Origin of the sequence: Halorhodospira halophila, assembly GCF_016653405.1 — a bacterium.
Taxonomy (GTDB): Bacteria; Pseudomonadota; Gammaproteobacteria; order Nitrococcales; family Halorhodospiraceae; genus Halorhodospira; species Halorhodospira halophila_A.
Genome location: NZ_NHSN01000025.1, coordinates 1 through 57,671 on the forward strand (window position 1 = coordinate 1; position 57,671 = coordinate 57,671).

Genomic DNA, 57,671 nt, shown 5'->3' on the forward strand with positions numbered 1-57,671 from the left:
CCGTGCCCCCCACGGTGCGGTAGCTGCCCCAGTAGACCTGCCCCATGCGGGCATCCAGGGCCGCCAGCACCTGCCCCGCCCCGTGTCGGCGGCGGGCCCCTTCGGCCAGGGCGGCCAGGGTGGAGACCGGCAGCGCCGGCACCCCCCACGCCGTGCACAGCCCCTGGGCCGAAGAGGCCGCCAGGCGCACCCCGGCAAAGGCCCCGGGTCCCTGGCCAAAGGCCACCGCCGAGACCTGCTCGCCACGGATACCGGCCTCCGCCATCACGGCCTCGAGCATCGGCAGCAGCCGCGCCGTGTGCCGACGCGGGGCCTCTTCGCTGTGCTCGAAGATATCACCGTCCCGGTAGACAGCCACCGAGCACCCCTCGGTGGCTGTCTCCAGGGCAACGATGACGGTCTGTGTCATCCCATCCCTCCTGCGCTGCCCGCGCCCCAGCGGCGGGGGCGCCGACGGTTTCTGCGGGCCTTGCGACGGGGCAATATACCGCTGATCGACGCCCCCGACGACCCGGGCGCTGCCGCGACGGCGCCGGGACCACCTCGCTTGACCGCCCCCCGGGCGGCTGCTGTAATTAATGCGAATCTTGCGAACAAGAGCGCAGCTCGTTGTCCGAAGAACCATCCATCGTCTTTCGTCCGCCCGAGCGGGAAGACGGCGCCGCCATCCATCAGCTGGTCCAGCGTACCGGCATCCTGGACGTCAACTCCTGCTACCTCTACCTGCTCCTCTGCACGGAGTTCGCGGACACCTGCGTGGTGGCCGAAGAAGACGGCGCCCTGCTCGGTTTCGTCACCGGCCTGCGCCTGCCGCAGCGGCCCAATTCGGTCTTCCTCTGGCAGATCGGCATCGCCCTGGACGCCCAGGGTCGGGGACTGGGCAAGCGCCTAGTGCGCGCTTTCCTCGAGACCCCGGGCGCCCGTGATGCCCGCGTCCTCGAGACCACCATATCGCCCTCCAACGCGGCCTCCCGCGGCCTGTTCACGGCCATCGCCCGTGAGCACGGAGCCGAGATTCAGGTCAGCGAATACTTCCGCGAAGATCACTTCCCGCCGGGCCATGAGTCCGAAGAGCACTACCGGATCGCCCCCATTCGCTAAGTCTGCGGCGCCGGGCGCCGCAGACCGCCCAATCCATTGCAAGTCACAACCGAGGCAAAGACGCCATGACCCTTGATGTAATGCAGACCATCGAGCAGCACGAGTCGGTCGTGCGCTCCTACATCCGCACGTTCCCCAAACCGTTCGACAAGGCCAGCGGCGTGCGGGTCTACGACACCGACGGCCACAGCTATCTGGACTTCTTCGCCGGGGCGAGCGTGCTGAACTACGGGCACAACAACCCGGAGCTCAAAAAGCCGCTACTCGAGTACCTCCAGGACGACCGCATCGTCCATAGCCTGGACATGGCCTCGGTGGCCCGCGCCGAGTTCCTGGAGACCTTCCACCGGCTCATCCTTGAGCCGCGCGGCATGCACTACCGCGTGCAGTTCCCCGGGCCGACGGGCACCAACGCCGTCGAGGCAGCGCTGAAGATCGCCCGCAAGGTCACCGGCCGTCAGCGCATGGTCTCGTTCACCAACGCCTTCCACGGCATGACCGTCGGCTCCCTGGCGGTCACCGGCAACGCCTTCAAGCGCAAGGGCGCCGGGTTCCCGCTGACCTACAGCGAGAGCATGCCGTACTGCGGCTACTTCGGGCAGGACGTCGACACGCTGGAGTACATGGACAAGCTCCTGGCTGACAAGGGCAGCGGCGTGGACCACCCGGCGGCGATCATCACCGAGACGGTCCAGGGCGAGGGCGGCCTGGCCGCCTGCAGCATGCAGTGGCTCAAGGGCCTTGAAGAGCTCTGCCGCAAGCACGACCTGCTACTGATCGTCGACGACATCCAGACCGGCAACGGCCGCACCGGACCGTATTTCAGCTTCGAAGAGGCCGGCATCACGCCGGATATCGTCACCGTCTCCAAGTCGATCAGCGGCTACGGGCTGCCCATGTCGCTGACCCTGGTCAAGCCGGAGCACGACATCTGGGAGCCGGGCGAGCACAACGGCACCTTCCGCGGCCACAACCTGGCCTTCGTGACCGCTAAGCGCGCCCTGGAACTGTACTGGAGCGACGACACCCTGCAGCGCGAGACCGAGCGCAAGGCCCGTCGCATCTACGAGGCGCTGCAGGAGTTGATCGACAAGTACCCCCGCGCCGGCGGCGAACACCGCGGTCGAGGCATGATGCGCGGGATTCGCTTCACCAAGGACAAGGAGCTGGCCAGCACGATCTCGGAGATCGCCTTCGAGCACGGGCTGATCATCGAGACCTCCGGCCCCGAGGACGATGTGCTCAAGCTCCTGCCGCCGCTGATCATCGAGGACCGGGACCTCGAGGAGGGCCTGGCGATCATCGAGCGCGCCCTTGGCGAGGCGATGCAGCGCCGCGGGCTGGCCTGAACCGTACCCGGCCGGTGGCGGCCCGGGTCGCCGCCGGCCATCTCCCCCACCCTCATCAACGAACCGAGTGCACCGGGCCCTCCGTCGCCCGGCCCATCCAGTAAGCGAGGTCAACCATGATCGTGCGTCACATGCAGGACATCATCGGCTCCGACCGCGAGGTCGAGACCGATGAATTCATCAGCCGCCGGATCATCCTCAAGGAGGACGGGATGGGGTTCTCGTTCCACGAGACCATCATCAAGGCCGGCACTAACATGTTCATCTGGTACGCCAACCACCTTGAGTCGGTCTACTGCATCTCGGGCAAGGGCGAGATCGAGGTCGTCGGCGGTGAAACCTACACCATCGAGCCGGGCATGCTGTACGGCCTCGACGGCCACGAGAAGCACTACCTGCGCGCCGAGGAGGAGCTGCGCCTGATGTGCGTCTTCAACCCGCCCCTGACTGGCCGCGAGGTACACGACGAGAACGGCACCTACCCGCTCCTCGACTGACCCGCAGCCGCCCTCACCGGCGCCCCGACGCCGCCACCTCGGTGGCGGCGCTGCGGGTCCGGGCGCTCAGGCGCTGGCAACTGGCCAACTCCTCGTGCACGTCGGCCATCGCCCCCCCATCGGCCCCCGCCACCGCCTCGGCCAGCTGCCCGGCCAACCGCCGTGCGTGGCGCCGACCTCCGGGCCCGAGCAGTGCGCGCCCCAACCAGCCGAGCAGCAGGCTGGCCACACTGCCGCCGGCGAGCAGGGCAAAGGGCCAGCTGATCTCACCCGCCACCGCCGGCGCGGGCACGCTCGGCAAGGCCAGCCACTCGGCACCTCCCCGCGTGACCAGCCAGAGCCCGCCGAAAAGCGCGGCGGCCTCACTGGCGCCCCGTAAGGCCCCCACCCCCCGCCACCAGAGGCGCGGACGGGGCGACCAGGCCAGCTCGCCCAATCGCCCCCGCAGCTCGCCGGCGCGCGGCACCGCTGCAGTCACTGCCAGGCTGCGAAGCCGCTCTGCAGCCGGCTCCGGCAACCGCGCCGCGGCCGGCTCGATGGCCTGCAACAGGCCGTCACGCAGCAGCGGCTCGGCAACCTTCGGCCGCGGCAGCGCCGAGGTGGCGACGGCCGTGACCGCGGGACGCCCGCGCAGGCCCGAGAACAGCGCGCCGAGCAACCGCTTCAGCGGTGAGGCCACGGCCCGCATGCCGGCCTGACGATAGGCTCCGGCGGCACCGGCAAGCAGCTCGGCCTCGTTCACCGCCTGGCGCTGGGCCGTCACCAGCCTCTCGCCGTCGAGTTCGAGGCGCTCGGGATCGGGTAGACACGCCGCGCTCCGGCTGATCAGTTCGGTGACATCGGCACGGAGACGCTCCAGCGGCGCGCGGCGCTCACGCACCCGGGCAGCGATCCGCTCGGCCAGCCGGGAGACGCCCTCGCCCCCGACCGCGTCCGTGGCCAGCAGCTCCACCGCCTGCAGGCCCTGGCGGCCGAGCAGCTCTCGCAGGTGCTCCAGACAGGCATCCCGATCCGACGGGGTGAGACGATCGGCATGGTTCAGGGCGACCATCAGCACCTCGGCATGATGGGCCAGGCGGGCGAAGTACCCCTCATGGGCCAGCGCGTGGGCATACTTGAGCGGATCAACAACCCACAGCAGCAGGTCGCAGCGCTCGATCAGCCGCTCAGCCACCGCCCAGTGGTCCTGCACCACCGAATCCATATCGGGCAGGTCGAGGAGCACCGCACCATCCAGATCACTGCGTCCGCGACCATCCGGCACGCTACGCCGCTCGAAGACCTGTAGCCAGTCGAGCAGCGCTGCGACCCGGTCATCCTCGCCCACGGTCACTGCCACCGCGTGATCCGTCGTCGGCCGGCGTACCCCCGGGGCAGAGACCTCCTCGCCCACCAGGGCATTCACCAAAGAGGATTTCCCACTGCCGGTCCCGCCGGCCACGGCGATCACGACATGATCCCGTGAGCGGGCCAGACGCTCCCGGGCCCGTCCCTGCACATGCGCCATCTCGTCGACCAGCGTCGGCGGCAGGCGACCGGCACCGAGGCGATGCAGCGCCTCCAGGGTCTCCAGGCCGGTATCCACGTCGCTCGTCCCACGCGTGGCGACGCCGCTGCTGCTCGAGCCCAGCCGGCGCATCACAGCACCCCCGCCAGCGCATCCCGCCGGGCCCGCACCGCATCCACCGCCTCCGGCGACGGGGCTGCCACAGTCAGTAACCGGTGGTAGACCTGCGCCTCGGACTCGGCGAGTTCGGCGACCCGGTTGTGGAGATCCTCGCGGATATCGGTGATGAGCTGATGGACGTTGCGTTCGCCGAGGATCCGCGAGAGGACCGTGTGGGTCGTGGTCGAACCTGCGGCGGTCAGGGCCAGCTCGCCGGTGCTCAGGCCGCCACTGAGGGTGAAGAGGACCAGAACGGCGCTGGTGAAGGTGGCATTGATGCCGGTGGTTGCCCGGCGGGCCCAGCTGAGCTTGGCCCGACCGATGGTGGCCACGTGCTCGGCGACCTGCTGCTCCCAGGCCGCCACCAGCGCCTCGGCATCCGCACGCCGGGCGACTGAACCTGCGGCACGCGGACGCGGCTCCCGGGCGAAGATGGCACGACCCACCGGTTCCTGCTGCCAGGCACTCTCCACGCCGGCAGCGGTCTGCTCGAGAACCGTGTGCAGCATCTCGGCGATACCAGCGCGGGCCTCCTCCTTGGCCTCCTGCTCCACCTGACGCCCCCCTCGGCCCAGCGGCAACCAGGCCAACCAGCGCCGCGGCGAGAGCTGACCCACCGCCGCATGGAGCTGGCGCTGCAGCCAGCCACTGCCGACCAGCTCGGTCCAGCGGCGCAGCACCTCCCGGCGCAAGGGCTCCCCCTCGTGGAGCTGGGTGAGCACGCGCTGCGGGACGTCGGCGTAGTCCTCTTCGACGGTGGCGGCCAAACCGCGGGCCGCAGCGCGCTCCGAATCGACCGCCTCAAGCAGGGCGTCGACCTCTGCCGGCAGATAGCGCACGGCACCGAGCACCGTACGGCGCCGATGGGCGGCACGCTGCTCCGCCGGGGCGAGGGCGCGGATCCGCTCAAGCACCGGCCCGGCCACCGACTCGGGCAGGCGCTCGCCGGAGACCGGCGCCGTGGGCAGGTGCGCCGTCTCGACGGTGCGGTGGCCGGCGGCGTCGAGCTTCTCGGCCAGGTCGGGGAGGATCTCGTGCGCCTCGGCATCACTGGCCTGGGTCAGCACGACCAGGGTCGAGACGTCCAGCTGCGCCGCCTGGCGCAGATAGACCATGCCCGCCTCGTCGGCGTAGGTGCGGGCGGTGGCCAGCCAGACCCAGACATCGGCCACCTCCAGCAGGCGCTCGGTGGCGGCGCGATTGGCGGTCTCGACGCTGTCCACATCCGGCGCATCCACCACCACCAGGCCCTCCGGCACCGACTCCAGAGGGGCCGTGCGCAGAGCGGCGCGTTCGGCCTCCGCGGCCAGGACGCCGCGGCGCAGCACCGTATCCAGATCGCCGGGGCGTCCGATCACCGTGGGCACCGAGGTGGTCGGCCGGCGCGCGCTGGTGGCGGCCACCGCCGAGCCGGCCAGCGTGTTGGCCAGGGTGGATTTGCCGGCACCGGTACCGCCGGCGAAGACCACCAGCAGGGGCTCATCCTCGCGCTCGAGGCGGGCGATGAGCCCGTCCATACGGCGCAGAAGCCGTTCCCAGGGCGGCAGCCAGGGGGCATCCCGGAGGCGGGCCGCCTCGCCGTCGAGGCCGAGCAGGTCGTGGCGGAGTTCGGTGAGGGTCTGCTGGAGCTCTTCGCGGTCCATCGCGACAAGATACAGGGAAACCCGGTGGATGTTCACGTACCCGGCCCGACATCCACCCCCGGGGGGATTACACGACCCCGGGCAGGCCCGCCGCCTGAGCCGGGCATCTATTCGACCTTCTCGAGGTCCACGGCGACAGGATCATGATCGGAGGAGCGGTAGGCGTCGTCGCGGACGCGCTGCGGGTCACTGTCGAACTCCAGAAAGCGCGGTTCGTCGGCGTTGATCGGATGCCGGTGAACCGCTGCCACGCGCCCGGCCAGCGCCGGGTGGGCCTGCAGATGATCCAGGTAGCCCGATTCACCACGGAAGACGTAGGTGTAGCGCTCGGGCCATGGCAGGTGCTCAGCGAGCAGATCCACCTTGCCCGCCGCGGCCAGGGCACGCGCCGGATCCTCGCCGCCGTAGGCGTTTAGATCGCCGGCGATCAGCACCGGCAGGAGCTCGTCGCGCTCACTGCGCCAGCGCTCGAGGTACTCGACCAGCGCTCCGGCCTGCTCGGTCCGGCGCCGGTTCCAGCACCCCTGGCCTCGATCCACGTCCCCGGCATCCGGGCAACGGGTTTTCGACTTGAAGTGGATGCCCGTCACGGCGAAGGGATCCCCACCCCCACGGGGTCGAAATGCGGCCAGCGGCGGCGGGCGGTGATGAACGCCCCGGGCATCACGAACGGTCCCGGTCAGCGGCTCGACCCGATCTTCGCGATAGGCCAGGGAGACCTTGATGGCGTCGCTGCCGGTCTCCCCGCCGCTGGCCAAGCGCCAGGGGTGGCCGGTGGCCGCAGCCAGCCTTTCGATGAAGTCCTCGGGGGCGTCCCGGCGATTCTCCATCTCCACCAGCACCAGCATGTCGGCGTGCAAGGATTCTGCGGCGGCGAGCAGCTTGGCCCGCTGGCGCTGCAGTTCTGCCCGTCTGGCCGCACCGCGCTCCCCCAGGGTGAGGAAGTAGTTCTCAACGTTGAAGGCCGCCACCCGCACCGTGCCCGGCTCCGGCGACGGCAGCGACCCGGGTCGCGGGTTGGACTGCTCGAACCCGGGGGGCTCGGTCGGGTGCAGGCGCCAGGCGCCGAAGGCGTGGGTCAGCACTCCGGTCAGGTCCGTCACCCGGCTCCCCACCCGCCGCGTGCCGTCGGCATCCAGGTGGGGTATGGGATCGGGCCGGCTCCGGTAGCTGCCGTCATCCAGACGCAGGCGTCCCGCGATCAGGGCCGGATCGTCAGGGCCGTGCCCAGGCAGGAAGTTGGTGGGGCGGAAGGCGCGCCGCTCAGGGGTCAGCTTCAGGGTACCGTAGCGCGCAAGCTCGTGGTTGCCGCTGACCACCATTGGCGGCCGGATGCGCACCAGCACTCCCTCCAGGCGCTCCGGATCGGCCGCCGGCCACGCCACGGGATGGGGGGCCAGCTCGGCCTCTCCGCAGTCGCGGACCGCCTCCAGCCATTCGAGCTGAGGCCGCCCGCGGTGCTCGCCGGCACGACCGGTGAGCAGGACCCGCCGGCCGGGCTCGATGCGTTCACGCTGCTCGGATGCCAGCTCGGGGGCATAGACGAACAGCCCCGCCGGCTTGCCGTCCGGGGCAGGCTCGACACTTTGGATGAAGAAGCCGTCCAGCCCGTCCTCACCGAGGAAGGCGCCGGTCACCACACCGCACACCTGGATCGTCTCGTCCGGAGCCGGGCGATCGTCTATCTGCCCGGCCACTTTGTGGACAGCGGTGGTCTCCGCGGAGGCACACACTCCGTCGGCGGACGCCGCGCCGCCGGCGAGCAGTAGCACGGCTCCGAGCAGAACCGGCGCCCATCCCGCTGCCATGCGTATTCCAGTCACCGTGGACTCCTCCCTGAGTTCACTCCCTCGCCCGCGGCGCGCCGTGGGCCCGTTCCAGGCGCTCCAGCTCGGCACCGACCACATTGACCGGGGTGGTGTACCGAGCCAGCCAGTCGTAAAGGACCGGGATGACGAACAGCGTCAACAGGGTCGCAAACCCCATGCCGCCGATGATCACGGTACCGATGGCGGCACGGCTCTCGGCCCCGGCGCCCAGCGCCAGAACCAGGGGGACCGCACCGAAGACTGTGGAGATCGCCGTCATCAAGACGGGACGGAAGCGCAGCACCGCCCCGGCGTGGATGGCCTCGCGCACGCTGTAGCCCTGGTCCCGCAGCTGATTGGCGAACTCAACGATCAGGATCCCGTTCTTCGTCATCAGGCCGATTAGCAGGATCATACCGATCTGGCTGTAGATGTTCAGGCTGCTGCCGCCGAGCAGAAGCGCACCCAGGGCCCCAGTGATGGCCAGCGGCACCGCGGTCATGATGATCAGCGGATGGACGAAGCTCTCGAACTGCGCCGAGAGCACCAGAAAGACGATGAGCAGAGCCAGACCGAAGGTGAGGAAGACCGCCCCGCCGGCGCGCTTGAACTCGTCCGACAGGCCCAGGTAGCTGATCCGCGCTGTGGCGGGCAGCTCCTCGGCGGCCACCTGCTCGAGGTAAGCCAGGGCCGCGCCCAAGTCGTAACCCGGCGCCAGCGACGCGGTCAGCGTCACCGCCGGCAGGCGATCGACGCGGCTGAGAGCCGGCGGCGCGCCCTCCTCTTCTAAGGTGACTAAGGCCGAGAGGGGGATCAGCGCACCGTCGTTGAGGCTGCGCACGTGCAGCCGGGCCAGGTCGCCCGGGTTGCGCCGATCCACCGCCTCGGCCTGGAGCATGACGTCGTACTCGCGCCCGCGGTCGAGGTAAGCGGTCACCGTGCGCGAGGCAAGCAGGGTCTGCACGGTGCGCCCCAGCGCCTCGGCACTGACCCCGAGGTCAGCGGCCCGGCCACGGTCGATGCGCACGTTGAGCTGCGGACGCGTGGCGTCATAGCTGCTGTCGAGGTTGACCAGGCGGGGATTTTCGTCCCGGGCCCGATCCAGGATGCGCCCGGTCCAGCCGGCTACCTCATCGTAATCGGTGCCACCGACCACGAACTGTACCGGCTGCTGGAATCCGCTCTGGCCGAGACCCGGGGGATTCACGGCGAAGGCGCGCACGCCGGGGACGCCCATCAGCCGCGGCATGGTCTCGGCGACAATCTGCTGCTGACTCCGCGAACGATCGCCCCAGTCCTCCAGGCCAACAATGATGAACGCGCTATTGGCGCGCCCGCCAAAGCCCAGGATGCTCAGCACCCGACGAGCCTCACCAGTCTCCTCGCGCAGCGGCCGCAGGATCTCCTCCAGCTCGCGTACGCCGGCATCGGTGTGCGCCGCGGTGCTGCCCTCCGGCGCGCTCGCCGGGACAATGAACACGCCGCGGTCCTCGGTGGGGGTCAGCTCTTGGGGCAGCGCCTGATAGAGCGCATAGGCGCCGACGGCGGCGGCCACCCCGACGCCGAGCACGGCGATGGGCGCCTGCAGCGCACCGCCCAGCGCACGACGGTAGCCGCCGGTCAGGCCGGTGAAGAACCGCTCGGCAACCGCTTCGAGCCCCCCTGGCTGTGCCGCCCGGGGGCGCAGCCACTTGGAACAAAGCATGCCCGTCAGGGTCAGGGCAACGAAGCTGGAGAACACCACCGCCGCCGCCAGCACCAGCCCGAACTCGGTGAACAGACGTCCGACGTTCCCCTCCATGAACGCAATGGGCACGAAGACCGCCACCAACGAGATGGTGGTGGCAATGACCGCGAAACCCACCTGGCGCACGCCGCGGTAGGCGGCCAGCAGCGGCGGCTCGCCCTCGTCGATGCGCCGCTGGATGTTCTCCAGCACCACGATGGCGTCGTCGACCACCAGCCCGATGGCCAGGATCAGCGCCAGCAGCGTCAGGACGTTGAGCGAGAAGCCGAGCGGACCCATGACGATGAACGCGCCGATTACCGCCACCGGGATGGTCACCGAAGGGATCAGGGTGGCGCGCAGGCTGCGCAGGAAGACGAAGATAGTCAGCACCACCAACCCGACGGCGATCAGCAGGGTGCGCACCACCTCGCGGATCGACTGGCGCACGAACTGCGACTCGTCGTAGCCGACCACCAGACGCAGATCGGCGGGCAGCTGATCCTCGAGCCGGGCCATCTCGGCGAGCACGGCGTCGGCGACGGCGATGGTGTTGGCCCGGGACTGGCGAATGATCCCCAGCCCCACCGCGGTCTCGCCGTCCAGGCGCACGGCGGTGTCGTCATCCTCCACCCCGCGTTCGACCCGGGCTACCTCGCCCAGGCGGACCAGCTCGTCGCCGCGGCGCTCAATGACCAGGCGAGCGAAGTCGTCGCGATCGCGCAGCCGGGTGTCGGTGCGCACGGTCAGCTGCCGGGCCACCGACTCGATCTCGCCGGCGGGCAGCTCGATGTTCTCCCGGCGCAGGGCATTCTCCACGTCCTCGACGGTCAGGGCGCGGGCCGCCAGGGCCTCGCTGTCGAGCCAGATGCGCATGGCGTAGCGCCGCTCGCCGCCGATACGCACCCGCGCCACCCCGTCGAGTACCGAAAGCCGATCCACCAGATGACGGTCGGCGTAGTCGGTCATCTCCTCGGGGCTCATGCGGCTACTGCTCAGGGACAGCCACATCATCGGCCGGGCGTCGGCCTCGGTCTTGGCCACCACCGGGGGGTCGGCATCCGCGGGCAGGTCGTCGAGGATCCGTCCGATGGCGTCACGCACGTCGTTGGCGGCGGCGTCGATATCCCGCCCCACCTCGAACTCGATATCCGTCTCACCGCGCCCGTCGCGACTCTCCGAGGTCATCGAGCGGATCCCGTCGACACTGCTCACCGCCGATTCGATCAGCTCGGTGATCTCGGTGTCGATCACCGCCGGCGCGGCACCGGTGTAGCGCGTCTCGATGGAGACCACAGGGGGATCGATGTCGGGGTATTCGCGCACCGGCAGCTGGGCGAGGGAGGCGATGCCGAGGACGACGATCAGCACGCTGGCCACGGTGGCCAGCACGGGGCGGCGGATCGCGATGTCGGAGAGGATCAACGGGCGGCCTCGGCCAGGCCGTCACCGGTCGCTGCGGCGTCGGCCGACGGGTTGCGTACCCGCACCCGGGCGCCGTCGCTCAGACGCTGGTGGCCGAGGGCCACCACCCGGTCAGCGGCCTCCAAACCGGCGACGATCTCCACCCGGCCGTCGCGGCGCTGGCCGCTCTGCACCGCCACCCGGTGGGCCACGCCATCGTCGACGCGGTAGACGTAACGCGCCCGGCCCTCGAGGATCAGCGCCTCCTCGGGGATGACGACGGCCTCGCGCTGGTCGAGCTCCAGCTCGACCTGCAGGAACATGCCCGGTTTGAGACGCCCGTCCGGGTTATCGATCTCGGACTCCAGGCGCAGTGTACGGGTGATCGGGTCGACACGACTGTCGATCCGGCGCAGCTCCCCGGAGAAGGTGCGATCGGCGAACCCAGCGCTGGTGGCCGTCACCGGCAGCCCGGGCTCGAGCTGCCCGAGCAGCCGCTCCGGGACCGAGAAACCGACACGCAGGGTGGTAGTATCATCGAGGGTGGTGATGACGGTCTGCGGGTCCACGTAAGCACCGAGGCTGACCTCGCGCATCCCGGTTACCCCCTTAAACGGAGCCCTGATGCGGCGCTCACGCAGCTGGGCCTCGGCCACCCGGACCTGGGCGCCGGCCACGGCGACACCGGCCACCAGGGTATCCAGATCCTGCTCGGTGGCGTCTCCGGTCTCGCGCAGGGAGCGCGTTCGACGCAGCTGCGCCTGCAGGTCCTCCAAGTGGGCCTGGGCCTCCTCCAGCACCGCTTGCTCCCGCTCGGCATCCAGCTCCAGCAGGGTCTGTCCGGCCCCCACCGCAGCCCCCTCCTGGAAACCGATGGCCGTGACCCGTCCGGCCGCCTCGGTGACGACATCGACAGCCTCCCGGGCGCGGGTGGTTCCGGTCGCCCGGAAGGTATCGCGGATCGTCGCCCGCTCTGCACCGGCGGTCTCGACCACCGCCTCGCGCCCCGCCGGGGGGCCACCCGCGGGCGACGGCTCGCCACGCGTCAGCCAATAACCACCGGACGCCACCCCGGCAATCAGCAGGGCGGCGAAGAGGATCTGGTAAGCGGGACGCATGGTGACTCCTGGCAGGGACCGTCGATAGCCAGGGTATATTAGCGCTCTCTCATGTGCCGCGCCACACGCGCTCCACCCGCTCACTGGCCGAGAGCTTGGCCATCAGCCGGGAGAGCTGCTGGACGTCGCTGACCTGCACATCGATATCGATGCGGTAGGCGTCCGCCGGCTCGGCGTGGGTCTGCACGCCGTCCAGGCGCACCCCCTCGTGGCCGCACAGGCGGGTGATCTCGCTCAGTGGCCCGTCAAGCACCCCGGTACGGACGTGGATGCGCACCGGATAGCGCCCGGCCGGAGCCGTCCGCCAGTTGACGTCGAGCAGACGTTCCGGCTCCCGTTCCCGCAGCTGCTCCACATTGCGGCAGTCCTGACGGTGGATCGTCACCCCCGAGCCCCGGGTGATGAACCCGATGATCGGGTCCCCGGGTGCCGGGGCACAGCAGCGGGCCATACGGGTCAGCAGGTTGCCCACGCCCTCCACGGTGACGTCATCGTCACCGCCCGGTTTCTCGGGGCGGCGGGCCCGCTCGGGCGCCGCCGGGGGCTCCGGCTGCTGCGGCAGCAGCCGGTCGCGCAGCAGGGCCGCGATCTGCCCAGAGGTCACTTCGCCCCGGCCTAGGGCCGAGAGGAACAGCTCCGCCCGGGCGTAGCGGCTACGCCGGACCACCTCGTCGGTGCTCACCTCCTCCAGCCCGAGACGGCGCAACTCCTTGTCCAGCGCCTGGCGCCCTGCCGCCACGTTCTTGTCGTGATCGCGCTGCCGAAACCAGGTGCGTACCTTGGTGCGCGCTCGATTGGTGTAGAGATACCCCAGCTCCGGGTTGATCCAGTCGCGGCTTGGCCGCTCCTCGCGACTGGTGAGGATCTCAACCCGATCGCCGTTCTCCAGGGGGCGGGTCAGCGGCGCGATCCGGTTGTTGATCTTCGCCCCGCGACAACGGTGGCCCAGGCCAGTATGGATGTGGTAGGCAAAATCCAGCGCCGTCGCCCCCCGCGGCAGGTCGATCACGTCTCCCCCCGGGGTGAGGGCATAGACCCGATCAGCGAAGACCTCGGCACGGACACGATCAACGAAATCCCCCTCGTCGTCGTCCTCGCGCCCCCACTCGAGGATCTGGCGCAGCCACGCGATCTTCTGTTCAAACTCCGCGTCCTGCCTGCCGCCCTCCTTGTAGCGCCAGTGGGCGGCGATCCCCAGCTCCGCCTCGGCGTGCATCTCGTGGGTACGGATCTGCACCTCCACCGCCTTGCCCTCGGGGCCGGCCACCGCGGTGTGCAGCGAGCGGTAGTTGTTCTCTTTGGGGGTTGCGATGTAATCGTCGAACTCCCGCGGGATCGGCATCCACAGGCCGTGGACGATCCCCAGGGCGGCGTAGCAGGCGCGCTCATCGTCGACGAGGATACGCACGGCGCGCAGGTCGTAGAGGTCGTCGAAGCGCAGCCCCTTGCGCTGCATCTTCCGATAGATGCTGTAGATATGCTTGGGGCGACCGTAGACCTCGGCATCGAGGCCCGCCTCGTCCATGGCCGCCTGCAGCTGGCTGCAAACCTGCTCGATGTAGGCCTCGCGATCGCGCCGGCGCTCGGCCAGGCGCTTGGCGAGCTCCATGTAGGCCTCCGGCTCCAGATAACGGAACGCCAGATCCTCCAGCTCCCACTTGAGCTGCCAGATACCCAGCCGATTCGCCAGGGGCGCATAGATATCCCGCGTCTCGCGGGCCAGGCGGCTGCGCTCCTCCTCGCCGAGCCCGCGGCAACTGCGCAGGTCGTGCAGCCGCTCGGCCAGAGCGATGAAGACCACCCGGACATCCCGGGCCATGGCCAGCAGCATCTTGCGCAATCCCTCAACCCGCTCGCCCTGAATGGCCGACTCAAGCTCGGCGGAGTCACGGAACCGGCCGATGCCGTGCATGCGGCACACCCCTTGGGCGAGTTCGGCGATGTCGGGACCCAGATGCTTGCCCAGCCCGGCGATGGCGCCCTCCTGCAACTCGGGCAGATCGTGGATCAGCGCCGCCGCCAGGGTCGCGGCGTCCAGGCCCAGCTCGGCAAGGATGGTCGCGGTGTAGACAGCGTGGGCGAAATACGGCTCGCCGGAATCGCGCATCCGCTCCCCGTAACCGGCCCGCGCACGCGCCCAGGCGCCCTCGAGCAGCTCGCGGTCGGCGTCGCTGAGCGACACCGGCAGGCGGTGCAGCCAGGCGGCCGGCTCCAGGGTGGTGACGTCGTCGATGTCGGCTAGGGCGGATTGGACCATGGGCCTCGGGGGTTCAGGGTTCAGGGTTCAGGGTTCAGGGGGAGAGTTTCAGGCTGCAACGGGGCCGTGACAAGGGAGAACGCTCTCCCGTCGCGGCACGAGCGGTTGACGACTGAGCCGATCCACACTGTTGTACATAAAACCATCTGTGTATATAGTACTACCCATGGATACCCTTACAGACCGCCAACGCGAAATCCTCGAGCTCATCCGCCGCTCGGTGGCGGAGCGGGGATACCCCCCGACTCGAGCCGAGATCTGTCAGAGCCTCGGCTTCCGCTCACCGAACGCTGCCGAGTCCCACTTACGTGCGCTCGCCCGCAAGGGGGCCATCGAAATGCGGCGCGGCGCCTCGCGGGGCATCCGGCTGACCGATGCCGCTGCCCGAGGCAACCCCGAAGCACCCCGGACCACCGAGGAAACGGACGGCACCGGCCTCCCGGTTGTCGGGCGGGTGGCCGCCGGTAGTCCGCTGCTGGCCGAGGAGAGCATCGAGCGCTACTGCCAGGTCGATGCTGCACTGTTCTCCCCGCCGGCCGATTACCTGCTGCGTGTCCGCGGCGAAAGCATGCGCGATGCCGGCATCCTGGACGGCGATCTGCTCGCCGTTCGCCGTGACACCGAGGCCCGGGACGGGCAGATCGTGGTGATCCGCCTCCACGACGAAGTCACCGTCAAGTTCCTGGAACGCCGCGATGGCGTCCTGCGGCTGATCCCGGCCCACCCGGACTACCCCGTCATCGAGGTGGCGGCGGACGGTCAGGATGCCGTGCTCGAGGGCATCGGCGTCGGCGTGCTGCGTAGTCCGCTCCACCCGCGCGGTCCGGAAGACGACACGGCGTCCGACTGAGGAGGCGCAACCGTGAGCGAAGCTGCCCTGCAACCGCTGTTGAACGATCCGCGCATCTGGCGCCCTGGCCGCCGGGCCGAGACCGCCCGGCAACCCGCGCTCGGCACCGGTTATCCGGAACTGGACGCCGCCCTGCCCGACGGCGGCTGGCCTCTGGGCACCGTGACCGAGATCTTCCACGAGCAACCGGCCATCGGCGAACTCCAGCTGATCCTGCCCAGCCTGGCAGCGCTGAGCCGGCGCAGGCAGTGGCTGGCCCTGGTCGCCCCGCCCTACATCCCCTACGCCCCGGGGCTGGCCCACGCGGGGCTGGACCTCTCACGGGTGCTGCTCATCCACCCGCGCGCCCACGAAGAGCACCTCTGGGCCATGGAGCAGGCGTTGCGGAGCGGAACCTGCGGCGCTGTGGTCGGCTGGCCCCGGCAGGCAGACCGGACCGCCCTGCGCCGCCTGCAACTGGCCGCCGAAACCGGCGAAAGCTGGGCCGCCCTGTTCCGGCCGCACAAGGCACGGCACCAGGCCTCCACGGCGGCAATCCGTATCGCCCTACAACCGGAAGAGGACGCCACGCTCGGCGTCGACCTGCTCAAGTGCCGCGGCGCCCAGCCGCGCCGGCTACAGCTCCGGCCGGCACAGGCTGCCCCTCCGAACCCCACCGAAGCCCGAAACACCACCGAGGCGCGCTACCCCTCTCCACGCACCGAGGGCACCGCAGCAGCAGCCGAATCTGCCCTCCGGGAGGCGCCGGCCGGTGACCAGCCCCGTCAGGCTGCACCGTCTCCGCGGCGCCAGCCACGACGGCAGGACGCTCGCTCCCGCACCGCCGCGGGGCAGTTGCCCCTGCCCCTCTAGCACGACACGCTGCGCCCCAACCATGCCGGAGCCACACACCAGCCCGCTGTGGCTCGCTGTCCGCTTGCCTGCGCTGGCCGCCGAGCCCCCGGCCTCGGCAGGGCACACCCTCGAGCAAGTCGGCCTGTGGGGCCTGGAGCTCACGCATCAGGTGAGTCTCGCCCCCCCCGACACCGTCTTCCTTGAGGTCGGCGGCAGCCAGCGGCTGTTCGGGGGACCGGGGGAGATCCGACGCCACGCCCGGGAGGGTTTGCAGGGGCTGGGCCAGACTCCGGCATACTTGGCTGCTGCCCCCACGCCCCAGGGCGCCCGGCTGCTCGCGCGGGCCAGCCCGGGCACCTGGGTGACGGACCGCCGGACGCTCCGCCACACCCTGATGCCCCTGCCCTGCCAGCTCCTCGATCCGACCCCGGCCCAGCAGGAAGCCCTGGACGCCCTCGGACTGAGCCGTCTGGGCGACTGCCTGCGCATGCCCCGCAGTGGCCTGCGTCGCCGCATCGGCGATCCCCCCGTGCGCAGGCTGGAGCAGGCCCTCGGCGAACGGCCCGAACCGCGCCACTGCATCACGCCGCCGCAGCACTACCGCGGCCGCCTGGAACTGCCGGCCCCGACGACCGCCACCCGGGCCGCCGGCTTCGGCCTGCACCGGTTGCTGCGCGCCCTGGTGGGGATGCTGCGTGGCATCGACGCCGGGGTCCAACAGGCCACCGTCATCCTGGAACACCCCGACGCGCCGGAGACTCGACTGACGCTGGGGTTCCTGCGCCCGACCCGCGACCTCGAACACATGGCCCACATCGCCCGCCACCGACTGGAGCGCCAGAGGCTCCCCGATGTGGCGGTGGCTATCCGCCTCGAGGCGGATCAGCTGCTCCCGTACCACGGCACCAGCGGCCAGCTCTTCGAGGAGGTCGGCACCAGCACCGAGGCCGTCCGCACCCTGAGCGAACGGCTCATCGCCCGCCTGGGAACCGATTGCGTCCACCGCCTGGCCGTTTGCCCAGACCCGCGCCCGGAGCGGGCCTGGCGCCGCATCCCACTGGAACACCCCGATCAGCCGCCCGTCGCCACGCCACCGCGACCAGCCTGGCTGCTACGCCGTCCGCAGCGGCTGCGCAGTAGCGAGGACCACCCATACTGGGGCGGCCCCCTCCACTTGGAGGCCGGCCCGGAACGGATCGAGAGCGGTTGGTGGGACGGCGAGGACGTGGTGCGCGACTACTACGTAGCCCGCGCCCCGGGCGGTAGCCGTCTCTGGGTCTATCGCGACCACCGCCCTCCCTACGGCTGGCACCTGCACGGCTTCTTCGCCTGAGAACGCCTCACGGCGCCCCGCTGACAACCTCCACGCCCGCAGCCTGCAGCGTCCGCTGCACCGAGGCGTCGTTGCTGGCATCCACCGGACGGGTCAGGTCCCACAGGAAGTGCACCCGGAAGCCGGCCCGGGCACCATCCTCCGCGCTCCAGAGCGCGCAGTAGTCCCGCGCCAACCCGCAGACGTAGATTTGCTCGACACCGAGTTCGCGGAGATAGCCGGCCAGCCCCGTCGAGGGTCGCCGCCCATCGGGCGCGAAATTCTCGCGGAAAGCGCTGTAGGAGTCGACCAGCGGGTCGGTGGCCTTGCGCAGCACAAGATCCGCGTAGCGCCAAGGGATCCCGTCGTGCAGGGCCGCCCCGGGCGTGTCCTGTACACAGTGATCGGGCCACAGCACCTGCTCGACACCGTGGAGCTCAATCACCTCGAAGGGGGAACACCCCGGATGGCTGGAAGCGAAAGAGATATGCCCCGGCGGATGCCAGTCCTGAGTAGCTACCACGTAGCGCACGGGCGCCCGCTCGAGCAAGCGGGCAATGGGGGCTACGACTTCTTCACCGCCCTGGGTCGGCAACGCGCCGCCGGGCATGAAGTCCGGCTGGACGTCGACGACGAGCAAAGCCGCGTGCTCGGCGTCTCTAGGTTGGGCCTCGACCACTGCAACCTCCCGGGGATCGGTCGGTGTCCCCTTATCAGGGTAGCCGCCGCGGCGCCGGCAGCAAGCCAGCGCCGCAACGACTGCAGCGGTCGGTTCGTGGTTACTCTTCCTCGACCGCCTTCATGGACAGCCGGATCCGGCCCTGCCGGTCCACCTCGAGCACCTTGACCCGTACCGAGTCGCCCTCGGCCAACTCGTCGGCGACGTTCTCGACCCGGTTGTTGGAGATCTGAGAGATGTGCACCAGACCGTCCCGGCCGGGCAGGATGTTGACGAAGGCCCCGAAGTCCATGAGCTTCGCCACTTTGCCCTCGTAGACCTTGCCCACCTCGACATCGGCGGTCAGCAGCTCGATGCGCTTCTTCGCCTCCTCGGCCGCGGCCTTGTCGGCGGAAGCGATGGTCACTACGCCCTCGTCGCTGATATCGATGTTGGTGCCGGTCTCCTCGGTCAGGCCACGGATGGTGGCACCGCCCTTGCCGATGACGTCGCGGATCCGCTCCGGGTCGATCTTCATGGTCAGCAGACGCGGGGCGTACTCGGACATCTGCTCGCGCGGCTTGTCGATCACCCGGTTCATCTCGTCGAGGATATGCAGCCGACCCGAGCGCGCCTGCTCCAAGGCCCGCTCCATGATCTCGCGGGTGATCCCGTCGATCTTGATGTCCATCTGCAGCGCGGTGACACCGTCCTTGCTGCCGGCCACCTTGAAGTCCATGTCCCCGAGGTGGTCCTCGTCACCGAGGATATCGGTCAGGACGGCGAAGTCGTCGCCCTCCTTGATCAGCCCCATGGCGATCCCCGCCACCTGGGCCTTGAGCGGTACACCGGCGTCCATCAGCGACAGGCTGGTGCCACAGACGGTGGCCATCGATGACGAGCCGTTGGATTCCGTAACCTCGGAAACCACGCGGATGACGTAGGGGAACTCTTCGTCCGAGGGCATCACGGCTTCGACGCCGCGCTTGGCCAACTTGCCGTGGCCAATCTCCCGCCGCTTCGGCGAGCCGATGAAGCCGGTTTCACCAACACAGTAGGGCGGGAAGTTGTAATGCAGCATAAAGGGCTCGCGGCGCTCGCCCTCCAGGGCGTCGATGACCTGGGCGTCCCGGCCGGTCCCCAGGGTGCTGACGACGATCGCCTGGGTCTCACCGCGGGTGAAGATCGCCGACCCGTGCGTCCGCGGCAGCACGCCTGCCTGAACGTTGAGCGGGCGCACGGTCTGGTTGTCGCGGCCGTCGATGCGCGGATGGCCGGCCAGAATCCGGCCCCGGACGATCTTCTTCTCCAGCGTCTTGAACGCCTCGCCGACCTCGCCGGCGCTCCAGCCTTCGCGCTCTTCGTCCGCCAGCTCCTCGATGGCCCTATCCCGCAGGGCGCCGACCCGCTCGCTGCGCTCCTGCTTGTCGGCGATCTGGTAGGCCGCCTCGAGCTCCGGGCGCACCCGATCGGCCACGGCCGACTCCAGCGACTCGTTCTTCTCAGGCGGCTGCCAGTCCCACCGGGGCTTGCCGGCCTCGGCGGCCAGGTCGTTGATGGTGTCGATGGCCACCTGCATCTGCTCGTGGCCGTAGAGCACGGCATCGAGCATGGTGCTTTCGGGCAGCAGGTTGGCCTCGGACTCGACCATCAGCACGGCATCGCGGGTACCGGCGACCACCAGATCCAGGTCCGATTCGGCGGTCTGACTGAAGGTCGGGTTGAGGACGAACTCACCGTCCAGGTGCCCGACCCGGCAGGCCCCGATGGGCCCCTCGAACGGGATGCCGGATAGCGCCAGCGCCGCCGAGGTGCCGATCATCGCCGGGATGTCGGCATCAACCTCGTCGTTGAGCGAGAGCACCGTGGCGATGACCTGGACCTCCTGGCGGAACCCCTCGGGGAAAAGGGGCCGGATGGGCCGGTCGATCAGGCGGCAGGTCAGGGTCTCCTTCTCGGAGGGACGACCCTCGCGCTTGAAGAAGCCCCCCGGGATGCGCCCCGCCGCGTAGGTGCGCTCCTGGTAGTTGACCGTCAGCGGCAGGAAGTCGCGTGCCGCGGCGGGGTCCTTCTTGCCGACCACGGTGACCAGGACCACCGTGTCCGCCATGTCCACCAGGACGGCGCCATCGGCCTGTCGGGCCACGCCCCCGGTCTCCAGGGTCACCTGATGCTGACCGAACTGGAAGCTCCGCTTGACCGGGGTCAGGGATAGCTGGCTCTCGCTCATCGTTTTTTACCCCTTGCGCTTACTTGCGAATGCCGAGACGCTCGATGACGTCCTGGTAGCGGCTCCGATCCTTGCGCTTGAGGTAATCGAGCAGCTTGCGGCGCTGGCTGACCAGCTTGAGCAGGCCCTGCCGAGAGTGGTGGTCCTGCTTGTGCACCGAGAAGTGCTCGGTAAGGTGCTGGATACGCGCCGAGAGCAGCGCGATCTGCACCTCGGGCGACCCGGTGTCCGACGGAGAGCGCCGGAACTGCTCGACGATCTCCGATTTTTTCTCAGCATTCAGCGACATGTACGACTCCTGACCTATACGCTCGATTTCGGCCTGTCCATAAAGGCCGTTAGTGTAGCCCTCGCGGGGGCAAAGGAACAAGAATTCACCCGCGAGCGGCGGGAAACTGCGCAGCGGGCTTCTCCCGTCAGCGGCGTGCTACCAGGCGCTTGGGCCCGATGCGGCCATCATCCAGGGCCTGCCCCATGCCCAGGAAGTTGCCGGCGCGATCGTACAGCCGCAGCCAGCCCTCGCTGGGAGCCTTGGGGACGAAGACCGGCTGGCCCTGAACCACGAAGTAGGCGAGATCGTCGGCGAGCTCAACCCCGGTGTACTGCTGGAGGGCCGAGTCCATGGGAAGCAGCGTGGCGTCCAGCGCCTCCCGCCCCTGCTCGGCGCGTGCGGCGAGCATCTCCTCGGTCCACATCGCCGGGTCCTGGTACGGCCCGAGCCCCAGCCTGCGCAGCGCGCAGACGTGGCCGACGGTGCCCAGCGCCTCGGCGATATCCTCGGCCAGCGTGCGGATGTAGGTTCCCTTGGAGCAGTGCACCGACAGCTCCAGCTCATCCCCGCGGACGGCCAGAAGCTGCAGGTCGTAGATCTCCACCCGTCGGCGCTCGCGCTCGACCTCGACCCCCTGACGCGCCAGGTCGTAGAGCCGCTGCCCCTGGTGTTTGATGGCCGAATACATCGGCGGCAGCTGCTCGATGGACCCGCGAAAATCGGCCAGGACCGGCTCGACGCTCTCCGGGTCCAGCCCCGGGACCTCGGCACGGTCGCGTTCGGTGCCCTCGGCGTCCCCGGTATCGGTGGCCACGCCCAGCTTGCAGGTGACCACGTATCTCTTATCCGCGTCGAGCAGGAACCCGGAGACCTTGGTGGCATCGCCGAAGCAGATCGGCAGCAGCCCGGTGGCCAGCGGATCGAGACTGCCCGTGTGCCCGGCCTTGCGCGCCCCGAAGAGCCGCTTGACCTGTTGCAGGGCCTTATTGGAGGTCACGCCCGCCGGCTTGTCCAACAGCAGCACGCCGGTGACGTTGCGACCACCCCGCCTTTTCGCCATTCGCCTTCTACTCCTTGCTCGATTCGTCGTCCGCAGGCGGCGGTGCCACCTCATCGATGAGGGCACTCAGCCGCGCACCGCGATCGAAGGCGGTGTCGTGCAGGAAGCGCAGGCTCGGCGTTCGCTTGGCACGGATGCGCCGGGCCACCTGGCTGCGCAGGAACCCGTGGGCTCGGTTCAGGACATCGATCCCGGCCTGCGCCTCGGCCGCCTCGGCGCCGAGAACGGTGACGTACACGGTCGCATGGGCCAGGTCACGGCTAACCTGCACCTCCGAGATGGTCACTGACCCCACCCGGGGGTCATCGACGTCGTCGCGAATCACCTCGGCAAGCTCGCGTCGAAGCTGCTCGGCGATCCGCCGGCTGCGCGGATAGTCCTTCGCCATGTCTGCGCTACAGGCTCCGCTGCACCTCGATCCGCTCGTAGCACTCGATCTGGTCGCCAACGCGGACGTCGTTGTAGTTCTTCACGCCGATACCACACTCGGTGCCGGCACGCACTTCGTTGACGTCATCCTTGAACCGCCGCAGGGACTCCAGTTCACCCTCGAAGATCACCACGCTCTCGCGCAGGACCCGGATCGGGTTGCGGCGGCGGACCACGCCGTCGACCACCAGGCAGCCGGCCACCTGACCGAGCTTCGACGAGCGGAACACCTCGCGAACCTCCGCCGTGCCCAGGATGTGCTCCTCCAGGGCCGGCTCGAGCATGCCGGAGATGGCGTTCTTGACCTGCTCGATGGCGTCGTAGATGACGCTGTAGTAGTGCAGGTCGACGCCGTTCTCCTGAACCATGCGCTTGGCTGCAGCGTCGGCGCGGACATTGAAGCCGATAAGGATCGCCTCGGAGGCCAGCGCCAGATTGACGTCCGACTCCGTGATGGCACCTACACCGGAGGAGACCACGCGCACGCGAACCTCCTCGTGGGAGAGGTCTTCCAGCGACTGCCGCAGCGCCTCAGCGGAACCGTGGACGTCGGCCTTGACCAGCAGGTTGATGGTGGAGACCTCGTCCTCCTTCATCTGCGAGAAGAGGTTCTCCATCCGGGCCGCCTGTTGCTGCGCCAGGCGCTTCTCACGTTGACGCTCGGTGCGGCTCTCGGCCACCTCGCGGGCCTTGCGCTCGTCCTCGACCACCATGAAGTCATCGCCGGCATCCGGCAGCCCGGAAAGACCCAACACCTCCACCGGGGTCGACGGGCCGGCCTCGTTGACGCGCTGGCCGTGCTCATCCACCAGAGCCCGGACACGGCCGAACTCGGTGCCGGAGATGACCGTGTCGCCGCGATGCAGGTAGCCGTTCTGGACCAGCACCGTGGCCACCGGACCGCGGCCCTTGTCGAGGCTGGACTCAAGAACCACGCCGCGAGCCGGGCAATCCTTGACAGCCTTGAGCTCCTGCAACTCGGCCTGGAGGACGATGGCCTCGATCAACTCGTCCACACCCTCGCCCGTCATCGCCGAGACGTGGACGAACTGCACGTCGCCACCCCACTCCTCCGGGATGACCTCCATCTGGGCGAGTTCCTGCTTGACGCGGTTGGGATCCGCGTCCTCCTTGTCCATCTTGTTGACCGCCACGACGATCGGCACCTCGGCGGCGCGAGCGTGGTCGACGGCCTCCTTGGTCTGCGGCATGACACCGTCATCGGCGGCCACCACGAGCACGACGATGTCGGTCATCTGCGCGCCCCGGGCCCGCATGGCAGTGAACGCCTGGTGGCCGGGCGTATCGAGGAAGGTGGCGCTACCGTTCTCACCCTCGACGCGGTAGGCGCCGATATGCTGCGTGATTCCGCCGGCCTCGCCGGAAGCCACCTTGGAGCGGCGGATGTGGTCGAGCAGCGATGTCTTGCCGTGGTCGACGTGGCCCATCACGGTCACCACCGGCGCCCGACCGATCTGCTCGCCCTCGGGCTCCTCGCTCTGGCGCAGCAGTTCCTCCTCGACGTCGTCCTCGCGCTCGAGCTTGGGCTTGTGGCCCATCTCCTCGACGAGGATCGCCGCGGTCTCCTGGTCGATGGCCTGGTTGATCGTGGCCATCACGCCCTGCTTCATCATCTCCTTGATCAGCACGGCGGCCTTGACGCTCATCCGGTCAGCGAGCTCGGCCACCGTGATCGTCTCGGGAATCTCGACCTCACGGACGACCGGCGCGGTCGGGCGCTCGAACTCCTGCTGCAGCTGCCTGGCCGCCGTACCGCCACCGCGCTTCTTGCCTCCGCGTCGACTGCCGGCGCCACGGCCCCCAGCGGACTGCTCTTCCTTCTTCTTCTTCTTCGGCTTGGCCTCCTGCTTGCGCTGGGCGCGCTCCTCAGCCTCGCGCTCGCGTTTGGCCTCGAGTTCGGCGCGCTTGCGCTCCCGCTCCTCTTCCCGCTTCTTGGCCTCGTCCTGCTGACTCTTGGGCTTCTCCTTGAGGGCTTCGGCCTGGGCGCGAGCGGTCTGGTCGGCCGCCGTCTCCTCCGGCTCCGCCGCTGCCTGCTCTTCGGCGTCGGATGCCTCCGCGGCAGCGGTTTCCGCACTGCCCTCTTCCGCCGTCGCCTCCGGCGCGACCGCGTCACTGGAGGCCTCATCGGCCGGTGCGGCCTCGTCAGCGGCGGGCGCTGCCTGGTCGCTGGTGCGCTGGGCCTCGGCGGCGTCCTCCTCGCGCTGAGCCTCTTCCTGCTCGAGGGCGCGCTCAAGCTGTGCGGCGGCCTCTTCGGCCTCCTCCTGCTTGCGCTTCTCCTCGGCCTCGATATCGCTGCGCTTGACGTAGGTGCGCCGCTTGCGGACCTCGACATTGACCGTGCGCGTCTGCCGCGGACCACGACTGCCCGCATCGCGGCCCGCCGGCATCTTAAGCTGGCTGTGACTGCGCCGCTTGAGGGTGATCTTCTTGGGGGATCCGTCGGAGCCGCCGCCCTCCTCGTCCTGGGCAGCACTCCCCTGCCTCAGGTGAGCCAGCAGCGTCGCCTTGTCCTCCGCCGAGAGGGCTGCATCGTCGTCGCGCCGGCCGAGTCCCGCCGCCTCCAGTTGAGCCTGAAGCCGTTCCACCGGGATCCCTACCGTCTGCGCAAATTCTTTTACCGTCGTTTCCGCCATATAACACTCTCCGGACGCGGCCCAAGTCAGAGACCTCGTCGTGTCCCCTCTTTTCAGTCGGCGCGCTCGCCGCCCTCACTGGCCGCGAACCAAGGCTCGCGGGCCTTCATGATCAGCTGCCCGGCCCGATCCTCATCCATGCCTTCGACCTCCAGCAGGTCGTCCACGGACTGGTCGGCCAGATCCTCAACCGTGACGACGCCGCGCTCAGCCAGGGCCTTTGCCGTCTGCTCATCCATCCCTTCGAGGGCCAGCAGCTCCTCGCTAGGCTGGTTCTCGTTGGCCTCCTCGGCAATCGCCTGGGCCAGGAGCACGTCCCGGGCGCGACTGCGCAGGGCCTCGACGATATCCTCGTCAAATTCCTCGATCTCCAGCAGCTCGGCGGTGGGCACATAGGCCACCTCCTCGATGCTGGAGAACCCTTCCTGGACCAGCACCCCGGCAACGTCTTCATCGACATCCAGGTGCTCGACAAACAGCTGTACCAGTTCGCCGGCCTCGCGCTCGCTCTTGGCCTCGGCTTCCTCGGCGGTCATCACGTTGAGCTCCCAGCCGGTAAGCTCGCTGGCCAGGCGCACATTCTGCCCGCCACGGCCGATGGCCTGTGAGAGCTGCTCTTCGGCCACGGCCACATCCATGGCGCCACGATCCTCGTCGACCACGATGGACTCGACCTCGGCCGGCGCCAGGGCGTTGATGACAAACTGTGCCGGGTTCTCGTCCCACGGGATGATGTCGATGCGCTCGCCACTGAGCTCGTTGGAGACCGCCTGCACGCGCGAGCCGCGCATGCCGACGCAGGCCCCGACCGGATCGATGCGGGGATCCAGGGCACGTACCGAGATCTTGGCACGCATGCCCGGGTCACGGGCGGCGCCGAGGATTTCGATCAGCCCCTGACCGACCTCGGGCACCTCGATCTTGAACAGCTCGACCAGGAAGTCGTTGGCCGTGCGGCTGACGAACAGCTGCGGCCCGCGCGGTTCAGAGCGGACGTCGCGCAGATAGCCGCGAATCCGGTCGTTGGGCCGGATCGCCTCGCGGGGGATCAGATCCTCGCGGGAGACCAGCGCCTCGGTGTTCTCGCCCAGATCAATGATGGCACTGCCGCGCTCCATGCGCTTGACCGTGCCGTTGACCAACTCACCGATCCGGTGTTTGTAGGCGTCGACGATCTGAGCCCGCTCGGCCTCGCGCACCTTCTGCACGATAACCTGCTTGGCGGTCTGCGCCGCGATGCGGCCGAAGTCCACGGACTCGATCGGCTCTTCGACGTAGCCCCCCACCTCGGCACCGGCGTCCCGCTCGCGGGCGCGCTCCAGACTGATCTGGCGCTGCGGCTCCTCCACGGACTCCTCATCGGGCACCACCTCCCAGCGTCGATAGGTGGCGTAGTCACCGGTCTGCCGATCCACCGCGACCCGGGCGTCGATGTCCTCCATGTGCCGCTTGCGCGTGGCCGAGGCCAGGGCCGCTTCAATGGCCTCGAAGATCACCTCCCGGTCCACGCCCTTCTCATTGGAGGTGGCCTCCACGACCAACAGGATTTCTCTACTCATGCCTCCGACTCCGCTGTTCTTCTGCGGCCGACGCCCTTCACGGCTCGAGATCCAGCCGCGCCCGGTCGATCAGCTCCAGGGGGATGCGCAGCTCGATCCCGTCGACATCGCGCACCCGCACGAATTCATCATCCAGTCCCAGCAGGACGCCCTTGACCCGGCGACGCCCCTCGTAGAGCTCCAGCAGGCGCAGCTGGATGCGCTCACCGCTGAAGCGATCGTAATCCGCCGACTTGAAGATCGGCCGGTCCAGTCCCGGCGAGGAGACCTCGAGATGGTAGGCCCCCTCGATCGGGTCCTCGACATCGAGCAGACCGCTGACCTGGTGACTGACCGCCTCGCAGTCCTCCAGGCGAATGCCCGCGGGCGTGTCTATGAACACGCGCAGCGTGCGATTGCCCTTTGCCCCGGTCAGCTCGACCCCGACCAGTTCATAGCCGAGCCCGGCCACCGTCGGTTCGAGTAACGAGTGAAGCGTCTGGATCTGAGACATCCGGCACCACAAACAAAAAGAGGGCCCAAGGCCCTCCCCCCGAGTCCGCTCGTCGGCGAACCGACGGCGGGCGTGTCCAAAGAGCCTGCGAGCCCAACCACCCTCGCAGCTTCAGCCGGCGATTATACACACGCGCCAGGTGACAAAAAAGCGCACGGCCCACGCCGGCTGACCCAACGGGACCGTCCGTCAAGCGCCCACAAAAAAGGCGGCCATGGGCCGCCTTTCCGGATTGGTAGCGGGGGCAGGATTTGAACCTGCGACCTTCGGGTTATGAGCCCGACGAGCTACCAGACTGCTCCACCCCGCAACTGTTAAAGAGGATTATACGGGGACCCTATGCAAACATCAAGCCGTCCCCGCCTTCGCGAGCCGATCCACCGTCACAGTCCCAGGGCCGCCTGGCACAGGGCGATCAACCGCTCGGGGAAGATCCCGAGCACCAGGACCGCCACACCGTTGACGACCACCAAGCTGCGGATGGCGGAGGACGCGCCGGGGGCCGGCAGCGCCTGCGTGTCGGCCTCCGCCTCGGGGCGGTCGAAATAGACGACCTTAAGCACCCGCAGGTAGTAGAAGGCCCCAACCACGGCCGCCACTACGGCAAAGATCGCCAGCGGGATGTGCCCCGCCTCGACGGCCGCCTGGAGCACCAGGTACTTGGCGTAGAAGCCGACCGTACCGGGAATGCCGGTCATCGACACCAGCACCAGCAGCAGCACCCCGGCGTAAACCGGATGACGCTCGTTGAGCCCGCGCAGATCGGCGATCTCCTCAGCCTCGAACCCAGAGCGGGCCAGCACCGTGATCATGCCGAACGCGCCGGCCGCCATGATGCTGTAGGCGATGGTGTAGAACAGCGCGGCCGCGTGACCGGCATCGGTACCGGCGGTAAACCCGACCATGATGAACCCGGCGTGGGCGATGGCCGAGTAAGCCAGCATGCGCTTGAAGTTGGTCTGCACGATGGCGATCAGGTTGCCGACCAGCAGCGAGGCCACGGCGAGGATCATCAGCATCGGCTCAAGCTGCTCGTGCATCGGTCCCAGACCGTCGACCAGCAACCGCATGAACAGCGCCACGGCCGCCACCTTCGGCGCCGTACTCAGGAACAGGGTCACCGGCGTGGGGGCGCCCTGGTAGACGTCCGGCACCCAGGCATGGAACGGCGCGGCACCGAGCTTGAAGGCCACGCCCACCAGCATGAACACCACCCCGAAGAGCAGCATCAGTGGATCGGAGTGGCGGCCCGCCACCTCGGCGATCACCGACAGCTCCAGGCTCGCGGTAGCGCCGTAGACCATCGACATGCCGTAGAGCAGGATGCCGGAGGCCAGCGAACCGAGAACGAAGTACTTCATGGCCGCCTCAGCCGCACGGCGCGAGTCGCGGTGATAGGCCACCAGGGCGTAGAGGGCCAGCGACAGCAGCTCCAGGCCGAGATACAAGCTGAGCAGGCTGGCGCCGGAGGCGATCACCAGCATGCCCAGGTTGGCGAACAGGGCCAGCAGGTAGAACTCCCCCTGGAGCAACCCGCGGTCGCCCAGATAGGGCCGCGTGTAGGCTAGGGCCAGCATGGACAGCAGTGCCACGGAGGCCTTGACCACTGCACCCAGGGAGTCGGCAACGTAGTGGCCCGAGAAGGTCACCTCGTTCACGCCCCACTGGGTACTCAGGGCCAGCACCGCCGTCACCAGCAGCGCCCCCTGGGTCAGATAGAAAGTCGCGCTACGCCGGGCATCACTGGAGAAGAGGTCCACCACCAGCACGCCGCAGGTGGCCGCCAGCAACCAGATTTCCGGCAGCGCCAGGGAGAAATCGGGCGTCTCGAAGCTCATTGCCTCTCCTTCCTTACCGGGCAGCCGGGAGCGCTGCAGAGACGTCGTTCAACAACTCGACCAGGGTCGGCTCCGCCACAGCGACCAGCGCCTGGGGATAGACACCGACGCCGATCACCAGCACCGCCAGCACGCCGAGCAGCATGAACTCGCGCCGGTCGAGGTCGTTCAGCGCAGCCACCCGCTCGTTGGCCACCGGACCGAAGATGACCCGCTTGACCAGCCACAGCGAGTAGGCAGCTCCGACGATCAGGGTCAGACCGGCGATGGCGGCGTACCAGAAGCTGGCCTGGTAGCTGCCGAGGATGACCAGGAACTCGCCGACGAAGCCGGAGGTCCCGGGCAGGCCCGCGTTGGCCATGGCGAAAACCACGAAGAGGGCGCCAAAGATCGGCATGCGGTTGATCACACCACCGTAGTCGGCGATGTTCCGGGTGTGCATCCGGTCGTAGAGCACGCCGACGCACAGGAACAGCGCCGCTGAGATGAACCCGTGGGAGATCAGCTGGACGTAGCCGCCGGTCATCGCCATCAGGGCGCCGTCCCCGGCCTCGGCACCGAGACCGGCCTGGAAGATGACGAAGAACCCCAGGGTGGCGAAGCCCATGTGGGCGATCGATGAGTAGGCGATCAGCCGCTTCATGTCCTCCTGGACCATGGCCACCAAACCGATGTAGACGATGGCGATCAGCGACATGGCGATCACCAGCCAGGCCAGCTCCTGGCTCGCCTCCGGCGCGATGGGCAGCGCGAAGCGCAGGAACCCGTAGGCGCCCATCTTCAGGGTGATCGCCGCCAGGATCACCGAGCCACCGGTGGGCGCCTCGGTGTGTGCATCGGGGAGCCAGGTGTGTACTGGCCACATCGGCACCTTGACGGCAAAAGCCGCCAGCAGTGCCAGGAAGATCAGGATCTGCGCCTCGAGCCCGATGCTCAGCCCGTGGAAATCGAGTACGCCGAAGCTGCCCGCCTCCCAACGCAGATAGAGGAAGGCGATGAGCATCAGCACCGAACCGAGGAAGGTGTAGAGGAAGAACTTGATGGTGGCGTAGATGCGGTTGGCGCCGCCCCAGATACCGATGAGCAGGAACATCGGCACCAGCATCGCCTCCCAGAAAACATAGAAGAGGATGGCGTCGAGCGCCGCGAAGACGCCAACCATCAGCCCCTCCATGATCAGGAAGGCACCCATGTACTGCGCCGGCCGATAGGTGAGCCCGCTGCGACCGGCGACCACCACCAACAGCGTGGCGAAGGCGGTCAGCACCACCAGCGGCATGGAGATACCGTCCACCCCCAGGTGGTAGTGGATGTCGAAGGTCGGCACCCAGTCGCGCTTCTCCACGAACTGCATGCCGCTCCCGGGTTCAAAGGCGAACCAGAGCACAAGGCTGAACAGGAACGTCAGCCCGGCCACGCCGGTGGCCAGTTCCCGGACCGCCACCTCCGAGCGCTGGCCAACGGCCAGCACCGCGGCACCGCCGAGGATCGGCAGCCAGATAATCAGGCTAAGCAACCAACCGTCGAACATCCGTTCTTCCCCTGCGTTCTTGCGCGTCCGTTCCGAAGCCGCGCACTAGGCGAACAGCGTTCGCACAACGAAGAATGAGATCAGCAGCAGTACGCCGATGACCATGACGAAGGCGTAGTGATACAGGTACCCGGTCTGTGAGTACCGCGCCCCGGCAGCGACCCGGCCGATCAGACGCGCCGACCCGTTGACCAGCAGCCCGTCGATCAGCCAGCGATCCCCGACCTTCGACAGCAGCCCGGCGATCGCTCGACCGCCATCCGTGAACCCGCGGATGTAGAGCCAGTCGAACCCGTACTTGTGCTCCAGCACCCGCTGCAGCGGACGCAGGGGCGCCACCACCCGTTCCCGCAGGTCAGGGCGACGCAGGTAGAGCAGCCAGGCCACGAAGACACCGGCCAGCACCAGGTAGAGCACCGGCGTCACCAACGCGTGGGCCATGAAGCCCAGAACCCCGGTGTACCCGTCCGCCAGGCGATCCAGGCCGGTCTGATCGGCAAGCACGCGGATCGACCCGTCGGCGTAGAAGAAGTCGCCCATGACCATCGGCCCGAAGGTGAACAGGCCGATCAGCACCGAGGGCACCGCCAGGAGCACCAGCGGCACGGTCACCACCAGCGGGCTCTCGTGCAGATGTTTGCGGGCGTGCTCGTCCATGCGCTCCTCGCCGTGAAAGACCATGAACAGCAGGCGGAAACTATAGAGCGCGGTGACGAAGACCCCGAGCACCAGCAGCCAATAGGCGAAGGTGGCCCAGCCGCCGGCGGAGTACCCCACGGCCTCGATAATGGCGTCCTTCGAGAAGAAGCCAGAGAAGCCGGGGATGCCGATCAGCGCCAGGGTGCCGACCAGCATGGCGATGTAGGTCACCGGCATGTACCGGGCCAGCCCGCCCATCTTGCGCATGTCCTGCTCGTGGTGCAGGGCGATGATCACCGAGCCGGCCCCGAGGAAGAGCAGTGCTTTGAAGAAGGCGTGGGTGAACAGATGGAAGACACCGGCCGCGTAGGCCGACACGCCCAGGGCCGCGACCATGTAGCCGAGCTGGGAGAGCGTGGAGTAGGCGATGACCCGCTTGATGTCGTTCTGTACCAGCCCGATCAAGCCCATGAAGAAGGCCGTCAGCGCACCCACGACCAGGACCACGGTCAGCGCCACCGTGGACAGCTCGAAGACCGGCGACATGCGGGCGACCAGGAAGATGCCGGCGGTCACCATGGTCGCGGCGTGGATCAGCGCCGAGATGGGCGTTGGGCCCTCCATGGAGTCCGGCAGCCAGACATGGAGCGGGACTTGGGCCGACTTGCCCATGCAGCCGATGAAGATCAGCAGCGCGGCGACGGTCACCAGGCTCCACTCGGCGGCGCCGAAGAGGTTCAGCGTCCGGCCGGGATCGGCCTCCACCGCCGCGAAGATCTCGCCGTAGTGGAGCGTGCCAAAGGCACCAGCCAGTACGGCGATGCCCAGAAGCAGCCCCAGATCCCCCACGCGGTTGACCAGAAACGCCTTGAGGTTGGCAAAGATGGCGCTCTCGCGGGTGTACCAGAAACCGATCAACAGGTAAGAGACGAGCCCGACAGCCTCCCAGGCGAAGAACAGCTGCAGCAGGTTGTTCGCCATGACCAGCATCAGCATGGCGAAGGTGAACAGCGCGATGTAGCTGAAAAACCGCTGATAGCCTGGGTCGTCGTGCATGTAGCCGATGGTGTAGATATGGACCATCAGCGCGACAAAGGTGACGGTGGCCATCATCACCGCGGTGAGCCGGTCGACCAGGAAGCCGATCTCGAAGCTCAGGTCGCCTACCGAGGCCCACGTGTAGACGGTGAAGTCCACCGGCTCCAGATCGCCCCAGACCAGGCCGTGCAGCACCCAGAAGGAAAGGGCGCAGGAAATGGCGACACCGAGGATGGTCACCCAGTGGGCTCCGGCGCGTCCGATCCAGCCGCCAGCCATGCCAGCGATGGCGGCGGCGACCAGCGGAAAGAGGACGATGGCGTAGAGGACCGTCTCCATGGCTTACCCCTTCATCGCATCCAGGGCGGCAACGTTGATGTCGCCGCGTGAGCGGAACAGGACCACGACGATGGCCAGGCCGATGGCCGCCTCCGCCGCCGCCACGGTGAGGATGAAGAAGACGAAGATCTGCCCGGCTATATCCTCCAGATAGGCGGAGAAGCCGATGAAGTTGATGTTCACGGCGAGCAGGATCAGCTCGATGCACATCAACAGCAGGATCACGTTCTTCCGGTTGAGGAAGATGCCTGCCACGCCGAGGGAGAACAGCAACGCCCCCAGGATCAGGAAATCGGACAGCTCGATCATTGGGCCTTCCTGCTTGCCTTCGCTAGTCGTTTGCCCGGCTTCGGGCCCTCAGTTCCGCGTATGGTCCTGCCGTCGCGAGGACTTCATGCGCACCATGCGCAGGCGGTCGTCCTTCTTGACCGACAGCTGCCGGGGCACATCCTGCTTGTGCGTCCCCTCGCGCCGGCGCAGCGTCAGGGTGATCGCGGCAACGATGGCCAGCAGTAGGATCACCGCCGCGATCTCGAACGGGTAGACGTAGACCGTGTACAACACCCCGCCAATCGCCTGGATATTGTTCACGTCCGCCGCCGGCTCGGGGATGGTCCCACTGACCAGGTCCGCCCGCTCGGAGACGATGACCGCCACCAGCTGCGCGGCCATCAGGACCGCCACCAGTGCCCCGACCGGCAGGTAGCGGGTAAACCCTTCGCGCATCGGGGCGATGTTGATATCGAGCATCATCAGCACGAAGAGGAAGAGCACCATCACCGCGCCGACGTACACCAACACCAGGGCGATGCCGAGGAACTCGGCACCGGCCAGTACCCAGATCACCGCAGCGTTAAAGAACGCGAGCACCAGGAACAGCGCCGCGTGGACCGGGTTGCGCACGGAGATCACCATGGTCGCCGCGAACAGCAGCACCCCGGCGAAGATGTAGAAGATCACCTGTTCCATAAGCCCGAGGCTCCCATTACCGGTAGGGCGCATCGGCGGCGCGATCGGCCGCCAGCTGGCTCTCGTACTTGTCACCCATGGCCAGCAGCTTCTGCTTGTCGGCGACCCGCTCCTCGCGACGCTCCATGTGGAAGGTGTCGAGCCGGGTCAGGACGATGGAGTCTACCGGGCAGGACTCCTCGCAGAAGCCGCAGTAGATGCACTTGAACATGTCGATGTCGTAGCGCGTGGTGCGCCGTGTGCCGTCGGCGCGCTGGTGTGAATCGATGGTGATCGCCAGCGCCGGGCACACCGCCTCGCAGAGCTTGCAGGCGATACAGCGCTCCTCGCCGTTGGGGTATCGACGCAGGGCCAGGTGCCCCCGGAAACGCGGCGACTTCGGCGCCCGCTCTTCCGGGAACTCCAGCGTGACGCTGCGTCGGAAGAACATGTGCCCCGCCGTCAGCCGCAGTCCGCGCAGCAGCTCGGTGAACAGGAAGCTGTTCAGATAGTCGTTTAGCGGTCTCATGACCGTACCCCCGTCAGAACCAAGGACCGACGCCGCCGTAGACCAAGCCGGTGAGCACCACCAGCCAGACCACGGTGGCCGGGATCAGAACCTTCCAGCCCAGCCGCATGAGCTGGTCGTAGCGGTAGCGCGGGAAGGTGGCGCGGAACCACAGGTAGCAGAAGGCGAAGAAGGCAGCCTTCGCGAACAGCCAGACGATCCCGGGGACCCAGTCGAACGCTGGCCCAAGCACCGGCAGCCCCTCGAAGGGCGAGTGCCACCCGCCCAGGAACAGAGTCGCCGCGAGGAACGAGATGAGCAGCATGTTGGCGTACTCGGCCAGGAAGAAGACCGCGAAGGCCATTCCCGAGTACTCCACGTGGAAACCGGCAACGATCTCGGACTCGCCCTCGGCAATGTCGAACGGCGCCCGGTTGGTCTCGGCGACGCCGGAGATCCAGTAGATCAGGAACAGCGGCAGCAGCGGCAGCCAGAACCACTCCCAGAACGGACCGGCCTGGGCGTTGACGATGCCGGTGAGGTTCATCGTCCCGGCGGCCAGCAACACACCGACCAGCGCGAACCCCATGGCGATCTCGTAAGACACGACCTGGGCCGAGGCGCGCAAGGTACCGAGCAGCGCGTACTTGGAGTTGGAGGCCCAGCCGGCGATGATCAGTCCGTACACCCCCAGCGAGGTCATCGCCAGGATGTAGAGCAGACCAGCGTTGATATCCGCCACCACCAGGCCGTCGTCGAAGGGGATCACCGCCCACGCGGCCAGGGCCGGCATGATGGCCATCGCCGGGGCGATCAAGAACAGCGTCCGGCTGGCGTAGGTCGGGATGGTGATCTCCTTGAAAAGGAGCTTCAGCGCATCGGCAATGGGCTGCAGCAGCCCGCGGGGACCGACCCGGTTGGGCCCGCGTCGATCCTGCATGTGACCGATCACCCGCCGCTCGACGTAGGTGAAATAGGCCACGGCCAGGAACAGCGGGATCAGGACGGCCCAGATCTTGGCGAACTGCCAGAAGAGTGTCTCGTACATGCCCTCGATCGTCCTTTTCTGCGGCTCTGCGGCCTAGAGCGCTTCCAGCGAGACGGTCCCGTAAGGGCCGCCGAGCGCCGCACGCTCATCCAGCCCGGCAGGAATCCAGGCCACGCCTGCCGGCACGGCGTCATCCACGACCAGCGGCAGCTCCGCCACCCCGCTGTCGGCACGGACCCGGACGCGGCGTGGCTGCGTCTGCGAAAACCCGAGTTCGGCCGCCGTCTGCGGGGCAAGCACCACCTCGGCCCGCCCGGCAATCGGCGCCTGCTGCAGTGGCCGCGCGCGCCGCACCAGCGGATCGCCGGCGTAGATCGGCACACCACCGGCCAGCGCCAAGCCCTGCCCCGTCTTCGCCCCGGCGGCCACCGCCGTGGCCGGGTAGTGCGACCCCGGCCTCAGATCCCGACAGAGCCCGGCCAGCTCGCCGTAAACATCGGCGATGTCGTTGTATTCGAAGCGCTCCAGCCCGAGGACCGTGCCCAGGGCACGCAGGACGCGCCAGCCCGGGCGTGCCTCGCCGGGAGGCTCCGCCACACCACGGCAGCTCTGCCAGCGGCCCTCGTTGTTGACGTACGTCCCGGCACTCTCGCCGAAAGCGCCCATCGGCAGCAGGACGTCGGCCTGGGCGCGCAGCTGCTCGTCGGCGAAGGCCGTGATGGCCACCACCTCTTCGGCCTGCTCCATGGCCTGCCGGGCGGCCTGCGGATCCCATAGATCGCGGGTCGGCTCGACGTTCAGCAGCAGATACCCCTTGAGCCCGGCGCGCAGCATGGCGTCGGCGCTGCGTCCGGCCGGCTGTGCCGCCACGCCGCCGGCCTGACGATGTGGCACCGCGCCGGCCAACCAGCCGCCGGCGGTATTGCCGGCCTCGGCGAGAACCCCGAGGCGCCCGCCGCAGAACTCCGCGATACAGCTGCCCAGGGCCCGCAACGCGGCAGCCTGCGGATGACTGCTGGCGAGGTTGCCGAGCAGCACCGTGGGCCGCTGCGCCGCGGCCAACCGGCGCGCCACCTCGCGGGCGTGATCCGTCACCGGTCCGGCCACGGCAGCCAATTCGTCGGGCAGCGAGCGCCCGGCTCCCTCGGCCACTGCCACCGCCACCGCGCCGAACTCGGCAACCAGCTGCGCCGGCGCAACGGCCTGCTCTGAGGCCAGCGGCAGGTTCCAATCGAACCCCCGGGGGTTCAGGGCCATGATCTGCGCGCCCGAACGCGCGACCTTGCGCAGGCGGTGGTTGATCAGCGGCTGCTCGTGTCGGGTATAGGCCCCGACCAGCAGCGCCGCATCGACCTGCTCGAGCTCGGCGATCTCCTGCCCGAGATAGGGGAAGGGCGGTGCCTGTTCCTGGTCCGAGGTGTCCACCTCGCGGAGCCGGTGGTCGACGTTCCCGCTCCCCAGACCGCGCAGCAGTCGCGCCGCCAGGTAGAGTTCCTCGAGGGTGGCGCTCGGCGCCAGCAGCCCGCCCAGACCATCAGCGCCGTGGCGCTGGACGACCCCCTGCAGGGCCCCCGCGGCGCGATCGAGTGCCGTCTCCCAGGGCACCTCGTGCCAACGGCCGTCGCGCTTGATCATCGGCTGCACAAGCCGGTCGGCGTGGTCGACCCCCTCAATGGCGAACCGGTCGCGGTCGGCGATCCAGGTCTCGTTGATGGCCTCGTTCTCGCGCGGCACCGCCCGCTGGATACGTCCGCGCAGGGTGTGCAGCGCCAGGTTCGAGCCGACCCCGTCGTGGGGGGAGACCGCTGGGAAGCTGAGCAGCTCCCACGGACGGGCCCGGAAACGGAACGGCTTGTTGGTCAGCGCTCCAACCGGGCAGAGGTCGATCACGTTGCCGGAGAGCTCCGAGCTTAGCCCCGTTTCCAGGTAGGTCGAGATCTCCATGTGCTCGCCCCGCCCCATGCCACCGAGTTCCTTCTGCCCGGCCACCTCGTCGAGGAAGCGCACACAGCGGGTGCAGTGGATGCAGCGGGTCATCTCCGTGGCGACCAGCGGGCCAAGGTCCTCGTCGGCCACGGAGCGTTTGCCTTCGGTAAAGCGCGAGATCCCGCGGCCGTACCCCATGGAGATGTCCTGCAACTCGCACTCGCCGCCCTGGTCGCAGATTGGGCAGTCGAGCGGGTGGTTGATCAGCAGGAACTCCATCACCCCGCGCTGCGCCTTGATCGCCGTCGCCGATGTAGTGCGCACCACCATGCCGTCAGCCACTGGCGTGGCGCACGCCGGCAGCGGTTTCGGCGCCTTCTCGACCTCGACGAGGCACATCCGACAGTTGGCCACCACCGAGAGGTGCTTGTGGTAGCAGAACCGCGGGACGTGGATCCCGTGACGGTCGGTGGCCTGAATCAGCATCTCGCCCTTGCGGGCCTCGATGGAGCACCCATCGACCTCGATGGTGACCGTCTCCTCGTTTGCGCTCATGCCGCTGCCTCCACCGGGGATCGACCGTGCTCGATGTAGTGCTCGAACTCGTGCCGGAAGTGCTGGATGAAGCTCTGCACCGGAGTTGCCGCCGCATCACCGAAGGCGCAGATGGTGTGCCCGGCGATCTGCCCCGGCACCTCCTCGAGCATGCGTAGGTCGTCGTGGGTGCCGCGCCCCTCATGGATCCGCTGGACCGCGCGATAGAGCCAGCCGGTGCCTTCACGACACGGCGTGCACTGCCCGCAGGACTCGGCGTAATAGAAGCGCGTGATACGGGCGAGGATGCGCACCATGTCCGTGGTATCGTCCATCACCACCACGGCCCCGGAGCCGAGCATGGAGCCGGCTGCAGCAATGCTGTCGTAGTCCATGTCGGTCTCGAGCATGGTCTCGCCGGGGACCACCGGCGTCGAGCTGCCGCCGGGGATCACCGCCTTGAGCCGGCGACCACCACGCACACCGCCGGCCATCTCCAGTAGCTCGCGGAAGGGGATGCCCATCGGGATCTCGTAGTTGCCGGGGCGCTCGACGTGACCGGAGACGGAGAAGATCTTCTCGCCGCCGTTGTTCGGCCTACCGAGGTTGAGGAACCAGTCGGCGCCATTGCGGATGACCGCAGGCACCGAGGCGAGGGTCTCGGTGTTGTTGATGGTCGTCGGCTTGCCGTAGATGCCGACCTGCGCCGGGAAAGGCGGCTTGTATCGGGGCTGGCCCTTCTTGCCCTCGAGCGACTCCATGAGTGCCGACTCTTCGCCGCAGATATAGGCGCCGGCACCGTAGTGGTTGTGGAGCTGAAAATCGAAGCCCGAGTCGAGGATGTTCTGCCCCAGGTAGCCGGCCTGGTGGGCCTCGGCCACCGCCTGCTCCATACGCTCGAACGGCTCGTGATGGAATTCGCCGCGCAGGTAGTTGTAGCCGACGCTCGCGCCCATGGCGTAGCCGGCGATGATCATCCCCTCGACCACCGCATGCGGGTTGAAACGCAGGATGTCGTGATCCTTGCAGGTTCCCGGTTCGGACTCATCCGAGTTGCAGATCAGGTACTTCTGCCCGGCACTGTCGCGGGGCATGAACCCCCACTTGATCCCCGGCGGGAAGCCGGCACCGCCCCGACCGCGCAGGGCGCTCTGCTTGACCTCGTCGATGACCTCCTGGGGCGACATGGGCGTGCGCAGCACGCGCTCGAGGGCCTTGTAGCCACCCACCTTGCGGTAGGTCTCCAGGCTCCACGGCTCGTCATAGCCCAGGGTCGTATAACAAACTTGGTTGACCATGACCCCTCCGCGCCCTGCGGCTCAGCTCAGCCCGTCGAGGATCTCGTCGATCCGCTCGCGGGTCAGATGGGTGTAGTAGTGCCCGTCGACGACCATCATCGGCGCCCGCGTGCAGGCGGCCAGGCACTCCTCCTCGCGCACCAGCGTGATGCGTCCGTCCGGCGTCGTCTCGCCGAGCCGGATCCCGAGCTTCTCCTCGGCGTAGGCCACCAGCTCATCGGCGCCGTTGAGACAGCACGAAATATTGGTGCAGATATTGACCTTGTGCCGGCCCACCGGCTCATCGAGGTGAAACATGGAGTAGAAGGTCGCCACCTCGAAGGCGCTGGCCCGGGGCATGCCGATGTAGTCTGCGGCCGCCGCCACGTGACGCCGCTCCAGCCAGCCGCCGTTATCATCCTGCAGGATGTGCAGCGCCGGGATGATCGCCGACGCCCGCCCCTGCTCGTCATCGGGATACTTAGCCAGCCAGTGGTCGATACGCCGGCACTGGTCCGCGCTCAGGGTCTCTGCTGCCACCGTCTGCTCCGTCACCGATCCACCTCCCCGAACACCACATCCAGCGAGCCGATCAGGGTCACCACGTCCGCCAGCATGTAGCCGCGGATCATCTCGTCAGTAGCCGCCAGGTGGTAGTAGCACGGCGGCCGGACCTTTAAGCGGTACGGCTTGTTGGCGCCGTCCGAGATCAGGTAGACGCCAAACTCGCCCTTGGGCGCCTCTACCGCGGCGTAAACCTCGCCGGGCGGCGTGCAGTACCCCTCGGTGAAGAGCTTGAAGTGGTGGATGAGCGACTCCATGTCGTCTTTCATCTCTTCCCGGGTCGGGGGGGTCACCTTCGGATCGTCGACCCGCACCGGGCCCGGGTTGTCGCGCAGCCAGTCCACGCACTGCTTGATAATGCGCACCGACTGGCGCATCTCCTCGACACGCACCAAGTAGCGGTCGTAGGAGTCACCGTTGACGCCGACCGGGATGTCGAAGTCGACCCGGTCGTAGGCGGCGTAAGGCTGTTTCTTGCGCAGGTCCCAGGCCACTCCGGAGCCGCGCAGCAGCGGACCGGTAAAGCCGAGTTCCACGGCACGCTCGGCGGAGACCGGGCAGATGTCCACCAGTCGCTGCTTCCAGATCCGGTTCTCGGTCAGCAGCGTCTCGTACTCGTCCACGCAGGCGGGGAAGCGCTCGCAAAAGTCGTCGAGAAAGTCGAGCACCGAGCCCTCGCGGGCGCGGTTCATCTCACGCAACTCCTTCTCGCTGCGGTAGGGCGAGGGCTCGTATTTGGGCATCTGGTCGGGCAGGTCGCGGTGCACCCCGCCCGGGCGGTAGTAGGTCGCGTGCATCCGCGCGCCCGAGACCGCCTCGTAGACATCCATGAGATCCTCGCGCTCGCGGAAGGTATACAGGAACGCGGTCATGGCGCCGACGTCGAGCCCGTGCCCGCCGAGCCACATCAGGTGGTTCAAGATGCGGGTGACCTCGTCCATCATCGTGCGGATATACTGCGCCCGCAGCGGCGGCTCGATACCGAGCAGTTTCTCGATCGCGCGCACATAGCCGTGCTCGTTGCACATCATCGAGACGTAGTCGAGCCGGTCCATGTAGCCGATGGACTGATTGTACGGCTTGGATTCGGCCAGCTTCTCCGTCGCCCGGTGCAGCAGACCGATGTGGGGGTCGGCGCGGCGCACCGTTTCCCCCTCCATCTCCAGCACCAGGCGCAGCACCCCGTGCGCCGCCGGGTGCTGCGGGCCGAAGTTCAGGGTATAGCTCTGGAACTCAGCCATCGGCTTGTCCCTCCGTGCCTTCCGCCTTGTGCGGTGCGGCGTAACGGTTGTCTTCGCGGATCACCCGCGGCACGAGCACCCGCGGCTCGATCTCCACCGGCCCGTAGACGACACGCCCCTTCTCGGGGTCGTAGCGCGGCTCTACGTTGCCGATCAGCGGGAAGTCCTTGCGGAAGGGGTGCCCGACAAAACCGTAATCGGTGAGGATCCGGCGCAGATCCGGGTGGCCTTCGAAAACGATACCGTACAGGTCGAAAGCCTCCCTTTCGGCCCAATTGGCGGACGGCCAGAGGCCCGACACAGAGGGCAATACCGGCAGGTCGTCATCCTCGGCGAAGCAGCGCACGCGAAGGCGCTGATTGTGCGTCAACGACAGCAGCTGATAGACCGCCGCGAAACGCCGGCCGGTCCGCTCCTCGATCGACTGCACCCCGTAGATGCCGGTCAGGCCCAGACGCCCAAACCCCGGCTCGGTCACCCCGCGGCTGAAGCCTGTCCCGGTCGCCGACTCGGTGATCCACTCATCCTGGCCGTAGGCGGCGTAGTCGACCCCGGCGACATCGGACAGCTGCTCGAAACGCCAATCGGCGGCATCACGCAGCTCGGTCATCACCGCAACCAACTCGGCGGGCCGGACCTCCAGCGTCACCTCGCCGCGCTCGAGCCAGCAATCGGTCAAACGACCACCGAAATGGCCGCGGAGCTGCTCCAACAGGCTCTCGGGCTCAGCCATGACTCTCCCTCAACGTGCGATGGTATTGGTCCGGCGGATCTTGTTCTGCAGCTGCAGGATGCCGTAGTACAGGGCCTCGGCCGTGGGTGGACAACCGGGGACGTAGATGTCCACGGGGACGATGCGGTCGCAGCCGCGCGTCACCGAGTAGGAGTAGTGGTAGTACCCCCCGCCGTTGGCACACGACCCCATGGAGATCACCCACTTCGGCTCCGGCATCTGGTCGTAGACCTTGCGCAGCGCCGGGGCCATCTTGTTGCAGAGCGTGCCGGCGACAATCATCACATCAGACTGCCGCGGGCTGGGCCGGAAGATCAGACCGTTGCGGTCCATGTCGTAGCGCCCCGCGGCGGTGTGCATCATCTCGACGGCACAGCAGGCCAGGCCGAAGGTCATGGGCCACAGGGAGCCGGTCCGCGCCCAGTTGATCAGCTTATCCGCGGAGGTCGTCACGTACCCCCGCTCCAGGATGCCTTCTACTCCCATTCCAGCGCCCCTTTACGCCACTCGTAGAGCAAACCGATCACGAGAAGCCCGACAAATAGGCCCATGGCCAAGATGCCGAACAGCCCAATGTCGTCCAACACAACTGCCCAAGGGAAGAGGAAGGCGATCTCGAGATCGAAGAGGATGAACAGAATGGCGACGAGGTAATAGCGCACGTCGAACTTCATGCGCGAATCCTCGAAGGCCTCGAAGCCGCACTCGTAAGGCGACTGCTTTTCCGGATCTTCACGCCGAGGACCGAGCACGAACCCGGCAGCCAGAGGCAGGACGCCGAAGACGAGCCCGACGACAATGAAGAGCAGAACCGGGAGGTAATTCTCTAGCATCGTTCGCCGCTCCGCTGGTGAGAACACGGGACCGGTGCCCCGCCCCCGTGTCGAACATCGCTGGAGTTTACGGAGCGGTCTCTCTCCGTGTCAACTCAGCGGCTTTTTTAACTTCCTGATTTTAAAGACGTTATCGTGCCGACAAACGATCGTGACGGTTGCGGGAAATCAATCCCGCCAACCGGCGTGACCAGACAGGGACGATCAGGGTGCGGGATATCGCGCGAGTGCGCGCTGAGGAAGGAGAGATATAGATGGTGCCGAAGGCCGGACTCGAACCGGCACGGCTTTCGCCACCGCCCCCTCAAGACGGCGTGTCTACCAGTTCCACCACTTCGGCACGTAGACAGTTGCGGTTGGGCGTTTACTCTGCCCCAACGCGGGACGCATGATAGCAACCCTGATCCCGCGATTCAATCCCGCAATCGCGGAAAAGGGGCTACTCCGCTTCACCCTCTTCCGCAGGCGCGTCCGGCTCCACCGGCTGACCCGGCGCCTCAGGCGCGGGGGCCTCCTGCTCCGCCGGCATGTCCGGAGCCGCCGGCGCCTCCGGATCCTCCTCTTCCGTCTCTTCCTCGCTCTCGAGCACGTCGTCGTCGCCAATCACCGAAGCGCCGCCGCCGATCCCCTGCGAGGCGATCACCGCCAGCCCCAGGCTGGTCAGGAAGAAGGTCGTACCCAGGGTCGCAATCAGCTTGGTCATGAAGGTCGCTGCGCCGCGCGAGCCGAAGACGGTGCTCGAGGCACCGCTGCCGAAGGCGGCTCCCATGTCAGCGCCCTTCCCCTGGTTCAGCAGGACCAGCACCACCAGGGCAACGGCGATGACGATATGGACGGCAAGCAACGCTTCAAACATGGGTCTACCTCAGCCCTCCGCGGCTGCGTTGTAAATCGAAAGGAAGCTGTCGGGATCCAGCGACGCGCCACCGATCAGACCGCCGTCGATATCCGGCTGGGCCAGGAGCTCGGCGGCATTGTCCGCCTTCATGCTGCCCCCGTAGAGGATGCGCAGCTGGTCGGCCACCTCATTGCCATCGCGCTCCGCAACGCGCTGACGGATGAAAGCGTGCACCGCCTGCGCCTGTTCCGGGGTTGCGGTCCGCCCGGTCCCAATGGCCCAGACCGGCTCATAGGCGATGACCGCCCCCTGGAAGGCCGCCCCGTCCACGGCGTCGATGGCAGCGTCGAGCTGTTCACCTACCACAGTCTCGGTGCGCTCGGCATCTCGCTCGGCCAGGGTCTCGCCAACGCACAGGATCGGGGTCAGCCCGGCATTGCGCGCCGCCACGAACTTGCCGGCCACCCGGCCGTTGTCCTCGCCGTAGAGCGTCCGACGCTCCGAGTGCCCGACGATCACGTAACGGCACCCCGCCTCGAGCAGCATGCCCGCCGACACTTCGCCGGTGTAGGCGCCCGACTCGTACTCGCTGACGTCCTGCGCACCCAGCGCCACACCGAATGGCAGCTGCGATGCGGCCGCCGCGAGCAAGGGATACGGCGGGCAGACCGCCAGCTCGGCATCGCCACCGCTGTCGGCAGCGTGCTCCGCAACGCGGCGGACCAGATCCTGGTCGCCGTTCATCTTCCAGTTACCAGCAATGATCTTGCGCCGCATGCCTAGACCCAACCCTGTCTATGGATTCCTGTGAAGCTGACGAAGCCTATCTACACAAGCGACTGAAATCAAATCGGGTCGGTGGCCGCACCCCGGGCCGCGCTGGCCACGGTCTCCGCCAGCGACTCGACCAGGCGATCCACCTGCGCCCCGTCGGCGCCCTCGACCATCACCCGCAGCAGCGGCTCTGTCCCCGACGGACGCAACAACACCCGCCCCCGTTCGCCGAGCTCTTGCTCGGCCTCGCTGACCGCTTCGTTGACCGCCGGCAACCCGAGTACGTCCACGCCACGCTCGATCGGCACATTGACCAGACGCTGTGGATAGTACTGCATCCCGGCGACCAGCTCATCCAGCGGCCGGCCGGTGGTCACCATGGCCTCGAGCACCTGCAGCGCCGAGATCAGCCCGTCGCCGGTGGTGGTCCGATCCAGGCAGATGATATGACCGGAGGACTCACCGCCCAGCACACCGCCGACCTGCAGCAGCCGCTCGAGGACATAACGGTCGCCCACCCGGGTCCGCTCCAGGGGAAGCCCCAGCTCCTGCAGCGCCACCTCCAGGCCGAGGTTGGTCATTTGGGTGCCGACCACCGGTCCGCACGCCTGACCACGGGCCACCCGGGCCGTAGCGATGATATAGAGCAGACCATCGCCATCGATCAGGCGGCCGGACCGGTCGGCCATGATCACCCGGTCGCCGTCGCCGTCGAACGCCACACCGACATCCGCGGACTCGTCCACCACCCGCCGGCACAGACGCTCCGGGTGCTGGGAGCCGTGATCGACATTGATGTTCAGCCCGTCCGGCTCGTGGCCGATGAGCACCACCTCGGCACCCAGCTCGCGGAGCACCGCCGGTGCCGCCTGGTAGGTGGCACCGTGGGCGCAGTCAACCACGACCCGGAGACCGCGCAGGTCGATGCGCCGACCCACAGAGCCCTTGCAGAACTCGATGTACCGCCCGACCGCGTCGTTGATACGGGTCGCGCGGCCCAGCTCCTGGCAGGGGACCATCTGCGGCGGCCCGTCCTGGAGCAGTCGCTCGATGGCCTCTTCGGTGGCGTCGTCGAGCTTGTAGCCATCCGGGCCGAAGAACTTGATCCCGTTATCGTAATGCGGGTTGTGCGAGGCGCTGATGACGACACCGGCCCGGGCATGGAGGGTCCGCGTCAGGTAGGCAATGGCCGGGGTCGGCATGGGCCCGAGCATCAGACTGTGCACGCCGGCGGCCGCGAAACCGGCCTCGAGGGCGGACTCGAACATGTACCCGGACAGCCGGGTGTCCTTGCCGATGACCACCTTGCGCTGCCCCTCGCCGACGAGGACACGGCCAGCCGCCCAGCCCAGCCTGAGGACGAAGTCCGGGGTGATCGGCGCCTCGCCGACCCGCCCGCGGATGCCATCGGTTCCGAAATAGATTCTCTGCTCGGCCAAGTCCGTGTTCCCTTTCAGTGCACTTGCCTAGGCGCTCGCGGCCGTCGCTGCCACCCGCACCGCGTCGGCGGTCGCCCCAACATCGTGGGCACGAATGATCCGTGCCCCCTGGTACACGGCGACGGCCGCCGCCGCCAGGCTGCCTGGCAACCGCTCCTCCACCGGGCGATCCAGCAGTTTGCCGATCATGGACTTGCGCGACATGCCGACGAGCACCGGTGGTCCGAGCGCCACGATCCGATCCAGGTGCCGGAGCAGCTGGTAGTTGTGCTCCAGCGTCTTACCGAAACCGAACCCCGGATCGAGCAGCATGCGCTCGCGTGGCAGCCCGGCCTCCTCGGCGGCGGCCATCCGTTCCGCCAAGCATTCGGCCACCTCGGTCACCACGTCATTGTAGCTCGGCGCATCCTGCATGGTCCGGGGCTGACCCTGCATGTGCATCAGACACACTGGGACGCCCAGCCCGGCGGCTGCCTCCGCGGCCCCCGGCTCCTGCAGCGCACGGATGTCGTTGATCAAACCCGCCCCGGCGGCTACCGCCTCGCGGGCCACCTCGGGCTTGTAGGTGTCCACGGAGATCGGGCAATCGACCTCGCGGGCCAGGGCCTCGACGACCGGGACCACTCGCTCAAGCTCCTGCTCCAGCGGCACCGGCGGCGCACCGGGGCGGCTCGACTCGCCTCCGACATCGATCAGGTCGGCGCCCTCGGCCACCATCCGCCGGGCATGGGCGCGCGCCTGCTCCAGGTCGAGGAAGTGGCCCCCGTCCGAAAAGGAGTCCGGGGTCACGTTGAGCACGCCCATAACCCGCGGCCGATCTAACGAGAGGGGGCGGCCCCCGCAATGGAGAACCGCCCCGTCGGACAACGCCACCATCAGTGTTCGCCTACGGGTCCGCCGATGGGTCCCTCGCGGCCGTCGTCCTTGCCATCCGTTTCGGCCTGGTCGTCAACCCCGACCGTCTCGCCCTCGTCGGTGGAGCCACCGCCCTGATCGCGATCCTGCCACCCCTTGGGCGGCCGGGGCTCCTTGCCCTGCATGATGTCATCGATCTGGTCGCGGTCGATGGTCTCGTACTTCATCAGGGCATCGGCCATGATATGGAGCTTTTCCAGGTTCTCCTGGAGGATCTTCTCCGCGGCGGTGTAGTTGCTGTCGATCACCGCCCGGACCTCCTCGTCGATGGCGTGCTGCGTCTCGTCCGAGACCTCCTTCTGCTGCGCCATCGAGCGGCCGAGGAAGACTTCGCCCTCCTCTTCGCCGTAGGCAAGCGGGCCAAGCCGCGCCGAGAGCCCCCACTTGGTGACCATGTTGCGGGCAATCTCGGTGGCCCGCTGGATGTCGTTCTGGGCACCGGTGGTGACCCGGTCGTTGCCAAAGATCAGCTCCTCGGCGATCCGGCCGCCAAAGAGGCTGGCAATCATGCTGTCCAGGCGCTGCTTGGTGTAGCTGTACCGATCCTCTTCCGGGAGGAACATGGTCACGCCCAACGCACGACCGCGTGGGATGATCGTCACCTTATGGACCGGATCATGCTCCGGGGTGCGCAGGCCGACGATGGCGTGCCCAGCCTCGTGGTAGGCCGTGAGCTTCTTCTCGTCTTCCTTCATCACCATGGACTTGCGCTCGGAGCCCATCATGATCTTGTCCTTGGCCTGCTCGAAGTCCGTCTGATCGACGGCCTCCTTGTTGGCCCGCGCTGCGAACAGCGCCGCCTCGTTGACCAAGTTCTGCAGATCGGCCCCGGAGAAGCCCGGCGTTCCGCGGGCGATGATCTCGGGCCGGACGTCGTCGGCCATGGGCACCTTGCGCATGTGCACGTTCAGGATCTGCTCGCGTCCGCGCACATCCGGCAGCGGCACCACCACCTGGCGGTCGAAGCGGCCGGGGCGCAGCAGTGCCGGGTCGAGCACGTCCGGCCGGTTGGTGGCGGCGATGACGATGATGCCCTCGCTGCCCTCGAAACCGTCCATCTCGACGAGCATCTGATTTAGCGTCTGCTCGCGCTCGTCGTGACCACCACCGAGCCCGGCGCCGCGTTGACGGCCGACGGCGTCCAGCTCATCGATGAAGATGATGCACGGCGCCTGCTTCTTGGCCTGCTGGAACATGTCCCGCACCCGGGAGGCGCCGACGCCGACGAACATCTCGACGAAGTCCGACCCGGAGATGGAGAAGAACGGCACCCGCGCCTCGCCGGCGATGGCCTTGGCGAGCAGGGTCTTGCCGGTTCCCGGCGGCCCGACCATGAGCACGCCGCGCGGGATGGTCCCGCCGAGCTTCTGGAACTTGCTTGGGTCGCGCAGGAAGTCCACAAGCTCCTTGACGTCCTCCTTGGCCTCGTCGCAGCCGGCCACGTCCGAGAAGCTGTGCTTGCTCTGCTCCTCGGTCATCATCTTGGCCTTGCTCTTGCCGAAGGACATCGCCCCGCGGCCGCCACCGCCTCCCTGCATCTGGCGCATGAAGTAGATCCACACGGCGATCAGCAGCAGGAAGGGCGTCCACGAGATGAGGATCTGCAGGAGCATGCTGTCTTCCTCAGCCCGCTCCGCATCGATGGTGACGCCGTGCTCGAGCAGTTCGCCGATCAGCGCCCGGTTGTCCACCTCGGGGTTGAAGGTCAGGTACTCGTTGCCGTCGGCGTGCTGGATGGTGATCTCCTCGCCCCGGATCAGCACCTCGCGGATATTGCCGCGCTCGACCTCGTTGAGGAACTCGGAGTAGGGGACCTTCTCGGTCACATCCGCCGACTGCTCCTGGAAGTTGCTGAATACGGACATCAGCACGACGGCGATGATGACCCAAAGGATCAGATTCTTGGCCATGTCGCTCACGGCGTCACCTCAATCTGCCTGAATGCGGCACCTGATAGGCACCTTACTATACCGTCGGACCGCGAGCCAGAAGGTAGACCTCCCGACTGCCCGACCTGGAGGCGTCCGGTTTGCGAGAGAGGACGCGGGAGAAGCGCCGTGTCAGCTCGCCGCGGAACGTGTCGAACCCCTCGCCGTGGAAGACCTTGACGAGGAAGTCACCATCCTTATGCAAGAATTGACCGGCAAAGTCGGCGGCGAGTTCCGCCAGCCCCATCGCCGCCGGCTGATCCACCGCGCTGTGCCCGGTCAGATTCGGCGCCATGTCGGAGAGCACCACATCCACCGGGCGCCCGCCCAGCGCGGTCTCCACGGCGCGCAGCCCGTCGTCGGTGGAAAAGTCGGCGTGGACGAACGTAACCCCGGGCAGGGGTTCCATCTCCAGCAGGTCGATGGCGACGACCAACCCCGACGCGCCCACCTTCGGCGCCGCCAGCTGCGACCACCCACCGGGTGCGGCGCCCAGGTCAACAACCACCTGACCGGGGCGCAGGAGCCCGTCGCGCTGGTCGATCGCCTCGAGCTTAAGTGCTGCCCGCGAGCGCCACCCCTCAGCACGGGCACGGCGGACGAACGGATCGCTTTCGTGCCGGCTCCGCCGGGCCCGGGAGTTGCAGCCGCTGCGCCGCCGCCTACAGGCCGCCATGCCCGCCCCCTTCCGCCACGCGGCGGCGCGCCACGGCACGTGCGCGCAGCACGACCCAGCCGGCACCCAGGCTGGCGACCACCAGCACGCCGAGCGCCTCCTGCCAGGCGGCGAGATCGAGACCCAGCGTCAGGAAGTACGCCGAGATGATCACCAGCACCACCACACCCAGCTCGATCTTGACCTCGCGCAGCGGCCCGCCGCTTGCCCGGACCACGCCACGGCGTGATAGCCTTCTTGCTTTATCGTCACCAGGCACCAAACACCTCCATGCATCTAGATCCGGATCAACTCAAGCAACTCCGCCGGCTCGGCCACGCCCTCAAGCCCGTCGTCCTGACCGGGGCCGCCGGCCTCAGCGAGGGGGTCCTGGAGGAGATTGAGCGTGCCCTGGACGACCACGAGCTGATCAAGGTGAAGCTCGCCGGCGCCAGCAAGGAGGAGCGCCAGGCCATGACCGAGGAGATTGCCGAACAGACCGGGGCGATCGTGGTCCAGACCATCGGGCGGATCGTCCTGCTCTATCGAGAGAACCCGGAGAAGAGCCAAGTCCTGATCTGAGCTCCCGCGCGGCAGACGCTCAGCGTCCCTGTTCCGCGGTGTCGACGGCATCACCGTCACCTGCCGCCAGCCGCGGTTCGATCCCGCCGAGTACCAGGACCAGCGCAATGGCACTGGCCACGAAGTAGAGGCTTTCGGCGGCACGCAGGGCCGAGAGGTACCCGACTTCACCGGCCTGCTCAGTTAAAACCGCCATCGGTGGCCGCACCCAGAACTCTCCCACCGCCAGCACGACCGCCAACAGCACCAGCAGCCACAGCCGCCAGTGGGCCGCCAGCGGACGGATCCGGTGGCGCAACTGTGTCGGTATCAGCAGCGCGGCACACACCAGGGCGATCCAAGCCACCAGGCCGGTGATCTCGCCGACCAACGCCGCCGCCTGGGCGGTGTCCTCCAGCGTGCGAAACAGCAATGGCGAGACGATGTAGCCGACGCTCCACAGCGCGCCGGCCAGCATCGTCAGCGCCACCCGCTCGGCCGCGCGGATCAGCACCGCACCTCCACCGCCGGGCCGCTGCGGGCAAGCTGCCCGCACCTACTCATAGCGGACCTCGACGATCTCATAGGTCCGCTCACCGCCCGGGGCCTGCACCACGGCCTCGTCACCCTCCTCCTTGCCGATCAGCGCGCGGGCGATGGGCGAGTTGACCGAGATGAGGTGCTGCTTGATGTCCGCCTCGTCCTCGCCAACGATCTGATAGCTGACCGTCTCCTCGGTGTCGGTGTCCTCGAGCGCCACGGTCGCCCCGAAGACGATCTTCGGGGCCGCCTGCACCGTCGCCGGGTCAATGATCTGGGCGTTGGACAGTTTGCCCTCGATCTCCTGGATACGGCCCTCAATAAAACTCTGCTGCTCGCGCGCGGCGTGATACTCGGCGTTCTCTTTTAGGTCGCCGTGTTCCCTCGCCTCGGCAATCGCCTGGATGACCCGCGGGCGATCCTCGTGCTTGAGCCGCTGAAGCTCCTCACGCAGCTTCTCTGCGCCACGAACCGTCAACGGTATCTTGCTCATCCCGTCATCTCCCTGTGCAGGGCGTGAAGGGGGCGGGCCTCCCAGTCCTTCATGTGATCCAGTGCCAGGCACGTGGCCCGGGCACCCGCGATGGTCGTCGTGTAGCAGACCTTGCGCTGCAGCGCCTCGCGGCGGATCGAGTAGGAGTCGGCAATGGCCTGCCGCCCCTCGGTGGTATTCACGATCAGATCGATCTCGTCGTTCTTGATGGCGTCCACGACATGCGGCCGACCCTCGATGACCTTGTTGATCCGGCGCACCTCCAGGCCCGCCTCCTCGAGGGCGGCCGCGGTGCCATGGGTGGCGATCAAGCGAAAGCCGCGCCGAACCAGGTCCCGCGCCACCTCGACCGCTGCCTCCTTGTCCACCTCACGCACACTGACAAAGGCACAGCCGCCCCGCGGCAGGGTCACCCCCGCAGCCAGCTGAGCCTTCGCGTAGGCCTCCCCGAAACAGGCGCCAATACCCATCACTTCGCCGGTAGACTTCATCTCCGGACCGAGGATGGGATCAACACCGGGGAACTTGAGGAACGGGAAGACCGCCTCTTTTACGGAATAGTAGTTAGGGATGACCTCGTTCACCACCCCCTGCTCCGCCAGGGTGCGGCCGGCCATGCAGCGGGCGGCCACCTTGGCCAGCGGCACGCCACACGCCTTGGCGACGTAGGGCACGGTCCGCGAGGCGCGCGGGTTGACCTCCAGTAGGAAGATGCGCTGCCCCTGGATGGCGAACTGCACGTTCATCAGCCCGACCACCCCGAGCTCCCGGGAGAGCAGGCGCACCTGCTCGCGGATCCGATCCTGCACATCCTGCCCCAGCGTGTAGGGCGGGATAGAGCAGGCGGAGTCGCCGGAGTGGACGCCGGCCTGCTCGATATGCTGCATGATGCCGCCAATCACCACCTGATCGCCGTCGCTGACGGCGTCCACGTCGACCTCCACGGCATCGTCGAGGAAGCGGTCAAGCAGCACCGGCGAGTTGTGCGAAACCCGCACGGCCTCGTTCATGTACTGGCGCAGCTCGCTCTCCTCGTAGACGATCTCCATCGCCCGACCACCAAGGACGTACGAGGGGCGCACCACCAGCGGATAACCGATCTCGGCAGCCAGCTGCAGGGCCTCGGTCTCCGTGCGGGCGGTGCGGTTCGGCGGCTGCATCAGATCGATGCGGCCGATCATGTCCTGGAAGCGCTCCCGGTCCTCGGCCAGATCGATGGAGTCCGGGGTCGTACCGATGATCGGCGTCCCGGCGGCCTCGAGTTCGCGGGCGAGCTTCAGCGGCGTCTGCCCGCCGTACTGGACGATCACCCCGTCCGGCTGCTCCGTCTCGACCACCTCCAGCACGTCCTCCAGGGTCAACGGCTCGAAGTAAAGCCGATCCGAGGTGTCGTAGTCGGTGGAGACGGTCTCGGGGTTGCAGTTGACCATGATGGTCTCGTAGCCGTCATCGCGAAGGGCCAGCGAGGCGTGGACGCAGCAATAGTCGAACTCGATCCCCTGCCCGATACGGTTCGGCCCGCCGCCGAGAACCATGATCTTCTTGCGTCCGCTCGGCTCTGCCTCGCACTCCTCCTCGTAGGTGGAGTAGAGGTAGGCGGTGGCGGTGGGGAACTCGGCGGCGCAGGAGTCCACCCGCTTGAACACCGGCCGCACGCCCAGATCGCGGCGGCGCTGGCGCACCTGGGACTCCTTGACGCCCCACAGGGCCGCCAGACGGGCATCGGAGAAACCGCGCCGCTTGAGGCGCAGCAGCGCCCCGGCATCACAGTCGTCCAGGGTCGAGGCGGCGACCTCCCCCTCCACGGCGATCAGCTCCTCGACCTGCGCGAGGAACCACGGGTCGATGGCCGTCATGCCGTGGACCTCATCGAGGGTGAAGCCGACCCGGAACGCATCCCCCAGGTGCAGTACCCGATCCGGGGTCGGCTGACGCAGCGAGTGGCGCACCGTATCGCGCACGTCCGTGCGACTGTGGTCGAGCCGCTCGTCGAGCCCGGACAGATCCTGCTCCAGTCCCCGCAGGGCCTTCTGGAAAGACTCCTGGAAGGTCCGTCCGATGGCCATGACCTCGCCCACGGACTTCATCTGGGTCGTCAGGTAGCAGTCGGCCTGCGGGAATTTCTCAAACGTGAAACGCGGGATCTTGGTGACGACGTAGTCGATCGTCGGCTCGAAGGAGGCCGGGGTGGCACCACCGGTGATCTCGTTGCGCAGTTCGTCGAGCGTGTAGCCGACCGCCAGCTTGGCCGCCACCTTGGCGATGGGGAAGCCGGTCGCCTTGGAGGCCAGCGCCGACGAGCGCGACACCCGCGGGTTCATCTCGATGATCACCATGCGCCCGTTGTCCGGGTTGATGGCGAACTGGACGTTGGAGCCGCCGGTCTCCACGCCGATCTCCCGCAGCACCGCCAGCGATGCGTCGCGCATCAGCTGGTATTCCTTGTCGGTGAGGGTCTGCGCAGGGGCCACCGTGACCGAATCACCGGTGTGCACCCCCATGGGATCGAGGTTCTCGATGGAGCAGATGATGATGGCGTTGTCGTGGCGATCGCGCACGACCTCCATCTCGTACTCCTTCCAGCCGAGGACCGACTCCTCGAGCTGCACCTCGTTGGTGTAGGAGAGGTCGAGGCCGCGCTCGACGATCTCGTGAAACTCCTCCCGGTTGTAGGCGATGCCGCCGCCGGAGCCGCCCAGGGTATAGGACGGGCGGATGATGACCGGGAAGCCGATCCGTGCCTGCGCCGCCTGGGCCTCGGCCATAGAGCGGGCGATCTCGGCGCGCGGCGACTCGAGCCCGATCCGCGACATGGCGGCGCGAAACGCCTCGCGCTCCTCGGCCTTGTCGATCGCCTCACGGGTGGCGCCGATCATCTCAACACCGAAGCGCTCCAGCACGCCGTGCTTGACCAGGTCGAGGGCGCAGTTGAGCGCCGTCTGCCCACCCATGGTCGGCAGGACCGCATCGGGCTGCTCGCGCTCGATGATCCGCGAGACCGTCTGCCACTCCACCGGCTCGATATAGACCGCATCGGCGGTCTCCGGGTCGGTCATGATGGTCGCCGGGTTGGAGTTGACCAGGATGACCCGGTAGCCCTCCTCACGCAGCGCCTTGCACGCCTGCGCCCCGGAGTAGTCGAACTCGCACGCCTGGCCGATGACGATGGGGCCGGCGCCGATGATCAGGATCGATTGGATGTCAGTTCTTTTCGGCATGATTCCAGAGTGCTCGGGGTCCAGTGGTCGGCGGTCGCCTGTGATGCGGCTGCGCAGTGCTCAGTCACGCTCCATTATCTCGACGAAGCGCTGGAACAGCGGACGCATGTCGTGGGGACCGGGGCTTGCCTCCGGGTGGCCCTGGAAGCTGAAGGCAGGCACGTCGGTGCGCCGGATACCCTGTAGCGAGCCGTCGAACAGCGAGCGGTGCGTCGCCTCCAGGTGGTCGGGAAGGCTGCCCTCGTCCACCGCGAAGCCGTGGTTCTGGCTGGAGATCAGCACCTGCCCGGAGGCCAGGTCGATCACCGGGTGATTGGCACCGTGGTGGCCGAATTTCATCTTCTCGGTCCGCGCCCCGCTGGCCAGCCCCAGCAGCTGATGGCCCAGGCAGATGCCGAAGGTCGGGATGCGATGCTCCTCCAAGAGCTCGCGGATGGTCGCCACCGCGTAGTCCATCGGCTCCGGGTCACCCGGCCCGTTGGAGAAGAACAAGCCGTCCGGCTGCAGCTTGAGGACATCCGCAGCCCCGGTCCGCGCCGGTACCACCGTGACCCGGCAGTCGGCGTCGACCAGCAGGCGCAGGATCTGCTGCTTGATCCCGTAATCGAAAGCCACCACGTGGTATCGCCCCGACTCACCGCGCTCCGCCGCATCGGCAAGACCATCGTCCAGGGTCCAGGTCCCGCGCTGCCACGGCCGACGGGTCTTGGTGCCCGCCTCGCCGGCCAGGTCACGGCCACTCATGCCGCCGTAGCCCTGGGCCTGAGCCAGCGCCCAGGCCTCGTCCAGCGACTCGCCGGCGACCAGGCAACCACCCTGGGCTCCGCCCTCGCGGAGGCGGCGGGTTAGCTTGCGGGTATCGATCCCGGAAATCGCCACCACCCCCTGGTCACGCAGCCAGGCCGTCAGCCCCTTCTCGGCACGCCAGTTGCTGGCCCGCGGCGGCACATCGCGCACCACCAGCCCCGCCAGCCGAGCGCGGTCGTCCTCGCGGTCGACGCTGTTGATGCCGGTGTTGCCGATGTGGGGGTAGGTCAGGGTCACGATCTGACCGGCGTAGGACGGGTCGGTGGCGATCTCCTGGTAACCCGTCATCGCGGTATTGAAGACCACCTCGCCGGTGACGGCCCCGTCGGCGCCCACCGCCTCGCCGTGGAAAACCGTACCGTCCTGGAGGACGAGCAGTGCTGGCCGGGTCAACGCAGCCTCCCCTGTCTGGAGCTCAACGGCCCCGCCCGGACAAGCCACGGACGGGGTGCGGGCATGCAAAAAACGGGAGGGTTTACCCCTCCCGTCCATGGAATCGCCAAACCGCGCCCTCCGGCGCGTAGACGCCGGTATTCTACCGGGGCCAGCGGTGATCTGTCACGGCTTTGCGGCGCATTTCAACCACCCGGTCGCCCCCGCCGGAGCCCGGTGCAGGCCGCACTCGCGCTGACCCGATGCCTCCCACCACCACCGCCCGGCGCGGGCATCCTCACCCGGAGCAACCGGCCGGGTACACGGCGCACACCCGATACTGCGATACCCTTGATCGTAGAGTTCGTTGTACGGCACACGGCGGCTGCGCAGGTAGGCCCATACATCGTCCTCACGCCACTCCGCCAGCGGGTTGACCTTCACTAGGCCGTGGTGCTCGTCGAACCCCTCAACGACCACCTCCTGGCGGGAGACGGCCTGGGCGCGGCGCATCCCGGTCAGCCAGGCACGCTGCCCAGCCAGGGCGCGCTGCAGCGGCGCCACCTTCCGGGCATGGCAGCACGCCCGCCGGGCCTCGATGCCATGGTAGAACCCGTTGGCGCCGTAATGCGCCACAAAACCCTCCACCTCAGCCGGATTGGGGAAGTAGGTGCGCACCACCGGGCCGTAACGCTCCAGCACCTGCTGCTGCAGTGCGTAAGTCTCCGCCGGCAGCCGCCCGGTATCCAGGGTAAAGACCCCGATCCCCGGCGCGTGCCCGCGGATCAGGTCCAGCAGCACCATGTCCTCGGCGCTGAAGCTGGAGGCCAGCGCCGCGGGCAGCAGCTCGCCCTCGACCCGCTCCAGGACCTGCACGGCCTGACAAACCCGCGCCCTGAGCGCCGGCGCCAAGTCCCGCTCGACAGATACTGCTCGGGATTCGCTCATCGATCTGCCTCCCCGTCTGTTCCCGCCTTGATCCGGACGAGCCGACCGCCCCAGACGCTGCGGCGGGCCTCACCGGCGTCTGCACCCTTGCTCACCCTAGGCGCCTCTGCCGGCGGCGTGAAATACGGATTCGGCATTTTGTTACCACAGCCCGGCATATCCCCCCGCGGCATCCCGACCGCCCTACAAAAAAACCGGCACACCCCCTACCATGAGAGGTTTCTCCATGAACCCGAGGACACCCTTTGACCGCCCTAGCCGTCTCCGACCTGACCAAGACCTACGCCGGGGGGCATATCGCGCTGCACGGCATCAATCTGACCGTCGACGCGGGCGCTTTCTTCGGGCTGCTGGGACCCAACGGGGCGGGCAAATCCACCCTCATCGGGATCGTCTCGACGCTGGTCAACAAGAGCGGCGGGACGGTACGCGTCTTTGGCCACGACCTGGACCGCGACCCCTGGGCGGTCAAGTCTTCCATCGGCCTGGTCCCGCAGGAGTTCAACTTCAACACCTTCGAGACCGTGGAGCAGATCGTGGTCAACCAGGCCGGCTACTACGGTATCCCGCGCCGGTTAGCCCGCCAGCGTGCCGAGCACTACCTCCATAGCCTGGGCCTGTGGGAACGGCGTGAGACCGTCTCGCGCACGCTCTCCGGCGGGATGAAACGCCGGCTGATGATCGCCCGGGCGCTGATGCACGAACCGCAGCTTCTGATCCTCGACGAGCCCACCGCCGGCGTGGACATCGAGCTGCGCCGCTCCATGTGGGACTTCCTGCGCCACATCAACGACCAGGGCACCACCATCATCCTCACCACGCACTACCTCGAGGAGGCCGAGAGCCTCTGCAAGGACATCGCCATCATTGATGATGGACGGATCATCGAGAACACCGACGTCAAGAGCCTGCTCCAGCGCCTGTCCACCCACGCCTTCCTGCTCGACGTCGATCGGGTCCCCCGGCCGCTGCCGCAGCTGGACGACTTCGCCCTGCGCCAGGTTGATGACTACGTCCTGGAAGCGGAGGTGCCGCGCGGCCGAGCTCTGACTGACCTGTTCGCCGCCCTCTCCAAGCACGGGATCACGGTCAGCAGCATGCGCAACAAGTCGAACCGCCTCGAGGAACTTTTCCTGCGCCTGGTAGAGAGCAGCGACCCGGCTCCGGTGACGCCGGACAACGCCGATAGGCAGGAGGTCGTCTCTTGAACCGGCCCCAGGGATCCCCGCGCCGCTACGGCAGCCAGGGTACGCCGTCGCGAACCCGCGCCGCCCTGGTCTCGCTGCAGACCATTGTCTACAAGGAGACCCACCGCTATCTGCGGATCTGGATCCAGACCCTGGTGCCGCCGGCGATCACCATGACCCTCTACTTCGTGATCTTCGGCGCCCTGATCGGCGAACGGGTCGGCGAGATGGAGGGCTACCGATACATGGAGTACATCGCCCCCGGCATCATCATGCTGGCGGTGATCACCAACTCCTACAACAACGTGGTTTCGTCGTTCTTCGGCGCCAAGTTCCAGCGCCACATCGAGGAGATGCTGGTCTCGCCGACACCCAACATCGTCATCCTGCTGGGCTATGTCGCCGGAGGTGTGGGGCGCGGGCTGTTCACCGGCGCGATCGTCACCGCCGTGGCGCTGATGTTCACCTCCCTGCCCATCCACAACTGGGCAATCACCATCTCGGTGGTGGTCCTGACCGCGGTGCTGTTCTCCATCGGCGGCTTCATCAACGCCATCTACGCGCGCAAGTTCGACGACATCGCCATCATCCCCACGTTTGTTCTGACCCCGCTGACCTACCTCGGCGGCGTGTTCTACTCGATTTCGCTGCTGCCGGAGTTCTGGCAGGGGGTGTCGCTGGCCAACCCAATCCTCTACATGGTCAACGCCTTCCGCTACGGCATCCTCGGCTCGGCCGACGTCCACATCGCCGTGTCGTACGCGATGATGCTCGCCTTCATCGCGGCCTTCGGCGGGTTTGCCCTCTATCTGCTAAACCGGGGGACAGGGCTGCGCTCCTGATCCGTAGCCCGTGCATTCGCACCATCCGAGGGAGCTCTCATGGAACCGGCCCACAGCCCGCTGCTGACCGACCTCTACCAGCTGACCATGGTCGACAGCTACCTCCAGCAGGGCATGGACGCCCCGGCCTCCTTCGAGCTGTTCAGCCGCAAGCTGCCCCCGGGGCGCGGTTTCTACATCGCCGCGGGCATCGAGGCAGTGGTCGACTGGCTGACGGAGATGCGCTTTGGCGACGCGGAGCTGGACTGGATCCGGACCTGCGGACACTTCCGCGCCGGCTTGGCCGAAGAACTGGCAC

General features: G+C 67.8%; 51 protein-coding genes and 2 tRNA genes (1 of these 53 running past the window's edge). 10 read left to right on the top strand and 43 right to left on the bottom strand.

The window, feature by feature from the left end:
* On the bottom strand, nt 1–409 hold a 409-nt coding region (tsaB, locus tag CCR79_RS09335; RefSeq protein ID WP_201171375.1), incomplete at its 3' end, for a tRNA (adenosine(37)-N6)-threonylcarbamoyltransferase complex dimerization subunit type 1 TsaB.
* Between the two features lie 200 nt (nt 410–609).
* Between tsaB and ectA the strand changes: the two genes are divergently transcribed.
* The 3 genes from ectA (at nt 610) to CCR79_RS09350 (ending at nt 2,947) form a co-directional block, all read left to right on the top strand.
* Complete coding sequence (gene ectA / locus CCR79_RS09340; RefSeq protein WP_201171377.1) at nt 610–1,101, top strand: diaminobutyrate acetyltransferase; 492 nt, start codon at nt 610–612, stop codon at nt 1,099–1,101.
* A gap of 65 nt (nt 1,102–1,166) precedes the next feature.
* On the top strand, nt 1,167–2,450 hold the full coding sequence (gene ectB, locus CCR79_RS09345) for a diaminobutyrate--2-oxoglutarate transaminase (RefSeq protein WP_238632541.1): 1,284 nt from the start codon (nt 1,167–1,169) through the stop codon (nt 2,448–2,450).
* 116 nt (nt 2,451–2,566) lie between these two features.
* Nucleotides 2,567–2,947 (top strand): ectoine synthase, encoded by a 381-nt coding sequence (locus tag CCR79_RS09350; protein WP_201171379.1) that lies wholly within the window; start codon nt 2,567–2,569, stop codon nt 2,945–2,947.
* Between the two features lie 13 nt (nt 2,948–2,960).
* On the opposite strand, the gene CCR79_RS09355 is transcribed toward CCR79_RS09350, so the two are convergent.
* The 6 genes from CCR79_RS09355 to CCR79_RS09380 all read right to left on the bottom strand — a co-directional run bounded on the left by CCR79_RS09355 (nt 2,961) and on the right by CCR79_RS09380 (nt 14,569).
* On the bottom strand, nt 2,961–4,586 hold the full coding sequence (locus CCR79_RS09355) for a GTPase family protein (RefSeq protein WP_201171381.1): 1,626 nt from the start codon (nt 4,584–4,586) through the stop codon (nt 2,961–2,963).
* Nucleotides 4,586–6,256, bottom strand: a complete 1,671-nt coding sequence (locus CCR79_RS09360) for a GTPase (RefSeq protein WP_201171391.1) — start codon at nt 6,254–6,256, stop codon at nt 4,586–4,588. Before CCR79_RS09360 ends, CCR79_RS09355 begins: the two co-directional genes overlap by 1 nt.
* Nucleotides 6,257–6,363: 107 nt before the next feature.
* On the bottom strand, nt 6,364–8,079 hold the full coding sequence (locus CCR79_RS09365) for an ExeM/NucH family extracellular endonuclease (protein ID WP_345941493.1): 1,716 nt from the start codon (nt 8,077–8,079) through the stop codon (nt 6,364–6,366).
* A gap of 19 nt (nt 8,080–8,098) precedes the next feature.
* A complete protein-coding gene (locus tag CCR79_RS09370; RefSeq protein ID WP_201171393.1) occupies nt 8,099–11,215 on the bottom strand; it encodes an efflux RND transporter permease subunit in 3,117 nt (1,038 codons plus the stop codon).
* Complete coding sequence (locus CCR79_RS09375; RefSeq protein WP_201171395.1) at nt 11,212–12,312, bottom strand: efflux RND transporter periplasmic adaptor subunit; 1,101 nt, start codon at nt 12,310–12,312, stop codon at nt 11,212–11,214. Before CCR79_RS09375 ends, CCR79_RS09370 begins: the two co-directional genes overlap by 4 nt.
* Nucleotides 12,313–12,361: 49 nt before the next feature.
* A complete protein-coding gene (locus CCR79_RS09380; protein ID WP_201171396.1) occupies nt 12,362–14,569 on the bottom strand; it encodes a RelA/SpoT family protein in 2,208 nt (735 codons plus the stop codon).
* 166 nt (nt 14,570–14,735) lie between these two features.
* Between CCR79_RS09380 and lexA the strand changes: the two genes are divergently transcribed.
* From lexA to CCR79_RS09395, 3 genes are read left to right on the top strand one after another with little or no spacing between them, the layout of a single operon-like run.
* The gene (gene lexA, locus CCR79_RS09385) at nt 14,736–15,419 is read left to right on the top strand and encodes a transcriptional repressor LexA (protein ID WP_201171397.1); all 684 of its coding nucleotides are present in this window, start codon (nt 14,736–14,738) and stop codon (nt 15,417–15,419) included.
* 12 nt (nt 15,420–15,431) lie between these two features.
* On the top strand, nt 15,432–16,271 hold the full coding sequence (gene imuA / locus CCR79_RS09390; protein WP_201171400.1) for a translesion DNA synthesis-associated protein ImuA: 840 nt from the start codon (nt 15,432–15,434) through the stop codon (nt 16,269–16,271).
* Nucleotides 16,272–16,293: 22 nt separating this feature from the next.
* A complete protein-coding gene (locus CCR79_RS09395) occupies nt 16,294–17,586 on the top strand; it encodes a Y-family DNA polymerase (RefSeq protein ID WP_201171403.1) in 1,293 nt (430 codons plus the stop codon).
* Between the two features lie 7 nt (nt 17,587–17,593).
* On the opposite strand, the gene CCR79_RS09400 is transcribed toward CCR79_RS09395, so the two are convergent.
* The 31 genes from CCR79_RS09400 to CCR79_RS09550 all read right to left on the bottom strand — a co-directional run bounded on the left by CCR79_RS09400 (nt 17,594) and on the right by CCR79_RS09550 (nt 48,685).
* Nucleotides 17,594–18,244 (bottom strand): isochorismatase family protein, encoded by a 651-nt coding sequence (locus CCR79_RS09400; RefSeq protein WP_201171405.1) that lies wholly within the window; start codon nt 18,242–18,244, stop codon nt 17,594–17,596.
* 100 nt (nt 18,245–18,344) lie between these two features.
* Nucleotides 18,345–20,432, bottom strand: a complete 2,088-nt coding sequence (gene pnp, locus CCR79_RS09405) for a polyribonucleotide nucleotidyltransferase (RefSeq protein ID WP_201172511.1) — start codon at nt 20,430–20,432, stop codon at nt 18,345–18,347.
* A 40-nt stretch (nt 20,433–20,472) separates the two neighbouring features.
* Nucleotides 20,473–20,742 (bottom strand): 30S ribosomal protein S15, encoded by a 270-nt coding sequence (gene rpsO / locus CCR79_RS09410; protein ID WP_201171416.1) that lies wholly within the window; start codon nt 20,740–20,742, stop codon nt 20,473–20,475.
* 127 nt (nt 20,743–20,869) lie between these two features.
* The gene (truB, locus tag CCR79_RS09415; RefSeq protein WP_201171420.1) at nt 20,870–21,784 is read right to left on the bottom strand and encodes a tRNA pseudouridine(55) synthase TruB; all 915 of its coding nucleotides are present in this window, start codon (nt 21,782–21,784) and stop codon (nt 20,870–20,872) included.
* A 7-nt stretch (nt 21,785–21,791) separates the two neighbouring features.
* Nucleotides 21,792–22,172 carry a 30S ribosome-binding factor RbfA gene (rbfA, locus tag CCR79_RS09420; RefSeq protein WP_201171422.1) on the bottom strand — a complete coding sequence of 127 codons (381 nt, stop codon included), beginning with the start codon at nt 22,170–22,172 and terminating at the stop codon, nt 21,792–21,794.
* 7 nt (nt 22,173–22,179) lie between these two features.
* Nucleotides 22,180–24,867, bottom strand: coding sequence for a translation initiation factor IF-2 (infB, locus tag CCR79_RS09425; RefSeq protein ID WP_201171424.1), 2,688 nt, complete (start codon nt 24,865–24,867; stop codon nt 22,180–22,182).
* A gap of 53 nt (nt 24,868–24,920) precedes the next feature.
* On the bottom strand, nt 24,921–26,426 hold the full coding sequence (gene nusA / locus CCR79_RS09430) for a transcription termination factor NusA (protein ID WP_201171426.1): 1,506 nt from the start codon (nt 26,424–26,426) through the stop codon (nt 24,921–24,923).
* A 37-nt stretch (nt 26,427–26,463) separates the two neighbouring features.
* Nucleotides 26,464–26,919, bottom strand: coding sequence for a ribosome maturation factor RimP (gene rimP / locus CCR79_RS09435; RefSeq protein ID WP_201171428.1), 456 nt, complete (start codon nt 26,917–26,919; stop codon nt 26,464–26,466).
* A gap of 233 nt (nt 26,920–27,152) precedes the next feature.
* Nucleotides 27,153–27,229 (bottom strand) — tRNA-Met (locus tag CCR79_RS09440).
* Between the two features lie 73 nt (nt 27,230–27,302).
* Nucleotides 27,303–28,757: an NADH-quinone oxidoreductase subunit NuoN gene (gene nuoN / locus CCR79_RS09445; RefSeq protein WP_201171430.1), complete on the bottom strand. Its 1,455-nt coding sequence runs from the start codon at nt 28,755–28,757 to the stop codon at nt 27,303–27,305.
* Between the two features lie 13 nt (nt 28,758–28,770).
* A complete protein-coding gene (locus CCR79_RS09450) occupies nt 28,771–30,288 on the bottom strand; it encodes an NADH-quinone oxidoreductase subunit M (protein ID WP_201171432.1) in 1,518 nt (505 codons plus the stop codon).
* A 45-nt stretch (nt 30,289–30,333) separates the two neighbouring features.
* Nucleotides 30,334–32,304 (bottom strand): NADH-quinone oxidoreductase subunit L, encoded by a 1,971-nt coding sequence (gene nuoL, locus CCR79_RS09455; protein WP_201171434.1) that lies wholly within the window; start codon nt 32,302–32,304, stop codon nt 30,334–30,336.
* 3 nt (nt 32,305–32,307) lie between these two features.
* Nucleotides 32,308–32,613, bottom strand: coding sequence for an NADH-quinone oxidoreductase subunit NuoK (gene nuoK, locus CCR79_RS09460; RefSeq protein ID WP_201171437.1), 306 nt, complete (start codon nt 32,611–32,613; stop codon nt 32,308–32,310).
* A 48-nt stretch (nt 32,614–32,661) separates the two neighbouring features.
* The gene (locus tag CCR79_RS09465) at nt 32,662–33,273 is read right to left on the bottom strand and encodes an NADH-quinone oxidoreductase subunit J (RefSeq protein ID WP_201171439.1); all 612 of its coding nucleotides are present in this window, start codon (nt 33,271–33,273) and stop codon (nt 32,662–32,664) included.
* 16 nt (nt 33,274–33,289) lie between these two features.
* Nucleotides 33,290–33,781, bottom strand: coding sequence for an NADH-quinone oxidoreductase subunit NuoI (nuoI, locus tag CCR79_RS09470; RefSeq protein WP_201171441.1), 492 nt, complete (start codon nt 33,779–33,781; stop codon nt 33,290–33,292).
* A 13-nt stretch (nt 33,782–33,794) separates the two neighbouring features.
* The gene (gene nuoH, locus CCR79_RS09475; protein ID WP_201171444.1) at nt 33,795–34,808 is read right to left on the bottom strand and encodes an NADH-quinone oxidoreductase subunit NuoH; all 1,014 of its coding nucleotides are present in this window, start codon (nt 34,806–34,808) and stop codon (nt 33,795–33,797) included.
* Nucleotides 34,809–34,841: 33 nt separating this feature from the next.
* Nucleotides 34,842–37,229 (bottom strand): NADH-quinone oxidoreductase subunit NuoG, encoded by a 2,388-nt coding sequence (gene nuoG, locus CCR79_RS09480; RefSeq protein ID WP_201171449.1) that lies wholly within the window; start codon nt 37,227–37,229, stop codon nt 34,842–34,844.
* Entirely contained in the window at nt 37,226–38,506 is a 1,281-nt protein-coding gene (gene nuoF, locus CCR79_RS09485; RefSeq protein ID WP_201171452.1) for an NADH-quinone oxidoreductase subunit NuoF, read from the bottom strand. Before nuoF ends, nuoG begins: the two co-directional genes overlap by 4 nt.
* Before the next feature lie 21 nt (nt 38,507–38,527).
* Complete coding sequence (gene nuoE / locus CCR79_RS09490) at nt 38,528–39,040, bottom strand: NADH-quinone oxidoreductase subunit NuoE (RefSeq protein WP_201171454.1); 513 nt, start codon at nt 39,038–39,040, stop codon at nt 38,528–38,530.
* Entirely contained in the window at nt 39,037–40,290 is a 1,254-nt protein-coding gene (locus CCR79_RS09495; protein WP_201171456.1) for an NADH-quinone oxidoreductase subunit D, read from the bottom strand. Before CCR79_RS09495 ends, nuoE begins: the two co-directional genes overlap by 4 nt.
* Entirely contained in the window at nt 40,283–41,023 is a 741-nt protein-coding gene (locus CCR79_RS09500; RefSeq protein WP_201171457.1) for an NADH-quinone oxidoreductase subunit C, read from the bottom strand. Before CCR79_RS09500 ends, CCR79_RS09495 begins: the two co-directional genes overlap by 8 nt.
* 9 nt (nt 41,024–41,032) lie before the next feature.
* Nucleotides 41,033–41,509 carry a NuoB/complex I 20 kDa subunit family protein gene (locus CCR79_RS09505; protein ID WP_011814550.1) on the bottom strand — a complete coding sequence of 159 codons (477 nt, stop codon included), beginning with the start codon at nt 41,507–41,509 and terminating at the stop codon, nt 41,033–41,035.
* Nucleotides 41,500–41,856 carry an NADH-quinone oxidoreductase subunit A gene (locus CCR79_RS09510; RefSeq protein ID WP_011814551.1) on the bottom strand — a complete coding sequence of 119 codons (357 nt, stop codon included), beginning with the start codon at nt 41,854–41,856 and terminating at the stop codon, nt 41,500–41,502. Before CCR79_RS09510 ends, CCR79_RS09505 begins: the two co-directional genes overlap by 10 nt.
* A gap of 255 nt (nt 41,857–42,111) precedes the next feature.
* Nucleotides 42,112–42,196, bottom strand: a tRNA-Leu gene (locus CCR79_RS09515).
* A 99-nt stretch (nt 42,197–42,295) separates the two neighbouring features.
* Nucleotides 42,296–42,712 (bottom strand): preprotein translocase subunit SecG, encoded by a 417-nt coding sequence (gene secG, locus CCR79_RS09520; protein ID WP_201171459.1) that lies wholly within the window; start codon nt 42,710–42,712, stop codon nt 42,296–42,298.
* A gap of 9 nt (nt 42,713–42,721) precedes the next feature.
* Nucleotides 42,722–43,471: a triose-phosphate isomerase gene (gene tpiA, locus CCR79_RS09525; RefSeq protein WP_201171461.1), complete on the bottom strand. Its 750-nt coding sequence runs from the start codon at nt 43,469–43,471 to the stop codon at nt 42,722–42,724.
* Between the two features lie 68 nt (nt 43,472–43,539).
* The gene (glmM, locus tag CCR79_RS09530) at nt 43,540–44,907 is read right to left on the bottom strand and encodes a phosphoglucosamine mutase (protein WP_201171463.1); all 1,368 of its coding nucleotides are present in this window, start codon (nt 44,905–44,907) and stop codon (nt 43,540–43,542) included.
* Nucleotides 44,908–44,934: 27 nt separating this feature from the next.
* Nucleotides 44,935–45,783, bottom strand: a complete 849-nt coding sequence (gene folP, locus CCR79_RS09535; RefSeq protein ID WP_201171465.1) for a dihydropteroate synthase — start codon at nt 45,781–45,783, stop codon at nt 44,935–44,937.
* Nucleotides 45,783–47,741, bottom strand: a complete 1,959-nt coding sequence (ftsH, locus tag CCR79_RS09540; RefSeq protein ID WP_201171475.1) for an ATP-dependent zinc metalloprotease FtsH — start codon at nt 47,739–47,741, stop codon at nt 45,783–45,785. The genes folP and ftsH overlap by 1 nt, the downstream gene beginning before the upstream one ends.
* 46 nt (nt 47,742–47,787) lie before the next feature.
* On the bottom strand, nt 47,788–48,426 hold the full coding sequence (locus tag CCR79_RS09545; RefSeq protein ID WP_201171477.1) for an RlmE family RNA methyltransferase: 639 nt from the start codon (nt 48,424–48,426) through the stop codon (nt 47,788–47,790).
* Nucleotides 48,413–48,685 carry a hypothetical protein gene (locus tag CCR79_RS09550; protein WP_201171479.1) on the bottom strand — a complete coding sequence of 91 codons (273 nt, stop codon included), beginning with the start codon at nt 48,683–48,685 and terminating at the stop codon, nt 48,413–48,415. The genes CCR79_RS09545 and CCR79_RS09550 overlap by 14 nt, the downstream gene beginning before the upstream one ends.
* Before the next feature lie 11 nt (nt 48,686–48,696).
* On the opposite strand from CCR79_RS09550, the gene yhbY reads away from it, so the two are divergent.
* Nucleotides 48,697–48,987 (top strand): ribosome assembly RNA-binding protein YhbY, encoded by a 291-nt coding sequence (gene yhbY, locus CCR79_RS09555; protein WP_201171483.1) that lies wholly within the window; start codon nt 48,697–48,699, stop codon nt 48,985–48,987.
* Nucleotides 48,988–49,006: 19 nt separating this feature from the next.
* Here the strand turns inward: yhbY and CCR79_RS09560 are convergent, their stop codons facing one another.
* From CCR79_RS09560 to CCR79_RS09580, 5 genes are all read right to left on the bottom strand, one after another.
* Nucleotides 49,007–49,480, bottom strand: coding sequence for a DUF4149 domain-containing protein (locus tag CCR79_RS09560; protein ID WP_201171484.1), 474 nt, complete (start codon nt 49,478–49,480; stop codon nt 49,007–49,009).
* Between the two features lie 42 nt (nt 49,481–49,522).
* Nucleotides 49,523–49,999 carry a transcription elongation factor GreA gene (greA, locus tag CCR79_RS09565; protein WP_201171485.1) on the bottom strand — a complete coding sequence of 159 codons (477 nt, stop codon included), beginning with the start codon at nt 49,997–49,999 and terminating at the stop codon, nt 49,523–49,525.
* Nucleotides 49,996–53,217: a carbamoyl-phosphate synthase large subunit gene (carB, locus tag CCR79_RS09570; protein ID WP_201171498.1), complete on the bottom strand. Its 3,222-nt coding sequence runs from the start codon at nt 53,215–53,217 to the stop codon at nt 49,996–49,998. Before carB ends, greA begins: the two co-directional genes overlap by 4 nt.
* A gap of 60 nt (nt 53,218–53,277) precedes the next feature.
* Entirely contained in the window at nt 53,278–54,417 is a 1,140-nt protein-coding gene (gene carA / locus CCR79_RS09575) for a glutamine-hydrolyzing carbamoyl-phosphate synthase small subunit (RefSeq protein WP_201171502.1), read from the bottom strand.
* Nucleotides 54,418–54,582: 165 nt separating this feature from the next.
* Entirely contained in the window at nt 54,583–55,344 is a 762-nt protein-coding gene (locus tag CCR79_RS09580; RefSeq protein ID WP_201171503.1) for a phosphoadenylyl-sulfate reductase, read from the bottom strand.
* A gap of 245 nt (nt 55,345–55,589) precedes the next feature.
* On the opposite strand from CCR79_RS09580, the gene CCR79_RS09585 reads away from it, so the two are divergent.
* The 3 genes in view from CCR79_RS09585 to CCR79_RS09595 are tightly spaced (at most 39 nt apart) and all read left to right on the top strand, a layout consistent with a single transcriptional unit that may run on beyond the window.
* The gene (locus tag CCR79_RS09585) at nt 55,590–56,552 is read left to right on the top strand and encodes an ABC transporter ATP-binding protein (RefSeq protein WP_201171505.1); all 963 of its coding nucleotides are present in this window, start codon (nt 55,590–55,592) and stop codon (nt 56,550–56,552) included.
* The gene (locus CCR79_RS09590) at nt 56,549–57,373 is read left to right on the top strand and encodes an ABC transporter permease (protein WP_370641468.1); all 825 of its coding nucleotides are present in this window, start codon (nt 56,549–56,551) and stop codon (nt 57,371–57,373) included. The genes CCR79_RS09585 and CCR79_RS09590 overlap by 4 nt, the downstream gene beginning before the upstream one ends.
* 39 nt (nt 57,374–57,412) lie before the next feature.
* Nucleotides 57,413–57,671 carry the start of a nicotinate phosphoribosyltransferase gene (locus CCR79_RS09595; RefSeq protein ID WP_201171508.1) on the top strand. The gene runs 1,067 nt beyond the window's last position, so only the first 259 of its 1,326 coding nucleotides appear in the window; it begins with the start codon at nt 57,413–57,415; its stop codon lies beyond the right edge, outside the window.

Coding starts and splice junctions, on each gene's coding strand:
- ectB (WP_238632541.1), top strand. CDS start 1,167: ATGACCCTTGATGTAATGCAGACCATCGAGCAGCACGAGTCGGTCGTG.
- CCR79_RS09350 (WP_201171379.1), top strand. CDS start 2,567: ATGATCGTGCGTCACATGCAGGACATCATCGGCTCCGACCGCGAGGTC.
- CCR79_RS09355 (WP_201171381.1), bottom strand. CDS start 4,586: ATGCGCCGGCTGGGCTCGAGCAGCAGCGGCGTCGCCACGCGTGGGACG.
- CCR79_RS09360 (WP_201171391.1), bottom strand. CDS start 6,256: ATGGACCGCGAAGAGCTCCAGCAGACCCTCACCGAACTCCGCCACGAC.
- CCR79_RS09375 (WP_201171395.1), bottom strand. CDS start 12,312: ATGCGTCCCGCTTACCAGATCCTCTTCGCCGCCCTGCTGATTGCCGGG.
- CCR79_RS09380 (WP_201171396.1), bottom strand. CDS start 14,569: ATGGTCCAATCCGCCCTAGCCGACATCGACGACGTCACCACCCTGGAG.
- lexA (WP_201171397.1), top strand. CDS start 14,736: ATGGATACCCTTACAGACCGCCAACGCGAAATCCTCGAGCTCATCCGC.
- CCR79_RS09395 (WP_201171403.1), top strand. CDS start 16,294: ATGCCGGAGCCACACACCAGCCCGCTGTGGCTCGCTGTCCGCTTGCCT.
- rpsO (WP_201171416.1), bottom strand. CDS start 20,742: ATGTCGCTGAATGCTGAGAAAAAATCGGAGATCGTCGAGCAGTTCCGG.
- truB (WP_201171420.1), bottom strand. CDS start 21,784: ATGGCGAAAAGGCGGGGTGGTCGCAACGTCACCGGCGTGCTGCTGTTG.
- rbfA (WP_201171422.1), bottom strand. CDS start 22,172: ATGGCGAAGGACTATCCGCGCAGCCGGCGGATCGCCGAGCAGCTTCGA.
- infB (WP_201171424.1), bottom strand. CDS start 24,867: ATGGCGGAAACGACGGTAAAAGAATTTGCGCAGACGGTAGGGATCCCG.
- nusA (WP_201171426.1), bottom strand. CDS start 26,426: ATGAGTAGAGAAATCCTGTTGGTCGTGGAGGCCACCTCCAATGAGAAG.
- rimP (WP_201171428.1), bottom strand. CDS start 26,919: ATGTCTCAGATCCAGACGCTTCACTCGTTACTCGAACCGACGGTGGCC.
- nuoN (WP_201171430.1), bottom strand. CDS start 28,757: ATGAGCTTCGAGACGCCCGATTTCTCCCTGGCGCTGCCGGAAATCTGG.
- CCR79_RS09450 (WP_201171432.1), bottom strand. CDS start 30,288: ATGTTCGACGGTTGGTTGCTTAGCCTGATTATCTGGCTGCCGATCCTC.
- nuoL (WP_201171434.1), bottom strand. CDS start 32,304: ATGGAGACGGTCCTCTACGCCATCGTCCTCTTTCCGCTGGTCGCCGCC.
- nuoK (WP_201171437.1), bottom strand. CDS start 32,613: ATGATCGAGCTGTCCGATTTCCTGATCCTGGGGGCGTTGCTGTTCTCC.
- CCR79_RS09465 (WP_201171439.1), bottom strand. CDS start 33,273: ATGGAACAGGTGATCTTCTACATCTTCGCCGGGGTGCTGCTGTTCGCG.
- nuoI (WP_201171441.1), bottom strand. CDS start 33,781: ATGAGACCGCTAAACGACTATCTGAACAGCTTCCTGTTCACCGAGCTG.
- nuoH (WP_201171444.1), bottom strand. CDS start 34,808: ATGTACGAGACACTCTTCTGGCAGTTCGCCAAGATCTGGGCCGTCCTG.
- nuoG (WP_201171449.1), bottom strand. CDS start 37,229: ATGAGCGCAAACGAGGAGACGGTCACCATCGAGGTCGATGGGTGCTCC.
- nuoF (WP_201171452.1), bottom strand. CDS start 38,506: ATGGTCAACCAAGTTTGTTATACGACCCTGGGCTATGACGAGCCGTGG.
- CCR79_RS09495 (WP_201171456.1), bottom strand. CDS start 40,290: ATGGCTGAGTTCCAGAGCTATACCCTGAACTTCGGCCCGCAGCACCCG.
- CCR79_RS09500 (WP_201171457.1), bottom strand. CDS start 41,023: ATGGCTGAGCCCGAGAGCCTGTTGGAGCAGCTCCGCGGCCATTTCGGT.
- CCR79_RS09505 (WP_011814550.1), bottom strand. CDS start 41,509: ATGGGAGTAGAAGGCATCCTGGAGCGGGGGTACGTGACGACCTCCGCG.
- CCR79_RS09510 (WP_011814551.1), bottom strand. CDS start 41,856: ATGCTAGAGAATTACCTCCCGGTTCTGCTCTTCATTGTCGTCGGGCTC.
- secG (WP_201171459.1), bottom strand. CDS start 42,712: ATGTTTGAAGCGTTGCTTGCCGTCCATATCGTCATCGCCGTTGCCCTG.
- tpiA (WP_201171461.1), bottom strand. CDS start 43,471: ATGCGGCGCAAGATCATTGCTGGTAACTGGAAGATGAACGGCGACCAG.
- folP (WP_201171465.1), bottom strand. CDS start 45,783: ATGGTGGCGTTGTCCGACGGGGCGGTTCTCCATTGCGGGGGCCGCCCC.
- CCR79_RS09545 (WP_201171477.1), bottom strand. CDS start 48,426: ATGGCGGCCTGTAGGCGGCGGCGCAGCGGCTGCAACTCCCGGGCCCGG.
- yhbY (WP_201171483.1), top strand. CDS start 48,697: ATGCATCTAGATCCGGATCAACTCAAGCAACTCCGCCGGCTCGGCCAC.
- greA (WP_201171485.1), bottom strand. CDS start 49,999: ATGAGCAAGATACCGTTGACGGTTCGTGGCGCAGAGAAGCTGCGTGAG.
- carB (WP_201171498.1), bottom strand. CDS start 53,217: ATGCCGAAAAGAACTGACATCCAATCGATCCTGATCATCGGCGCCGGC.
- CCR79_RS09580 (WP_201171503.1), bottom strand. CDS start 55,344: ATGAGCGAATCCCGAGCAGTATCTGTCGAGCGGGACTTGGCGCCGGCG.